This is a genomic window from Amycolatopsis oliviviridis, assembly GCF_014654365.1.
GTDB classification, from domain to species: domain Bacteria; phylum Actinomycetota; class Actinomycetes; order Mycobacteriales; family Pseudonocardiaceae; genus Amycolatopsis; species Amycolatopsis oliviviridis.
The window spans coordinates 1-46,833 of sequence record NZ_BNAY01000019.1 but is presented as its reverse complement, the minus strand read 5'-3'; the positions used below and the strand labels follow the sequence as shown (position 1 = coordinate 46,833).

Here is a 46,833-nt window from a genome sequence, read left to right as displayed (position 1 = left end):
CCACGCAAAACACTCGACTGGGACACCCCAGCCGAGCGCCTCACTACACTCCTCACCCAAACCAAGTGATCACCCGTGTTGCAACCACCCCTGGAATCCGCCCCTTGCGATAGGCGCAAGGAAGGGGGCCTTCATGTACTTCGTCGGGTGCGCCTCGGTCAGGCAAGGGCGCCGACGACTCAGCCGTGGCGGCCGGTGTGCCAGGCGTGCCACGCGTACGCCTGCGCGTCCGTGAGCGACGCCACCTGGTCGACGACCACACGCAGGCGGGCCGCGTCGTCCGGGGCGGCCTCCCACGCGGGCAGGAACAGGCCGTCCAGCGCGTCCGGCGCGCGCCGGCACAGCGCCCCGACCAGCTCCGCGAGCGTCTGACGCTGGCCGTCCTGCATCGCGAGCCGCCGTTTGTCGCTCATCACGTACCGCAGCGCGAGCGCCTTGAACAACGCGACCTCGGCCGCGACCTGCTCCGGGACGACCAGCCGCGCGCCGTAGCGGCTGAGCGGGCCCTCGCCGTACACCTCCCGTGTCGCGCCGACGACCGCCGTCGCGAACCGGCCCACCAATTCACTCGTCAGCCGCTTCAGCGCGACCTGCGCCTTGAGCGATCCGTCGAGTCCCGGTTCGGTGAGCTCCGCGACCACCGGCAGGTCGAGCAGTTCCTTCGCCGCACCCTCCAAAGTGGACTGGGATTGGTCCGAAAACCTCCGCGCCGCCTCGGCCACCGCCGCGCGCTCCTCGGCGTCGGCCAAGACCCGCAACGAGATCCGGCCCGCCAGCACCCCGTCCTCGACGTCGTGCACGGAATACGCGACGTCGTCCGACCAGTCCATGATCTGCGCTTCCAGACAGGTGCGGCGGTCCGGCGCGCCCTCGCGGACCCACGCGAAGACCTCGGCGTCGTCGGCGTAGACGCCGTACTTCGGATTGCCCTCTTCCCGCGGCCACGGGTACTTCGTCGAGGCGTCGAGGCAGGCGCGCGTGAGGTTCAGCCCGCCGACGGCCCCGCCTTCGAGCAGGACCTTGGGCTCCAGCCTGGTCAGGATCCGCAACGTCTGCGCGTTGCCCTCGAAACCGCCGCACGGCTGCGCGACCTCGTTCAGCGCGCGCTCGCCGTTGTGCCCGAACGGCGGGTGCCCGATGTCGTGCGCGAGGCCGGCGGTGTCCACCAGATCCGGGTCCGCACCCAGCTCGTCCGCGATGCCGCGGCCGATCTGCGCGACCTCCAGCGAATGCGTCAGCCGGGTGCGGGGCACGCCGCTGACCTCGGCGCCTTCACCGGGGCCGACCACCTGGGTCTTGCCCGCCAGCCGCCGCAGGGCCGCCGAGTGCAGCACCCGCGCGCGATCGCGGGCGAAGGCGCTCCGCCCGTCCTCCGCGCCCTCCAGCGCCGCGCCCTTGGGCCGCTCGGGCAGCAGGCGTGCCCTGTCGGCCTCGGTGTAGGTGTCCACGCGACCAGCTTAAACGCGATCACCGACACTTATCGGACTCAGACTTCCGCCGGGAACCTCGTGAGGCGGTAGTACAGCAGCGCGCCGGTCTCCCGGACGATGTAGCGGGCCTGCGTCTCGCGGGTCTGCACGATCGGGCCGCTGTGGGTGGGCGACGTCCAGGCCTCCAGGCCGAGGTCGTCGGCCATCACCCGCGCGCGGAACGAATGCCACGGGTCGCTGACCAGCACGGCGGTCTTCCAGCCCCGCTTCTGCACCTGCTCGGCGACCGCGCGCAGGCTGCGCAGCGTGTCGCTGCCCTCGCCGACCGGCAGCGTCGCCGACTCGGGCACGCCGCGTTTGCGCAACCACTGCGCGCCGGCCTGCCCCTCGGTGTAGTTGTCGTCGGCCCGCTTGCCGCCCGCGGTGACGATCACCTTGGCGACCCCCTGGTCGTACAGCTTCTTCGCCTTGGCCAGCCGCGACTGGAAGATCTCCGACGGCCTGCCGTTGTACTGGGCCGCGCCGAGCACCACGATCACGTCGGCACGGTCGCGCACGTCGTCCCGCGCGACCTGCCAGACGCGGAACGCCGTCCCGCCGATCACCGCGACGACGATCAGCAGGAACCCCGCCAGGGTCCGGCGCACCCAGTTCGCGCGGGTGGGCCTGGTCCGTTCGGCGGTACTCACGGGGGAGATTCTCGCAGAGCCGCGAGTCGATCTCAGAGCCAGCCGTGCTCTTCCGCGAGCCGCACCGCCTCGGCCCGCGTCCTCGCCCCGGTCTTGCCGATCGCGGCCGAAAGATGGTTGCGCACGGTGCCTTCGGAAAGGTGCAGCGCACCGGCGATGTCCGCCACCGTGCTGCCGTCCTTGGCCGCTTCGAGGACGTCGTGCTCGCGTCCGGTCAGCGGGCTCGCGCCGGTGGCGAGCGATTCGGCGGCGAGCGCGGGATCGACCACCCGGAGTCCACTGTGGACCCTCCGGACGGCGTCGACGAGCTGCTCCGGCGGGGCGTCCTTGACAACGAATCCCGCAGCGCCCGCCGCCATCGCGCGCGAGAGGTACCCCGGCCGTCCGAAGGTGGTGCAGATGATGATCCGGCACGACGGCAGCGCGCCGTGCAGTTCGGCGGCGGCTTCGAGGCCGTCCTTTCCGGGCATCTGGACGTCGAGCAACGCGACGTCCGGGACGGTTTCCTTCGCCCGTTGGAGCACTTCGTCGCCCGAACCGACCTGGGCGACCACCTCGATGTCGGTTTCGAGGCCGAGCACGGTGGCCAACGCCCCACGCACCATGGCCTGGTCGTCGGCGAGCAGGACCCGGATCACGCGCAGCCTCCAGCTGGTTCGGTGAGCGGCGCCCGCGCGCCGCCCCGCACGGCGGATTCCGGTACCTCCGCGCGGACGAGCCATCCTCCCCCAGAAGGCGCCGTGGCGGTCAAGGTTCCGCCGACCTCGTCCAGCCGTTCGGTGAGCCCGCGCAGCCCGTTCCCCGCGGCGACCTCGCCGCCGTCCCCGTCGTCCTCGATCTCCAGCCAGGTCTTGCCGAGCCGGACCTTGACCCGCTTCGCCCCGGAATGCCGGAGCACGTTGGTGACCGCCTCCCGCAGCACGTACCCGAAGGTCCGCTGCAGGGCGGGGTCGACGTTGTCCACCGCGTGCGGCAGGTCCGCGTCGATCTCGGCCGCCCGCAACGCCGCCCGCGCTCCGGCGACCTCCGCCGAGAGCGACACCTCGCGATATTCGGAGACCGTGGCGCGGATGTCCGAGAGGGCGCTGCGGGTCAGGTTCTCGACGTCGGTGATCTCCTGGAGAGCGCGGGGGTCGTCCTTGCCGCTCTCCAGGATCCGGCGGGCGAGCGCGGCCTTGACCGTGATGGTGGTGAGGCTGTGGCCGAGGATGTCGTGCAGGTCCCGCGCCAGGCGCTCGCGTTCCCCCGCCACCGCGAGCGTCGCGATCTCCCGGTTCGCCGCCTCCAGTTTCCGCACCGCGCGGACCAGGTTCGCCATGAAGAACATCGCCGCCGTGATCGAGGTGACCGCGATGAGATCCCCGAAGTCGTCCCTCCCGAGGGCCAGGTGGACGCCCAGCACCAGCAGCAGGGCGCCGCTGTCCAGGAGCAGCGCCCACGCCGGCGGCAGCGTGAAGGCGAGCACCGCCGTCGCGTAGATCAGGACGTACGGGTTGGTGTCGTGCAGGAAGACCAGGGCGAGGCCGATGAGCAGCATCAGCACCGAGGCGACGTAGGTCGTCTTCCTCCGGGAGGGCCGCAGGCTGAGCGGGAACAACACGTAACAGGAGCCGTAGACGACCAGGAGGGCGGCGATCACCAGCTCCTTGGCTGTCGCCCCGTCGGTGAACAGGTCCACCGCCGCGGGGACCATGCTGGGCAGGATGAAGGCGATGCCGAGGATGGCCCACCGTCCCGGCCGAGGTCCCCGGCCGGTCCGCGGCGGCATGTCCGACCACCAGTTCTCACGGCTGTTCAAGCCCGTCTTCACCCTGCCCGGGTAGTCGTTCACCGATTCACCTTTTTCTCAGACCCGCGCACTGTCTTTACGGTAACGCCTGATCACCAGCGCCCCGAGGACCACGGTCCACGCCGCCAGCACGCCCAGCGCGGCCGGGAGGCTCACCGTCAGATTGTCGGTGACGACCGGGCGGACCAGCTGGATCAGCCAGTACGTCGGCGTTGCCTGGGCAATGTCGGCCATCCAGGACGGCATCCCGTCGATCGGGATCCACAGGCCGCCGAGGAAGCCCATCCCCATCATGACGATCATGTTCATCGGCTGCATCGACTCCGGCGTGCCGAACTGGCCCAGCAGCAGGCCGAGCAGCACCAGCGGGATCGCGCCGAGCCAGATGCCGAACACCAGCCGCAGCCAGCCGGCCGCGTCGAGATGGACCCCCTGGACCAGGACGCCGACCAGCGGGACGACGAGCAAGGACGGAAGCGCGACGAGCATCGCCGACAGCGCCTTGCCGCCGAGGTAGCCGGTGCCGGTCAACGGGGTCAGCCGCAGCTGGCGCTGCCAGCCCGTGGACCGCTCGATGGCCAGTTTCGCGCCGCTCGTCATCGCGGCGGAGAAGGTGCCGAAGGCCATCATGTTGACCATGATCACCCCGGAGATGTCCACGTTGGCGGTACTGAAAACGTTGGCCTGCAACAGGAACATCAGCACGGGGAAGGCGACGGCGAAGAACACGAACCGCGTCGAACGGAAGGTGCGGACGATCTCGGTCTTGAGATAGGTCGGGTTCATCGGACGGCTTCCTCGGTGTCTTCGGTGCTGTCGGTGGTCAGGGAAAGGAACGCGCCTTCGAGGCCGACGGCGCTGATCTCGATGTCGTGCGCTTCGGGGACTTCGGTCATCAGCGCGCGCAGCGTGGCATCGGAATCGGAACTGGAGATCGCGACACGGCCGCCGCGGAGTTCGAACCCGGTGATCGCGGGCAGCCCCGCGATCACCGGCTCCGCCGCCGCGGGCACCGCCGCGCGGATCGTGCGCCCCCCTGCCAGCGCACGCACCTGCGCGACCGAACCGTCCGCGACGATCCGTCCCGACCGCATCAGCACGACCCGGTCGGCGAACTCTTCGGCCTCTTCGAGGTAGTGGGTCGCGAACAGGACCGTGCGACCGGAGTTCGTGTACTCGTACATGGACTTCCAGAACTCGCGGCGCGTGCCGACGTCCATCGCGGCGGTCGGCTCGTCGAGGATCAGCAGATCCGGGTCGCTCACCAGCGCGACCGCGAACCGCACGCGCTGCTTCTGCCCGCCGGAAAGCTTGGTGGAGCGCCGGTTCGCGATGTCCTCGATCCCGGCGCGGCGCAGCGCCTCGCGCACCGGCATCGGCTTGCGGTGCAACGCGGCGACCATGCCGACGGTCTCGGCGACCGTGAGATCCTCGACGAGCGCGCCGCCCTGCAGCATCGCACCGATCATCCCGTCGCCGACCGCGTCACCCGGCTCCCGCCCGAAGACGCTCACGGTGCCGCTGTCGGGCACGGAGAGGCCCAGGATCATGTCGACCGTGGTGGATTTACCCGCGCCGTTGGGGCCGAGGAGGGCGACCACCTCGCCCGGCGCGATCGTGAGGTCCACACCGTCGACGGCGTGGACGTCGCCGTAGTGCTTGCGCAGGCCGGAAAGTCGTACCGCCGCCCCCGCGGTGATGTCTTGTTCTCGCATGCCTAGAGCTTGTCGCGCTCAGGCTTTCCGGCCTTGGGCCGCGCGTCACGACCTGGGGGTGACAGTTGTCAGGGGTGGTGGTCCTTCTAACGCCTTCCCCGTGCAATGAAAGGCCCCTTCATTGCAAATTTTGCAATGAAGGGGCCTTTCATGTCATCGGCAGGGGCCTCAGGCGCCGATCAGGCGGCCCGCCAGGTACGACTCCAGCTTGTCGATCGCGACCCGCTCCTGAGCCATGGTGTCGCGCTCCCGCACGGTCACCGCGTGGTCGTTGAGCGAGTCGAAGTCGACGGTGACGCAGTACGGCGTCCCGATCTCGTCCTGGCGCCGGTAGCGGCGGCCGATCGCGCCGGCGTCGTCGAAGTCGACGTTCCAGTGCTTGCGCAGCGCGGCCGCGACGTCCCGCGCCTTCGGCGTGAGGTCGGCGTTGCGGGACAGCGGGAGAACGGCGACCTTGAACGGCGCGAGCCGGTAGTCCAGCTTGAGCACCGCGCGGGTGTCGGTGCTGCCCTTGGCGTTCGGCACCTCTTCCTCGTGGTAGGCGTCGACGAGGAACGCCATCATCGACCGGCCGACACCGGCCGCGGGCTCGATGACGAACGGGCGGAACCGCTGCTTCGTGGCCTGGTCGAAGAACGACAGGTCGACGCCCGAGTGGTTCGAGTGCGTCGTGAGGTCGAAGTCGGTGCGGTTCGCGATGCCTTCGAGCTCGCCCCACTCCTGGCCCGCGTTGAACGCGAAGCGGTACTCGATGTCGACGGTGCGCTTCGAGTAGTGGGAGAGCTTTTCCTTCGGGTGCTCGTACAGGCGGAGGTTGTCCGCCTTGATGCCGAGGTCCTTGTACCACTCGGTGCGCGCGTCGATCCAGTACTGGTGCCAGGTCTCGTCCTCGCCCGGCTCGACGAAGAACTCCATCTCCATCTGCTCGAACTCGCGCGTGCGGAAGATGAAGTTGCCCGGCGTGATCTCGTTCCGGAACGACTTGCCGATCTGGCCGATGCCGAACGGCGGCTTCTTGCGCGCCGCGGTCTGCACGTTGAGGAAGTTGATGAAGATGCCCTGCGCGGTCTCCGGGCGGAGGTAGTGCACGCCTTCCTCGGACTCGACCGGGCCGAGGTAGGTCTTCAGCATCATGTTGAAGTCACGCGGCGCGGTGTACTGCCCGCGGGTGCCGCAGTTCGGGCACGGGACCTCGGACAGGTCGTCCTCGGACACCTCCTTGCCCGAGCGGGCGGAGAAGTCCTCGGCCAGCTGGTCCGCGCGGAACCGCTTGTGGCAGGACAGACATTCGATCAGCGGATCGGTGAAGACGTCGAGGTGACCCGACGCGACCCAGACCTGGCGCGGCAGGATGACCGAGGAGTCGAGGCCGACGACGTCGTCCCGGCTCTGCACGACGGTCTTCCACCACTGGCGCTTGATGTTGTCCTTGAGTTCGACACCGAGGGGCCCGTAGTCCCACGCCGACTTGGTACCGCCGTAGATCTCTCCACACGGGAAAACGAAGCCTCGACGCTTGCACAGGCTGACGACGGTCTCAATGGTGTTGGCGGGCACTCCACGCTCCGAAGCATGCGGGGACGGGTATGGGCTAGAAGGACAAGCCTAACCGGAGGACCCCGCGCGACCTCCGGCGAGGTCGGACGGCTCAGGGGCGGCTGACCAACGAGGCGGTGACGATGCGGTTGTCCTCGTAACCGTCGGTCCCGCCGACGTACTCGCCACCGCAGGTGACCAGGACCAGCCGGTGCGGACCGTCCGGTCCGAACAGCTTTTCCGACTGCTCGGCCAGCTTCGTCTTGTGCACGGTGACGACCTCGGCGATCTTGTAGACCCACTTGCCGCCGTCGGTGTCGACGAGGTCGACCTCCTGGCCCGTCTTGAGCCGCCACAGTTCGTCGAACGGGCCCTTCTTGCCCTTCCAGTTCACATGCCCGGAAAGCAGGGAAGCGCCCTGGTCGGCACCCAATTTCGCGCCCCACCAGGTGGCTTCGTCGAGCCCCTCGGGGATGGGGAGGGTCCCGTCGGCGGTCAGTTCCTTGCGGATCAGTTTCGCCGTGCCGCCACCGGGCAGTTTGACCGTGCCCGGTGCCTGGCCCGTCTCGGCCGGGGGCTGGGCGGTCTGCGTCGCGGACGTGTTCGCCTGATCCTGCGCGGCCGCGACGACCGGCTCACTCTTTTCAGTGAACACCAGTCCGGTGAACACCAGCACCGCGACCACGGCCGCCACCACGAAGATCGCGGCGGCGGCGAGGATCACCCCCAGGTTGGAGCGCTTCTTCGGCTGCTCCTCGTTCGCGGCGCCGTCGTCGAACTGTCCCACCATCGGGTATTACTCCTTGCTCGCGTCAAGCCGCCGGAGCGGCCGGTGTCGCTAGACACGCGACGCGAGCCGAGAGGGGTTGCATCGACTTCCGCGTTTCGTCCTCTGAATGCGGTAGTTGTGCGCGCAAGGACCGCATTCAGAGGACGAAACGCGGGAATTCAGGCGGGCGGTCCGGAGACGGGAGTCGCGACGATGACGCGGTTGTCCCGGTAGCCGTCCGTCCCGCCGAGGTAGTCGCCGCCGCAGGTGACCAGCACCAGCCGATGCGGCCCGCTCTGCGCGAACAGCTTCGCCGCCTGCGCGGGCAGGTCGTTCTTGTGCACGGTGACGACCTCGCGCACGCGGTAGACCCAGATCCCGCCCGCCGCGTCGCTGACGCCCACCTCCTGGCCTTCGCTCATCCGCCACAGCTCGTCGAACGGCCCTTTGGCACCGCCCCAGTTGACGTGCCCGGAGATCAGCGCGGTCCCCGCTTCGGCGCCGAGCCGCGCGCCCCACCAGGCCGCGTCACCGAGTCCGCGCGGGATCGGGAGGACGCCGTCGGAGTTGACCTCGGAGCGGACGAGCCTCGCCGATCCGCCATCGGGAAGACGGATGGTTCCGGGTCGCTGACCACGCGTCGCGGTGTCGGCGGGCAGCACCAAGGGGGCGCCGTCCTCCCCCGGCATGACCGCGGGTTCGGCCACCGAGACCGCCTGTTCCGGCGGGATCCAGGTCAGCACGATCACGCCCGCGGAGATGGCGAGCGCGGAGACGACGGCGGAAAGTCCCGCCAGCCAGGGCCGCACGGGGCCGCTACTTCTCCCGCACCGGGACGGGCTTGCGACGGCGGAGGAGCAGCATGGTCGCGGCGCCGATCACGATGCCGCCGCCCAGCAGGCCGAGCCCGACCACGGTCCGCGTCGCGTCGCCGGCCTGCGGCGGGATACCGCCCGCGGGGACCGTTCCCGGCACCGCGGGCTGCTCGGGTGCCGCGCCCGGTCCGGTGCCACCGGCGGGCTTCGCCACGAAGTTCTTGGGGATCGCGCAGCTCACGCCGCCGAGCACGATCGTCGTACGGGCCTCGCGCAGATCCTTGCCCGCCCCGTCCCGCACGTGCGTGACGATGTCCAGTTTCCAGCCCGCCACCGCGGTCACGTCGCCGTTGCGCCAGCCGTCCTGCCGGATCAGCTGGTCGAAGGCGGTCACCCGGGACACGGTCAGATCGGACGTCGTCTTGCCCTTGTCGATGTTCTCGTTCTTGACGACCGACGGCGGTCCCAGCTTGAGCCCCTTGACGTCGACGCCGGAAGCACCGACCGGCTTCAGCGCGCCGTTCTCGTCCCGCACCCAGAGCTTCTCCACGCTCGTCGACGACGTCACCTTGCCGGGCGAATTGCAGTCGACGGAGCTCTTCGCGCCTTCGAGCACCAGCACGGTGTTGTCGGCGGGCTTCGCGCCGCCGCGTCCGTTGTCGATCAGGGCGTAGTTGCTTTCCGCGATCGCTGTCGGGACGGTGGTCTGCTGCAACGCCGCGATCACGTTGTGGTCGCGGCTGGCGATACCGGCCGGGTACGGGTTGTCCGCGCCGTAGCGGCCCAGGTTGATGTCCCATTTGTCGCCGAAGGTGCTCTGCTCACCCGGGTCACGGGGAACCTTGGTGCGATCAGGGGAGAGTTTGGACTGACCGGGCGTCAGGGGCGAACGCTGGGTCTCGGTGATCAGCGATCCCGGGTTCCCGATGCGCACCGACGCCACGTTCGCGAACGACACGGGGCCGGTCTTCTCATCGACGGCCTGCGTCGTCTGCGCCGAGGCGAGCCCCGGAACCGACGCCAGAGCGACGGCCGCCGTCGCGGCGGCCAGCTTCGTCACGAAACGAGTCATGTCTCCCCACTGCCTCTCCGGGCCCTCAGAGCGCGGTCGTCAGCGTACGAGAAGCGACGAAACGCTCCGCGACAACCTTGCACCGTTGACGACCACATGCGAAGTGGAATGGTCATTTATTCGCGAAGTCACCCGAATGGAGCAGTAACGTAGCCGCCAAGTGGTCGCCTGGTCGGCGAACAGACCACCTCGGGCGGGAACACTAAGATGGGCTGGACTGTTACTGGCAATGACTTCGGAAATCATGATGGACATGGAGGCGGCGATGGCTACGGTGACCCCGGACTCTGCCGCCCCGGGCTTCACGGAAGACCCCGGACCGCATTCGGCGGCCCGGCCCCCCGCCGAACCCGCCGCGTCGGCCTCGGCCGCCGTCCTCGCGGACGCGGGCGACCTGCTCAGGGCCCTCGCCGCGCCGGTGCGCATCGCCATCGTCCTGCAGCTGCGTAACGCGGACAGGTGCGTACACGAATTGGTGGACACACTCGATGTCGCGCAGCCGCTGATCAGCCAGCACCTGCGGGTGCTCAAGACGGCGGGTGTCGTACAGGGTGAGCGACGCGGCCGCGAGGTGGTGTACCGGCTGGTCGACGATCACCTTGCGCATATCGTGGTGGACGCCGTAGCCCACGTTCAGGAGGGGAAGTGAGCATGAGTCCGACGACGGCCAACAGTTCCGCGCCGGTGCCGGGACGCCGGTCGACGAAACAGCGGGCCGCCGTGGTCGAGCTGCTCAAGGAGATCGACGACTTCCGTTCCGCCCAGGAACTGCACGACGAGCTGCGCAAACGCGGCGACGGTATCGGGCTCACCACGGTGTACCGGACGCTGCAGTCGCTCTCTGAGGCCGGCGAGATCGACGTCCTGCGCACCGACACCGGCGAGGCGATCTACCGTCGCTGCTCGTCGCACCACCACCATCACCTGGTGTGCCGCCTCTGCGGAAGCACCGTCGAGGTGGAGGGGCCCGCCGTCGAGCGGTGGGCCGAGAAGATCGCTTCGGAGCACGGGTTCTCCGACATCAGCCACACCGTGGAGATCGTCGGGACCTGCTCGAACCACTGACACCAAGCGCTCGACCCCGTGCAATGAAGGGGCCTTTCATAGCAAATTTTGCTATGAAAGGCCCCTTCATTGCACGCCGGGAGCATCCGGTCAGTACTCGTAGGGGTCCTTAGGCGCCGGCACCTGCCGTACCGAAGTGAGCGTCAAGTCCGGCATGTAGCTGTTCTCCCGCACCGCCGTACCCGGCACGACCGTCCCGGTCACCTCCAGCCAGGTGTCGTTGCCGAAGCCCGAGACACCGTCGCCCACCATCCGCACGGTGATCGGGAAGGCGTCGGCCGCGCAGCAGCCGATGACCATCCTGGCCAGCATCGTGTTGCCCTCGTTGTGCACGACGAACCCGGACAGCCGCACCGTGCGCCCGTTCAGCGTCCCGCTCTTGTCCCAGCCCGCGCGGCTGACGAAGTCGTTGACCTCCAGCGGCACCACGTCGCCCGCCGGCAGGGGCGGGAAGGCGGCCGCGTTGCTCGCGGAAGCGCTTTGCGGCGCCCTGGCCTCGGTCCTGGTCACCGAGTCGGCGCCCAGCGCGGGCGGCGCGACCAGGAAGACGGCCAGCACCGGCACCATCAGCAGCCACGCCGAACGGGTGTTGTGCTCGTGCGCGTGGACGTCCCCGGACACGACGGCGGCGGCCCGCGCGGCCAGCAGGTCACGGACGATCGCGATCGCGCCCAGCGCGACCATGATCGCGCCGCCCGCGATGATCCACGGCTGCTGCGCGGGTTTGACGTAGCGCAGGTAGTCGCCGTTGATGGTGATCTTGAGCAGCGCCCCGCCGAGCAGGATCAGCAGGATGTTCTGGGTCTCGCGTTTCACGCGCCACCTCCCAGGATGAGCACGCCGGACACGACGGCGCAGGACAGCGCGACGACGAACGTCACCGGCGCGAACCGCAGCGCGAACGACTTGCCGAAGGTTCCGGTCTGCAGGGCGAACAGCTTCACGTCGATCGCGGGCCCGACCACCAGGAACACCAGTTTCGGCAGCAGCGGCATCGCGGTCAACGACGCGGCGACGAAGGCGTCGGCCTCGCTGCACAGGGCCAGGACGACGGCGAGCACGGCCATCACCAGCACCCCGAGCACGATCTGCTCCCCCAGCACGCCGAACCACTTGGCGGGGACCAGCACGTTCATCGCGGCCGCGATCATCGCGCCGAGCACGAGGAACCCGCCCGCCTCGACCAGGTCGGCCCGCGCGGTCTCGGCGAAGGTCTTCCAGCGCGACCCGTGCTGGACGTCCGGCATACGCCGCAACGCGCGCTCCGCGATCCAGTCGAGCTTGCCCCACTTCGCCCACAGCCAGCCCATCACCATCGCCGTGGCCAGCGAACCGGCGAAGCGGGCGAACACCATCTCCGGGTTGCCGGGGAACGCCACCGCCGTGGCGACCAGCACCACCGGGTTCACCGCGGGTGCGGCCAGCAGGAACGTCAGCGCCGCCGCGGGCGCGACCCCCTGGCCGATCAGCCGGCGCGCGACAGGCACCGAAGCGCATTCACAACCCGGCAGGGCGACCCCGGCCAGCCCCGCGACACCGACCGCCGCGCCCGCCCGGCGAGGAAGCACCTTCTCCAGCACCCGCGCGGGCACGAACGCCGCGATCGCGCCGCTGATCAGCACCCCGAGCACCAGGAATGGCAGCGCCTGGACGCAGACGGCGACGAACACCGTCGAGCCGGTCCGCAGCGCGGGCACGTCGAACACCTGCTGGAGCCAGCTCTGCCCGAGGATCGCGATCAGCAGGATCGCGCAGAGCACCTCGATCGAGGTGATCTTGAACCGCCGGGCCGGCTTCTTCTCCGGGGCGCTCTTGGAAATGGTTTCCATGCGCGAGATGATGCCAGGTGACCGTGCGTTCCGGCGCTCACTCCCCGGGAGCGGTCCCCAGCAGGTCGGAGCGCAGCTGCGAAGCGGTCGACACGACCAGCATGAGCAGCGTCCCGAGCGGCGAGGGGTCCATGCCCTCGGCCGGGAACGCGTACCTCAGCGTGATGTCGATGCCCTTCTCCGAACGCACGACACCGAGCGTCCCGAACAGGCCCTGCCCGGCGCGTTCCGCCGCCGAGGCCGCGATCGCCGGGTCGTCCGGCAGGTCCCAGGCGACGACGCAGGTCAGGCTCAGCACGGTCAGCCCCTCGGCCAGCCGGGTCGCCTGGATGACGCACGGGACGTCCGCGTGCGAGAAGGTCAGCGCGCCGTCGTCGTCGACGTGGACTTCGAGATAGCGCTCCAGGGCTTCCCGTGCCGACGTCAGCAACGCCGCCGTGTCCGCTGCTTCGGTGGTCATGCGGTCCCTTCGGAAGCCTTGTCGATGGCCCCGCCGAAGCGGCGGTCCCGTTTCGCGAACTCGAGGCAGGCCCGCCACAGGTGGGTGCGGTCGAAGTCCGGGAAGAGCGTGTCCTGGTAGACCATCTCGGCGTAGGCCGACTGCCAGAGCAGGAAGTTCGACGTCCGCTGCTCCCCCGACGGCCGCAGGAACAGGTCCACGTCCGGCATGTCGGGCTGGTACAGGTACTTCCCGATGGTCTTCTCGGTGACCTTGTCCGGGTTCAGCTTCCCGTCGGCGACGTCCTGGGCGATCCGGCGCATGGCGTCACCCAGCTCGGCACGGCCGCCGTAGTTGACGCACATGGTCATGTTCAGCGCCGTGTTGTGCTTGGTCTTCTCCTCGGCGACCTGCAGTTCCTTGATGACGCTCGCCCACAGCTTGGGACGGCGGCCCGCCCAGCGGATGCGGACGCCGATCGAGCCGAGGTAGTCGACCTGCCGTCGGATGGTGTCGCGGTTGAAGCCCATTAGGAAACGGACCTCTTCCGGGCTCCGCTTCCAGTTCTCGGTGGAGAACGCGTACACCGACAGCCATTTGACGCCGAGTTCCACGGCACCGCTGGCGACGTCGATCATCACCGCTTCGCCGCGTTTGTGCCCCTCGATCCGCGGCAGGCCGCGCTGGTTGGCCCAGCGGCCGTTGCCGTCCATCACCAGCGCCACGTGCTTCGGGAGGAGTTCCTTGGGGATCTCCGGCGGCCGGGCACCGGACGGATGCGGCTCCGGCGCGCGAAGCTCGAATTGTGACGCCTTGTTCTCGCGTCCCCTGCGCAGCACCTTCGAGCCTCCTGATCGAGTGAACCCTGTGCCTGCGACCCTACTGCGCGCCGGTGGCGCTCTCCCGCGCACGCCTCTCCACCAGCGGCAGCGAGCGCAACTGGCGCTCCAGATGCCACTGCAGATGCGCCGCGACCAGGCCGGACGCGTCCCGCCGCGGTACCGGCAGCGACGCTTCGGCCACCGGCCACTCGCCGTGCAGGAGCGCCGCGAGCAGGGTCAGGACCTCTTGGGACGGGTGGACACAGCCGGGAACCCGGCAATCCGGGCACATCGAACCACCGGCGGACACACTGAACGCCTTGTGCGGGCCGGGCAGGCCACAGCGGGCGCATTCGGTGATCGCGGGCGCCCACCCCGCGTAGGCCATGGCCCGCAGGAAGAACGCGTCGAGGACGAGGGAACTGTCCCGTTCGCCGCCCGCGAGCGCGCGAAGGGCCCCGACGACGAGCATGTAGAGCTTGAGCACCGGCTCGCCCTCTTCGGCGGACAGCCGGTCCGCCGTCTCGGCGATGGCGCTGGCGGCGGTGTAGCGCTGGTAATCGGCCACCAGCGGCAGCGCGAAGGCGTCGACCGTCTCGACCTGGGTGATCACATCGAGCGAGCGGCCGGTGTAGAACTGGACGTCGACGTGCCCGAACGGCTCCAGCCGCGCTCCGAACCGCGATGACGTCCGGCGCACACCTTTCGCGACCGCACGGACCTTGCCGTGCCGCCGCGTGAGCAGGGTGACGATCCGGTCGGCCTCACCCAGCTTGTGCGTCCGCAACACCACTCCGGTGTCGCGATAGAGGTTCACCACCCCATCCATCTTGCCACCTCACATCTCCGAAGTACTTCGGAGATGTGAGCCCCGCCGAGCCGGTGCCCGCGACCGCCGGCAGTCCCCCAGCACAGGAATGTCCAAGATGTACACCTCGACACCCGAGTACTCCTCGTGTCCGTATTGACCGAGTATCCACCCGACATTCTCGGCCGGACTTCCGACCGCGCCCCCAAGGCGACACCTGTCGACGTCGAAAACACCCCCTGCTCATTGAGCGAAAACCACAAAACAAGTCACCCATGACAACGGTTTCCCGCGTCCGGATACGGTCCGCCAGGGCGCCGACCAGCAGTGATTCGCTCGAACGGCCCAACTTGATCTACAAGCTTGACGCGTCCACGGCAAGTGGATAACGTCCGATGCAGGGGATCAAGATCACCACCTTTCCACAGCGCGACAATTCAGTCCGGGGAGGGACTACTTTGTCGATCGACCGGGGGACTAAATTCTCAGCCATACGCCTTTTTTGTCCGACCGTCGCGATTCAATGACTTTCAGCGCGGCCGGTTAGCGACAAACACTGGCGCGCGAGGGTGCTCGCGTCTGCGCAATTGATTTGAAAGCGCACTTCAAAACCGAGCCGATGCCGGCCATCCCCAACACTCGGCATCGGCGACACATCCATGCCCATTCACCGCACTTCATACCCATCGCGGGAAACACAGGCCTCCCGAAGACCCAACAAGAAAGGAGAAGTTATGGATATCGTCAGATCGTGGAAGGATGCCGACTACCGGGCTCAATTCATCGATGCGACGAGCAACCCCGCCGGCCCCAGTGACATCCGATCGCTGCAGGCGATCGAAATGTCTGGATTCAACGGCGGCAACCAGGCCGACTCGGGTGTCGGCTGTCTGACCAAGACGGCAACCTTCACTCTGCCGCCGTGGTGCATCGTTTCCCTGTCGCTCTGCTAGTTCAAACTCGATACAGCAAATACGGAGATACGTCCAATGAATCACGTCAAAGCCTGGAAAGATCCCGATTTCCGGCGCACGATCTCTGGATCGGACACCTCACTTCACGACAATCCGGCGGGCGCCGCCGAAGTGTCCTTTGCCGAACTCGGCAATGTCGCCGGGGGCACGAGCACCATCCCGTGCGTCACTCTTCCCATCACCGTTTCAGCCGCCGTGTGTGTTCCGACCAAGAACTTCGGCAGCATCGGTTGCTGCTGATTTCAACCACTGCCCGATTGCGAGGATGCGAGACCCATGGACCTTGTCCGCGCCTGGAAAGACCCTGACTACCGTAGTTTTGTCAGGGAGTTTCCAGAGAATCCAGCCGGTCAATCGGCCTTGGCGCAGATCGACATCGCCGAGGCGGGTGTGCTCGGAGCCGGTTCCGAGACCACTCTCACCGCAGGATGCTGCAATCCACTGAAGACCGTGACAACGGTCGTGTCGCCGTGGTGCTCGGTCAGCTTGGCAGTCTGCTGATCCCGACTGTCCCGTCAAACCGACACGTTTAACGAGTATGGCAGTCGTTGGCGTCGTCGATTCCGACGCCAACGACTGCCATACCACCACGAAACACAGCCGAACAGAAAAGCAAAGGATGTCGTCGTGAGCATGTCCGAACAAACCCGAGAAGAACAGCTCTCGATCTCGAACACCACGGAAAACATCGCGACGACAGCAGAGTGGACCGTGCACGACCTCGACTGGCGGAAAGCTTGCCATATCGATGAACGATCCACTGAAGGCCGATATTCGACCGAGGACTTCGAACGACGTTTTCGGTGGTGGTCGGAACAATACTCAGGAGACCAAGGCCTTCTCGACAGGACACTCGAAGCGCTGTCTATGACAAGCGAGCAACTGCGTCTACTGCTAGGTACGGAAAGTGTTCCGACGACAACCGATCCTGCCTGGTTGCACAGGCTGGCAGACATCATCTTCACCGGGCGCCAAAGTTCCGAATACGTGCCCTCCGACTCCACACTCGGGCTGCTGACACCACTCGGCGATCTCATCCGCGGTCATCAGAGGCGACTTCGCCGGCAAGTCATGGCGGTTGTGGAATCCTCAGGCAACAGCGATCAGCTTGCCTCGTTACCCGACCTTCTTTCCGGCGACTGGCCCCGGGAGCGACTTGCCGAGGCCGTGATCCGCACCCTGGTCCTCGAGCTGAATGTCGCACGCGTACAAGAGAAGCTTCGCGGAGAAACACCGGAAGAGCGTTTTCGAGACTTTGTGAATCAGCTGAGCGACAACCACGTTCAACACGCCATCTGGGACGAGTACCCGGTTCTGCTTCGCTACTGCGACGACGTTCTGAACAATTGGTTCGACTCCAGGCTGTCCTTCGCCGACCATCTAACGAAGGATATCCGATTCCTTCCCGAGTTGTCCGCAGACGGACTGCTTGCCCCGGTCAGCAAGGTGGTCTTCGGCGCGGGTGACTCACACCGAGGCGGGAAGACCGTCGCCATCGTGGAGTTCGGAAACGAAAAGGTGGTGTACAAACCGCGTAACGTCGACATGGAACAAGCATGGCAACACATCGTCGACTGGTTGGCCCGACAGCGGGTGACTCTCGACCTTGTCAGCCCCAAGGTGGTCCCCCGTGGCGACCATGGCTGGGTGGAATTCATCACCGCGGAGTCGTGTACCGACCCCTCCGAAATAAAGGACTTCTACCACCGGATCGGCGCGGTTCTCTGCCTGGTGTACGTCTTGTGCGGAAGTGACGTCCACGGAGAGAACGTCATCGCACATCGCGGATATCCCGTGATGGTGGACATGGAGGCGCTCTTCCACGGTGCCCAGCCGGAGAGCACGGATGGACACCTCGTCGATCCCGCGGCCCGGTTGGTCTCAGAAGGAGTCCTGGCCATCGGCCTTCTCCCGACCAAGCTCGTGGTGCGGCTCAACGGCGCTGCCCGGTCGTTCGAAGCCAGCGCCATCGCCAGTGCCGGCGAACAGATGTCGCTGCTCCCCGGAGCTGTTCCGGAGAACTCCGAGACCGACGAGATGCGGTTCGTCCACAAGCACGTCCCGATCACGCCGGCCACCGAGAACCAGCCGAAACTGGACGGCAGGCTCCAAGACCCGACCGGCTACGTCGACGACGTGGTGGCCGGCTTCAGCGCGACTTATCGAGCCATCCTGGCGAACAAGGACGACTGGCTGGACGCAGACGGCTTGATCAGCATGTTGGAGAGCATTCCGCAGCGTTACATCGCCAAGCCGACCTTCGTCTACGGAAAGCTTCTCTTCGACAGCCTGCACCCGGACTACTTGCGCGACTCGATCGATCGCGACCGCGTTCTGCTCATGTTGTCGACTATCGGCACCGCAGACCACACGTGGGCTCCCATACTCGCGAGCGAAATCGAAGACCTCCGGCGTGGCGATATCCCGTATTTCGAAACTCGACCCTCGAGCAAGGACCTGATCGACAGCCACGGCAGAGTGATCAAGGACTACCTTTCGCAAAGCCCGGCCGACGCCGTACGGGAGAGGTTCCGGATGTTGGGGGAAGAGGACCTCTCCGCCCAGGTCCAGCTTACGACCCGGTCCTTTGAATCGCTCCAGATCGGCTCCACCGCGACTCTGCCGGTCATGACCGACACCCTCGCCCCGACCGCCTTCGAAGATGAACCCCTTTCGCGGGCCATGAAAAAGATCGCAAGCGATCTCATCGACGAGGCACTCATGGACGAGGGCGGCATAGGCTGGATCTGCTTGAACTTCCTTGACGAATCGTTTTGGCAGGTCGGCAGCTCGGGAATCGACCTGTACAGCGGTGCTTCCGGGATAGCGCTGATGTTGGAATATGCCGCCGAACAATCGAAATCGTCCAGGCTGGCCCAAGCGGCCGAAGCTGCCCGAGCCACGATCATGCGTGAAGCAGTGAAAGTCGCGGACAATTTCGCCGACAACGCCATGATCGCGCGATCCCTGCGTAAACACGCAGATCCCGGCTTGTTCGGCGCTTCCGGAAGCCTGGTCTACTACCTGGCGCACGCAGGAGCGTTGTCGGGAGACAGGACGATTCTCGAAACAGGCTACACTGCCCTGTCCGCACTCGAGGCCAACGTCCGGCACGACGTCGTCTACGACCTCATCGGCGGCAGCGCGGGGGCGATCTTGGCGGCCCTCGCCTTGCACGAAGCAGATCCGCGTGAAGCAGCCATCGAAGTCGCCGAAGCAGCGGCGGCAAAACTCCTCAGCAGTGCCATCCCGACCGGAGACGGGTTCGCATGGCCAACCCCCTTCGGCCCGCAACCCCTCGCCGGCATGGCGCACGGAAGCAGCGGCATCGCACTCGCGCTCGCCCGCCTGCACGCGATACGCCCCCAACCCGGCTACCTCGAGCTGATCGAGGGCGCGATCAAGCATGAACGCGGACTGTTCGACGAGAAAACAAACAATTGGCCCGACCTCCGGTCGCCCGAAATGGGCGGTGGAAACGGCCCGCTCATGGCATGGTGCCACGGTGCTCCCGGAATCGGTTTGGCCCGCATCGGCCTGCTCGCCGAGCCCACCCTTTCCGAGCTGCACGCCGACCTTCAAGAGGACCTTCGAATTGCGGAGGCCACTGCCGCGGAAAGCATCTTTCACAAGGACGGTCGTCAACTGAAGCCGACCGGAAACGACACTCTCTGCCACGGCACCCTTGGCATTCTGTCGTTCCTCGCGATGGCGGCACAGCACCGGGGTGACACTGAGGAATTACACCGCACACAGCAGGCCGCACAAGCGATAGCCACCCGCGGAATGGAGCGTGACTGGCTGGCCGGGCCCGTGTCCGCACGCTCCCTGCCTGGGCTGATGTTCGGACGGGCGGGCATCGCCTGGGGCCTGCTCACCCTGCGGCGCCCTGGCCAGATCCCCTCGGTGCTCCTCGGCGAAGCACCGAAGAAGGCGCACTCCCGACAGCACGGTCGTCCGTCTCGGTGACGCCGGAATCGAGCAAGGTGGCCGGACACCGGCCCAAGGAGGGAATCTTGCCCACCGCACGAATATCGCGCGTCCGTGTACCGGTGGTACTCCAGGACAGTATCGCGGAATGCGGGGTGGCCTGCCTCGCGATGATGCTCGGGTACCATGGACAGCATGTCACGACGCAAACATTACGTGAGGAAACCGGGGTCGGCCGTGATGGCTTGACCGCACCTCAGGTCGCCGCGGCGGCCTCGCATCGCGGCTTGCAGGTTTCCGCGTTCCGAGGACAGGCAGACGCTATCTTGAATCTGCCGATGCCGCTCATGGCACACTGGCAGGACAGCCACTATGTGATCGTCGAAAAAATCGGAACTCAGACAGCCACCGTAGTCGACCCGAATCAGGGACGACATCGAATTGACCGGCGTGAATTCGACGAAAACTTCAGCGGCGTCGTTCTCACCATGAAACCAGGGCCGGATTTCTTCACACAACGCCGGCCACGGTTCAGAACATTGCGCTTCCTGGCAGGCTACATTCCGGCCGGGCCGTCCACAGCCATGCTTCTTGCGTCAGCTGCTCTGGTGGCCTTGGGACTGCTGCCGACGGTCTTCACGCAACATTTGATCGACGCAGTGATTCCCAATGGCGCCGGCTCGCTGATGTGGGCCTTCGGCGCAGCCGCACTGGCCCTGACGATCGGCACGGCCGGAATGGGCTACCTGCGTAGCTCTCTGCTCCTTCGCATCCGGACGAAGATCGATGCCACCGTGATGTCCGGCTTTCTCAAGCATATGCTGTCCCTCCCCTATCCGTACTTCCAGGTTCGGACCATCGGCGATCTCCTGACGCGAGCCAACAGCAGCCAGATGATCAGGGAATCCTTGACCACTCACACCTTGAGCCTGCTGCTCGATGGCATCTCGAGCGTCGTCTATGTGTCACTGCTGATCTTCACATTTCCGCCGGTGGGACTGCTGGTACTTTTCATCGGCGTAACCGAATTCGCGATCGCCTTCGCCTTCGCGCAACCTGTCCGACACGCGACTCGGCGCCAGATCCAGTTCATTTCGTCAGCCCAGGGAAGCCTTATCGAGTCACTCAACGGGATTGAGGAAATGAAGGCAACGGCCAGCGAGACGGCCGCGTTCGGAAAGTGGAATACGCACTACACACAACAGATGGACGCGTCGGTCGCACACGGGAGGCTGACCAACCGCATAGCTGTCGTTTTCGACACGTTCCGGGTGCTCAGCCCGCTTGCCGTTCTCTGGTGCGGAGCCTGGTGGACGATCAACGGCGACGCGACGATCGGCACACTGGTGGCAGCGAGCACTCTCGCCGGGATGACCTTGGGCCCGTTCACGAACATGACCCAGGCGTTTCAAGCGCTACAGAATCTCGGGATCCATGTCAGCCGGATCAAGGATGTTCTCGACGAGAAGCCGGAGCCGCGCGGCACGATCCCGCGCAGCTCGGTACATGGCAAAGTCGAGGTCTCCGACGTCCGGTTCAGCCACCAGCGAGGCGCGAAACCAACGGTTCGGGATGTGACGTTCTCCGCAGGTGCCGGATCAATGGTCGCCATTGTCGGAGCGACGGGTTCGGGCAAGAGCACGCTCGCCAGAGTGCTCCTCGGCCTGTACGCACCCGACAAGGGCGAGATCTCGATCGATGGCGTCGTGCTCCAGGATGAGAACCGATACGCGTTCCGAGAGCACTTCGGCGTGGTGGCGCAGGACACCGCGCTCTACACCGGGTCCATCAAGGACAATTTGACCACCTTCGCGCCGGAAGTCGGAATTGACCGAATAGTCCAAGCAGCTCGTCTGGCGTGTATCCACGATGAGATAGAAGCGCTTCCGATGGGCTACCTCACGCCGCTCGGCGAGCGTGGAACGGGCTTGTCAGGAGGACAACTGCAACGACTCGCCATAGCTCGAGCCCTGCTCAGGGAACCCAGGCTGCTCGTCTTGGACGAGGCCACGAGCCACCTGGACACGGTCACCGAGGGGCGAATCTTCGAGAACCTCGCCACGATCGGCTGCACGCGCATCGTGATATCGCATCGCCTGAAGTCCATCCGGGCGGCAGAGCGAATCCTGGTCATGCATGAAGGCGCCTTGGTCGAAAGCGGGTCGCACGAAGCCTTGGTTCGCTCAGGAGGTCGCTACAGCGAGATGGTGGGCGCGGCGGACAGGAGCGCCGAGCAGGTACCGCTCACCCTCCACTGAACAAGAAGGTTTGGAAACACGAAGCGGGGGCGCCGACGACACCCCCGCTACGTGTCTTCCACATGCCGCTTGTCAGCAGTACCCGCTGTAGCAGCTCACCGTCGAAGCCGCGACGATCGATACGATGACCATGATGATCGCGAACACACAGCCGACGCCTCCCAAAATGGAGGACACCAGGCAGAGCGTCTTCGTGGTTCGCGAGGCCGCCTCCGCCATCGCGTAGTTGCCCTGCATCTTGTAGGTGCTGACCTCGTTGGACTTCATGATCGCGAAGATGCCGAGGATGACGCCGCCGAGGAACAGCGACGCGATGGCCCAACCCTTGTAGTCCTTGATGGCGTTCATGTCGCCGCCCGGCATGCCTCCGGGACCGTAGCCCGGCTGGCCGTACGGGGCAGGCTGGCCGTACGGCGCGGGCTGACCGTACGGGGCCGGCATGCCACCGGACGGGGGCCCGTAGCCCGGCGGCTGCTGTCCGTAGGGCTGTTGCTGGCCGTATGGGTTGGTCATGTGTTCCTCTTGGATTTAGAGCTTGACTCGAGTTCTCAGAACGAAGCTGCGGCGATGATGATGTACAGCAGACCGAACAGGCAGCCGACGCCTGCCAGGATGTTGCCGACCATGCACAGGGTCCTGGTCGTCCGCGACGCCTGCTCGGCCATCGCGTAGTTGCCCTGCGCCTTGTAGGTGCCGACCTCGTTGGACTTCATGATCGCGAAGATGCCGAGGATGCCGCCGAAGAAGATGCTGACGATCGCCCAGGTCTTGTAGTCCGGGATCGAGTTGATGTCGCCACCACCGGGCATGCCGCCCGGAGCGCCATACGGCGCGGGCTGGCCATACGGCGCGGGCTGACCGTACGGGGACGGCTGGCCGTACGGCGCCGGCTGCCCGTACGGCATCGGGGTCGCGCCCGAAGGCTGACCGTACGGTGCGGGCGTGGCACCGGACGGGGGTCCGTAGCCGGGCTGAGGCTGCTGGCCATAGGGCTGCTGCTGGCCGTAGCCGGGCTGCTGTCCGTACGGGTTCGTCATCGGGTTCCCCACTGTTGTCGCGCTTCCCGGCGGGGGGATCCCGCCGGTCGTTCCTTACTGCTGCGGTGTTCCGGGCCCGTTCGGCCCATCCTCCGCCCCGGGCAGCTGCTGCCTCAGCTGCTCCGGCGTTATCTTCTGCGTCGGCTCGGCTTCGTCGAACCCGGACGGCGCCTGCTGAGGCTGCTGACCCGGGCGGAGCACCTGGGTCGGCTCGGGCTCTCCGAAGCCCGCTCCGGCCTGGGACTCCGGGGAAGGCGCCGCGGTTCCCTGCGGCTGCTGACCGAACGGCTGCGACGGCGGCTGTTGCGGCTGTTGCCCGAACGGCTGCGGCTGGGGCTGCTGCGGCTGCTGCGGCTGCGGCTGCTGACCGAACTGGCCCGGCTGCTGCTGCGCGCCGAACGGCTGCTGCGGCTGCTGGCCGAAGGGCTGGGACGGCGCGGGCTGCGCGGGGAACGACGGCGAAGGCGGCGCGGGGAAGCCCGGCGACTGGCCGAACGGCGCCGACGCGGGCGCGGCGTCGGCCTCGCCGGGGACGACGACGGTGTTGAGGATCTTGTCGGCGAACGTCTGCTTCTTCTCGTCCCACAGGGGCCAGAGGTAACCGAGGCCGCAGACCCAGCCGTCCAGGTTGTGGCACAGATCCCGGACGAAGGCCATCAGCGGGCCGATCGGCTGCCCGTCGGCCTCGCGGACGAGCTTGATCTTCACGATCTTCTTGCCGAGCGACTGGCCGGTGGTGCCCATCTTGAACCAACGGTTGTAGACGGTCCAGACGAGCCCCGCGAGGTAGCCGACACCGGCGATGATGCCGCCGATGACCGAGCTCACGTTCGTGGCGATGATGGCGCCGATGATCGGGAGCACGGCGATCGGCGCGAAGTCGATCAAGGTCCCGGCCGCGCGCAGGCCCCAGTGGGCGTAGTCGGTCCGCGGGCCGAACTGGGTGGCGGTCTGGCCGAAGGGGGACTGCTGGCCCGGCTGCCCGAACGGCGAAGGCTGACCCTGCGGCTGGCCGAACGGCGAAGCCTGCTGGGGTTGCTGCCCGAACGGCGACTGCTGCGGCTGCGCGCCGAACGGCTGCTGCGGTTGCTGGGGCTGCTGACCGAACGGGGACTGCTGCTGCGGCTGCTGGCCGAACGGCGACGGCTGGTCCCCCTGGGGCTGCGCGGGCTGCTGCCCGAACGGCGATGACGGCTGCTCACCGGCGGGCTGCTGCCCGAACGGCGAAGACTGGTCACCCTGCGGAGGCTGCTGACCGAACGGCGAGGGCTGCTCTCCCGATGGCTGCTGTCCGAACGGCTGCTGCGGCTGCGGTGACTGCTGCTGCCCGTCCCCCGGCGGGGGCCCGGATCCGGGCGGCGGCTCCTGTCCCGGCGGCTGCTGGCCGTAGGGAGTGGTCATCGAAATCCCCTCGCTGGTTCCTCGCCCCTGGCGCACGGGGCCTCGTGCGGCGACCCGGGCTGAATGTACGGCATGGATACACCGAGCAGACCGGTGCGCGGGAGCGTACTCGGTGCCACCGACGATCCGGGCCTCGGCCCGGCGCTCAGACGTAGAGCGAGGTGAACGGGGCGAAGGGCAGGTTACGGATGACGAACCAGACGACGAACACGACGCCGAACGCGAGCGGCGTCCAGCGCCAGTGCAGCCAGCTGTCGACCGACCGGCCGCGGAGCCTGCCGACCGCCCAGGCGACGGTGCTCCAGACGAGCAGCAGAAGGATCACAAAGGACACCGCGTTGTAGTGCAGCGCGGCGGGGATGTCCCCGTGCAGCGCGCTGTAGACCATGCGCATGCCGCCGCAACCGGGGCAGGCGATGCCGAGCAGTGCTTTGGTGGGACAGACCGGAAGCGGTCCGCCCGGGGTGGTGGGATCGCCCAGCCAGAGGACGACGCATCCCGCGGCGGCGCCGGCGGCGATGGCGAGGGGTGGTCCCAACGCGCGGGTCCGTGCTTTGAACCCGCGCGCCGGGAACCCCGTGTAGACGGACGACGTCACGGCGTGAAACTTCCCGCCGACGCGCCGATGATGATCATCACCACGATGAAGATGATGTACAGCAGGAAAAGACCGCCGGTGGCGATCGCTCCCCACATGGACCACTTCTTCGCGTCGTCGGCGGCTTTCTGGGCTTCGGCGTGGAAGCCCTGCGACCACAACGTCTGCACCTGGCTCGACTTCACGATCGCCACGATACCCAGCGGCAAGCAGCACAACACCGTGCAGAGAATGGCCCACACCAGGTTGTTGTCCGGCGGCGGACCGTAGTTCGGCATGCCACCGTAATACGGCTGCTGCGGCGGTGGCCCGCCCGGAGGCGGGTAGTTCGGGTACTGGTCGGTCATGAGGCCTCCCCCTCGATCACAAGGATCAGCGGTAGTTGTTCACGTCCACCGAAGCCGCGAAGACGCCGAGGAAGACGACCAGGACAACGTACAGAACGATGAGCACGCCACCGACGATCGCCGCGATGATCGACCACTTCTTGGCGGCGTCGGCCGCTTCCTGCGCGGCGGCGGGCTGGCCCTGCGCCCAGAGGGTGTTCACCTGGTTCGCCTTGACGATCGCGACGATGCCGAAGGGCAGGCAGCACAGGATCGTGGTGAGGATCGCCCACACCAGGTTGTTGTTGGGCGGCGGGCCGGGGTTGTTAAAGCCGCCACCGCCCTGAGGGTCGCCGGAGTAGTTGGGCAGGCCCTGGTTGTCGGTCATTTACCGCTTTCCCTTCACGAATGAGATGTGGAAATCGCTCCGCGCGCCGCCGCCCGATCAGCGATCACCGGAGTCGAGGAGTGAGACTCTAAGGTCACCCGTCCGGTTCCACATCATCAACCGGTCTCCGCGACCGAATCGAGACATTCCGTTCAGTCAGAAGCCCAGCCGTCGCAACTGACGGGGGTCGCGCTGCCACTCTTTGGCGACCTTGATGTGAAGGTCGAGGTACACCTTCGAGCCGAGAAGGCCTTCGATCTGCTGCCGGGCGCGGGCGCCGACGTCTTTCAGGCGCTCACCCTTGTGCCCGAGGATGATGCCCTTCTGGCTCGGCCGTTCCACATAGAGGAACGCGTGCACGTCGATCATGTCGTCCCGGCCTTCGTGTGGCAGCATCTCCTCGACGGTGACGGCGATCGAATGCGGGAGTTCGTCCCGGACACCTTCCAGCGCGGCCTCGCGGATCAGCTCGGCGACCAGGGTCTGCTCGGGCTCGTCGGTGAGTTCGCCGCCCGGATACAGCTGCGGACCTTCGGGAAGGTGACGCACCAGGAGGTCCGAGAGCGCGCCGACCTGGAAACCGTCCACAGCGGACACCGGGATGAGTTCGGCGAACTCCATGACCTCCTGCAGCGCGAGCAACTGCTCGGCGACCTGCTCGGGTTTCACGAGATCGGTCTTGGTGACGACGCCGATCACCGGGGTCCGCTTGGCGATCTTCTTGAGTTCGGCGGCGATGAACCGGTCGCCGGGGCCGACTTTTTCGTTGGCGGGCACGCAAAGCCCGACAACGTCCACTTCAGACCATGTCGAGTGGACGATGTCGTTGAGCCGCTCGCCGAGCAGTGTCCTCGGCCGGTGCAGGCCCGGCGTGTCGATGAGCACGAGCTGGGCGTCGTCGCGGTGGACGATGCCGCGGATGGCGTGCCGGGTGGTCTGCGGTTTGCTGGAGGTGATCGCCACCTTGCTGCCGACGAGCGCGTTGGTCAGCGTCGATTTGCCCGCGTTGGGCCGCCCGACGAAACAGGCGAAACCGGAACGATGCGGCTCGGCCATCAGTTCAGCACCTTGCCACTGGGGTCGGCGAGATAGATGGGGGCCTCCGCGGCGATGTCGCGCACCGCGTGCACGGACGCCTCCTTGAGCAGGCCCACGCCGGTGACCACGACGGCGGCTTCGATTCCTTCGGCTCCGCTCGAAACGGCTGCGGCGACGGCGGCCTGCAGCGCGGTGAGCTTGAACGACGGCTGGTCGACCGTGCTCGCCGCGTAGGTGCGGCCGTCGGTGTCGCGGAGCGCCGCGCCTTCCTCGGCCTGGGTGCGGGCTCGCGCGGACCTGGCCAGGGTCACCAGCTTCTGGTCCTCGGCGTCCAGCTCAGGCATGTTCGACACTCCTGTCACTTTCATCGGGCTGCGGGACCCGGGTGCGGCGCCTGCCCTGGGCTGCGTCGGTCACCGCGTCCGCGTCGGCGGGGTGGACGACCACCGTGGTGATCCGCATCCGCCCTCGCCGGTCCTTACCGCCTTCGGCGAACAGCCGAAGTCCGGCGACCTCGGCTTCGGCCCCCGGCAGCGGGACCCTACCCAGTCGCTCCGCGAGCAGCCCGCCCACGGTCTCCACGTCGTGGTCTTCGAGGTCGATCCCGAACAGTTCGCCCAGGTCGTCGATCGAGAGCCGGGACGAGACCCGGACCGCGCCGCTTTCGAGTTCTTCGACCTCGGGGCGTTCGTCGGTGTCGGATTCGTCGGTGATCTCGCCGACGATCTCTTCGAGGATGTCCTCGATGGTGAGCAGGCCCGCGGTGCCGCCGTACTCGTCGACGGCGATCGCCATGTGGTTGTGCGAGACCTGCATCTCCTTGAGCAGGTCGTCGAGCCGCTTCGAGTCCGGTACGAAGCTCGCCGGGTTCATCAGCTCCTCGACCAGGCGCTGCGACCCGCCCTCGGCCATGTACGCGGGCATGAGGTCCTTGATGTTGACCACGCCCACGACGTCGTCGACGGAGTCGCCGATCACCGGCAGCCGGGTGAACCCGGTGCGCAGGGCCAGCGCGAGCGCCTGGCGGACGGTCTTGTCGTGCTCGATCCAGACGATCTCGGTCCGCGGCACCATGACCTCGCGCGCGACGGTGTCGCCGAGTTCGAACACCGAGTGGATCATCTCGCGTTCGGATTCCTCGACGACGCCGCGTTCCTGGGCGAGGTCGACCAGTTCGCGCAGCTCGACTTCGGAGGTGAACGGGCCTTCGCGGAAACCCCGGCCGGGGGTGATGGCGTTACCGAGGACGATCAGCAGCCTGCTGAGCGGGCCGAGGATGGATCCGAGGACGCGGACGGGGCCCGCGACGACGAGACCGATCCGGTACGGGTGCTGGCGGCCGAGGGTGCGCGGGCCGACCCCGATGATCACGTAACTCACCACGACCATCACGCCCGCGGCGACGACGATGGCGAGCCACAACGGCCGGATCCAGCCGAGGATGTCGACGGTGACCAGCACGGTGGCGGTCAGCTCGCAGGTCATCCGCAGCAGCAGGATCAGGTTGATGTGGCGGCGGCGTTCGGCGATGACGAGGGACAGCTGACGCGCGCCGGGCCTGCCGAGCCGGACGAGACCGTCGGCGCGGGCCTTGGAGACCGTGCTGACCGCCGCGTCGGCGGCCGCGAACACCCCGGCGAGCAGGATCAGCGCGATGGCGATGACCAGCAGGGCCGTGGGACTACCCATGTCCGCGGGCCTAGGCGGGAGGTTCTTCGGCGGGCACGGCGTCGAGGCCGGCGGTGCCGAGGAGCCTGTCGTCCGCGGAACGCTGCGCGTCGCGCTTGTTGTGCGCGGCGACGGCCGCCTGGAACTCGCCGAGGATCCGCTTCTGCAGGCCGAACATCTCGCGTTCCTCGGCGGGTTCGGCGTGGTCGTAGCCGAGCAGGTGCAGCACGCCGTGGGTGGTGAGCAGGTGCAGCTCGTCCATCAGGGCGTGGCCTGCCGTCTTGGCCTGGTCCTTCGCGAACGCCGGGCACAGCACGATGTCGCCGAGCAGCGCGGGTGAGGCGTCGGGCGCGTCGGGGCGGCGGGACGAGTCGAGCTCGTCCATCGGGAAGGCCATCACGTCGGTGGGACCGGGCAGGTCCATCCACCGTTCGTGCAGGTCCTCCATCACCTCGAGGGTGACGAGCAGGATGGACAGCTCGGCGAGCGGGCTGACCTCCATCTTGTCGAGCGCGAACCGCGCGGCCGACACGATCGAGGTCTCGTCGACGTTCACGCCCGATTCATTGGCGATCTCGATGCTCATGAACGGCGCTGCCCTTTCCACCCGCTGCTTTGGCCACGACCGCCCTGGTCCTGGCTGTCCTGCAGCGCCTGCCACTTCTCGTACGCGTCGACGATGTCGCCGACGAGCTTGTGCCGCACGACGTCCTGGCTGGTGAGCTGGGCGAAGTGCAGGTCCTCGACGCCTTCGAGGATGTCCCGGACCACCCGCAGGCCGCTCTTCTGGCCGTTGGGGAGGTCGACCTGGGTGACGTCGCCGGTGACGACGATCTTGGCGCCGAACCCGAGCCGGGTGAGGAACATCTTCATCTGTTCCGGCGTGGTGTTCTGCGCCTCGTCGAGGATGATGAAGGCGTCGTTGAGGGTGCGGCCGCGCATGTACGCGAGCGGCGCGATCTCGATGGTGCCCGCCTGCATCAGCCGCGGGATCGACTCGGGCTCGACCATGTCGTGCAGCGCGTCGTAGAGCGGGCGCAGGTACGGGTCGATCTTCTCGTTGAGCGTGCCCGGCAGGTAGCCGAGGCGCTCGCCCGCTTCGACGGCGGGGCGGGTCAGCACGATGCGGGTGACCTGCTTGGCCTGCAGCGCCTGGACGGCCTTGGCCATGGCGAGGTACGTCTTGCCGGTACCGGCGGGGCCGATGCCGAAGACGATGGTGTGCTTGTCGATGGCGTCGACGTAGCGCTTCTGGTTGAGCGTCTTGGGCCGGATCGTCTTGCCGCGCCGGGAGATGATGTTCATGCTCAGCACTTCGGCCGGTGACTCGTGGTCACCGGTGGAGAGCATGCCGACGGTGCGGCGGACGGTGGCCGGGTCGACCTGCTGGCCGCGGCCGGCGAGCGTCACGAGTTCGGCGAAGACGCGTTCGGCGAAGGCGACGTCGGCGGGGGCGCCGGTCAAGGTGACCTCGTTGCCCCGGACGTGGACGTCGGCGGCGAGGAGTTCCTCGGCGACTCGGAGGTTTTCGTCCCTCGAGCCGAGCAGGCTGAGCGCGGCGGCGTCGGGGATGGGGAATCGGGACTGGGCCGCTTCGGTGACGGCGGCCTCGCCGTCCTTCGTCGGGGTGACGTCCGCGGGAACGTCGGGTCGGGCGGCTTCACCCGGTACGGTTCCGGCCACGTGGCCTCGGGCCTACTTCCTGCGCTTACGCTGCGATTTCAACAACTCTGACAAGGTCGATGTTACTGGTTGCGGGTGTCGGCACGCAGTCCGGTTTCTCCCGGTGGCGCGTTTCAGCGGCCGAAATGCCCCAGCTGCTCGCCGCCGAGCACGTGCGCGTGCACGTGGAAGACGGTCTGCCCGGCGTCACCGTCGGTGTTGAACACGACCCGGTAACCCGACTCCGCGATGCCCTCGATCTCCGCCACCTTGCGCGCCGCGAGCGCGACGTCCGCCAGCAACTGCGGGTCCGCCGCCGCCAGCTCGCCCACGTTCCGGTACCGCTTCTTCGGCACCACGAGCACATGCACCCGCGCCTGCGGCGCTATGTCCCGAAACGCATACGTCGTCGCGTCCTCGTACACCTTGTCGGACGGGATCTCGCCCGCGATGATCCGCTCGAACAACGTCTCCGCGTCACTCATCCCCCCACCCTATCCCCCACCCAGCCTAGCCCCGCCACGCCGCACTCGCGTGCTCAAACCCGGATCTCACGTGCTTGGAGCCGGATCTCACGTGATCGGCATCCAGTCACGCGAGTCACGCCTTCGAGCACGCGAGTCGCGCTTTCCCCTCACCAGGCGAGGGCCGCCAGGCCCTACGCCGAACGCAAGCTCCACGCACTCCGCGCTTCCCACTCACCAGGCGAGGGCCGCCAGGCCCTACGCCGATACCGAAGACCAACCGCCGCGTGAGGCACCGTGGGGGGTCCGGGGGGCTCGGCCCCCCGGGTAATACGCGGAACCGCGCCGCGGCGGTCGAATTTCGGGGCGGAGCCCCAGAAATGAAGACGCCGCGGCGCGGTGGAGCCTGGGGGTCGCTCCACCGCCGCCGCGGCTCCGCCGGACCGAGGGGGGAGGTGCCCGGCGGGGATTCATGCGCGCGACTGGGCTTCATCCCCAGTGGCGCGCCGAAACCGTGTGTTGCGCGTCAGTTAACGAGAGTAACGGCTGTTTGCGTGATCGCGCCATAACCGGCCGCAAATTAGTGGGGTGTTTTTTCACTTCCAGCGTTCGGTGAGAACTCCGAGTGCGCCCAGCGCGACGGCGGCGGCGGTGGAGGTGCGCAAAACGGTGGGGCCCAACCGGATGGCGGTCGCGCCGGCGTCGGTGAGGGTGGTGAGTTCTTCGTCGGTGATGCCGCCTTCGGGGCCGACGACGAGGAGGATGTCGCCTTGTGCCGGGAGTTGGATCTCGGTGAGGCGGGTGGCGATGCCGGATTCGAGGACGAGGGCGCGGGAAACGGTCTGGGCGAGTTCGGCGAGTTCGCGGGTGGTGACGGGCTCGGCGACTTCGGGGATGTGGGCGCGGCGGGCTTGTTTGGCGGCGGCGCGGGCGGTGCCGCGCCAGCGGTTGAGGGCTTTGTCGCCGCGGGTTCCTTCTTCCCAGCGGGCGACGCTGCGGGCGGCGCGCCAGGGGACGATGGCGTCGGCGCCGGCTTCGGTGGCGAGTTCGACGGCGAGTTCGCCGCGGTCGCCTTTGGCGAGTGCCTGGGCGACGATGACGCGCTGGGCGGGGGGTTCCTCGGTCCAGTGTTCTTCGATGGCGAGGGTGAGTGCCGCGTCGCGGCCTGTCTGGACGGCTTCGACGACGCAGCGCGCCATGCCGCCTTCGCCGTCGGAAAGCACGAGACGTTCGCCGGCGCGGAGCCGCCGGACGGTGGCGGCGTGCCGGGCTTCCTCGCCGTCGAGTGTGATGCGCCCGGAGCCGGGCAGGGTGTCGGTGAGGAAGACCGGCAGTGTCGTCTCGGGCACGGGTTACCGGTGGTTCTTGGTGCGCAGCTTGGAGAACAGCCCGCCGGGCTTCGAGCCGTTCGAGGACAGCGAAGGCACGTCTTCGCCGCGCTGCTGGGCCAGTTCGACGAGGAGGTCGCGCTGGGCGTCGTCGAGTTTGGTCGGGACGACGACGTCGATGTGGACGTGCAGGTCGCCGCGGCCGTCGACGCGGCCGGAGGACCGCAGTCGCGGCATGCCCTTGGCGGTGAGGACGAGTTCGGTGGCGGGCTGGGTGCCCGGTTCGATGTCGAGTTCGTAGTCGCCGTCGATGAGGGTCTCGATGGGCACCGTGGCGCCGAGGGCGGCGGTGGTCATCGGGATGCGGAAGTTGCAGTGCAGGTCGTTGCCCTGCCGGACGAACACCTCGTGCGGTGCCTCGTCGATCTCGACGTACAGGTCGCCTGCCGGGCCGCCGCCGGGGCCGACCTCGCCCTGGCCGGAGAGCCGGATGCGCATGCCGTCGCCGACGCCCGGCGGGATCTTGGCGGTGACGTTGCGGCGGGCGCGGACGCGGCCGTCGCCGCCGCACTGGCGGCAGGGGTCGGGGATGACCTCGCCGAAGCCGCGGCAGACCGGGCAGGGGCGGGCGGTGACGACCTGGCCGAGGAAGGATCGCTGCACGGACTGGACCTCGCCGGCGCCGCCGCAGGTGTCGCAGGTCTTGGTGCCGGTGCCTTCGGCCGCGCCGGCGCCGCGGCACAGGTCGCAGACGATGGCGGTGTCGACGGTGATCTCGCGGTCGACGCCGGTGGCGCAGTCCTCCAGGGTCAGGCCGAGGCGGATGAGCGCGTCGGAGCCGGGCTGCACGCGGCTGCGGGGGCCACGGCCGCGGCCGCCGCCACCACCTCCGGCGGCGCCGAAGAAGGCGTCCATGATGTCGCCGAGGCCGCCGAAGCCCGCGAACGGGTCTCCGCCTCCGCCGCGCGCGCCGCCGTCCATCGGGTCGCCGCCGAGGTCGACGACCTTGCGCTTCTGCGGATCTGACAGCACCTCGTACGCGGTGGTCACCTCGCCGAAGCGGTGCTGGGCGTCCTCCGACGGGTTGACGTCGGGGTGCAGTTCACGGGCCAGCTTGCGGTACGCGCGCTTGATCTCCTGATCCGTCGCGTTCTTCGCAACCCCGAGAATGCCGTAATAGTCCCTCGCCACCGTCTCCGCCTTCTCCTTCTGCTTCGGACCTCAACGCCGCGCTCAGCGGCCGGAGAGGATCTGCCCCACGTAGTTCGCCACCGCACGCACCGCGGCGATGGTGTTCGGGTAGTCCATCCTGGTGGGCCCGACGACGCCCATCCCGCCCAGCAGCAGGTCGTCCATGCCGTAGCCGATGGACACCACCGAGGTGCTGCGCATCTGCTCGTCCTCATTTTCCTCACCGATGCGCACCGTGATCGCACCGGGGTTGCGGGCGGCCGCGAGAAGCTTGAGCACGATGACCTGCTCCTCGAGCGCCTCCAGCACCTGCCGCAGCGATCCGGGGAAGTCCGAGACGTTGCGGGTGAGGTTCGCCGTGCCGCCGAGCACGAGCCGCTCCTCGGGGTGCTCGACCAGCGATTCCACCAGCACGGTGCAAACGCGGGTGAGGTTGTCGCGCAGCTCGCCCGGCGACTTTTCGGGCAGTTCGGCGACCGCCGCCGCGGCCTCGGAGAGCCGCCGTCCGGCCAGGGCCCCGTTGAGCACCGTGCGCAGCCTGCCGACGTTCTCCTCGGTGATGACGTCCCCGAGGTCGACGGTGCGCTGGTCGACGCGGCCGGAGTCGGTGATCAGCACCAGCATCAGCCGGGCTGGGGTGAGCGGCACCACTTCCAGGTGCCGGACGGCGGAGTTGGTCATCATCGGGTACTGGATGACCGCGACCTGCCTGGTCAGCTGGGCGAGCAGCCGGACGGACCGGCGCAGGACGTCGTCGACGTCGGTCCCGCTGTCGAGGAAGGCCGTGATGGCCCGGCGTTCGGCCGAGCTGAGGGGTTTGACCTCGGCGATCCGGTCGACGAACAGCCGGTATCCCTTGTCGGTGGGGATGCGGCCCGCGCTGGTGTGGGGCTGTGTGATGTAGCCCTCTTCTTCCAGCGCCGCCATGTCGTTGCGCACGGTGGCGCTGGACACACCGAGGTTGTGCCGGTCGACGATCGCCTTGGACCCGACCGGCTCCTGGTTCGACACGTAGTCGGCGACGATCGCACGCAGCACTTCGAAGCGGCGCTCTTCCGCGTTGGCCACCTGCACCTCCTCCGGCTCGTCCTCACAACGAGTTTACGGAAGGCATAGTGCCCGGGGAGCCGAAGGACGTCTTTGGGCCTCGTGAGTGGCTAGGACGCGGTACCGGCGCTTACCCGTCTGCTGTACATGAAGGCCCCCTTCCTTGCGCCTATCGCAAGGAAGGGGGCCTTCATGTACTCGGCAAGGTGTGAAGGCCGAGTTTCCTCGGCTCAGCCGAGGGAAGGGGGCCTTCACGCGCGGCCGCTGTGACTGCTGTGGCTGCTGTGGCTGCTGGTGCATATGGGGCGAAAGTGGCGATCGCCGAGTCCGTCAGAACCAGCCTTACCACTCACGACACCCGACGGCTCAGCTGTTGCGCGGGAAACCGAGGTTCACCCCGCCCTGCGAGGGGTCCGGCCACCGCGACGTGACGACCTTCGTCCGCGTGAAGAAGTGGAAGCCCTCCGGCCCGTAGGCGTGGCTGTCCCCGAACAGCGAGTCCTTCCACCCGCCGAACGAGTAGTAGCCGACCGGCACCGGGATCGGCACGTTCACGCCGACCATCCCGACCTCGACCTCGTTCTGGAACCGCCGCGCGGCCCGCCCGTCGTTGGTGAAGATCGCGGTGCCGTTGCCGTAGGCGTTGGCGTTGATCAGCTCCAGTGCCGCGTCGTAGCCGTCGGCCCGCGCGACCGCCAGCACCGGGCCGAAGATCTCGTCGGTGTAGACCGACATCCCCGGCGTGACGTGGTCGAACAGCGTCGGGCCGAGCCAGAATCCGCCGTCCTCGCCGTCGACCTCGATGCCGCGGCCGTCGACGACGAGCCGGGCGCCTGCTTCGACGCCCGCTTCCACATAGGACTCGACGCGTTCGTGGTGGGCGGCGGTGACCAGCGGCCCCATCTCCGAGGTGGGCCGCCTGCCGTCGCCGACGCGCAGCCGCGTGATCCGCTCGGCGATCTTCGCGACCAGTTCGTCGCCGACCGGGTCGACCGCGACGACGACCGACACCGCCATGCACCGCTCTCCCGCCGAGCCGAAGCCCGCGGAGACGGCCGCGTCGGCGGCGAGGTCGAGGTCGGCGTCCGGCAGGACGACCATGTGGTTCTTCGCGCCGCCGAGCGCCTGCACGCGTTTCCCGTGACTGGTCCCGGTTTCGTAGACGTATTTCGCGATCGGCGTCGAGCCGACGAACGAGATCGCCTTGACGTCGCGGTGTTCCAGCAGCCCGTCGACGGCGACCTTGTCCCCGTGCAGGACGTTGAGCACGCCGTCGGGCAGGCCCGCTTCGGCGAACAGTTCCGCGATGAACACGGCCGCGGACGGGTCCTTCTCGCTCGGTTTGAGCACGACGGTGTTGCCGCAGGCGAGCGCGTTCGGCACGAACCACAGCGGGACCATCGCCGGGAAGTTGAACGGCGAGATCACGCCGACGACGCCCAGCGGCTGCGAAATCGAGTAGACGTCGACGCCGGTCGAGGCGTTCTCGCTGAACCCGCCCTTGAGCAGCTGCGCCGCACCGCAGGCGTACTCGACGTTTTCGATGGCGCGCGCGATCTCGCCCGCCGCGTCGGATTCGACCTTGCCGTGTTCGCCGGTGACGATCTTCGCCAGCTCGTGACGCCGTGCCGAAAGCAGCTCGCGGAAGGCGAACAGCACCCGTGTCCGCCCGGCCAGCGACGTCCCGCGCCAGCCCGGGAGCGCCCGGGACGCGGCCGCGACGGCGGTGTCGACGTCGTCCTGCGCCGCGAAGGCGACCTTCGCCCGCACCTGCCCGGTGGCCGGGTCGAACACGTCACCGGATCGTTCGCTCACGCCTTCGCACGGTTTGCCGTCTATCCAGTGGTTGATCCGGTCGGTCACGAGGTCCGCCTTCCTGGTCCGGGTGCCTGCTCCCGGTCGAGTCTGGGTGCGCGCGCCACACCGACGCCATCGGCAACGTGTACGGACTCCCGGTCCCGGCCGTACAGTCTGTCTCTCTGCGTTCCGACCAGGTGGGAGGCCGATGTACCCGACCGTCGCCGAGGTGCTCGCGCTGCCGGTGCTGCGCCAGGGCAGGCCGCATGTGGTGGCGGGGGCGGCGGGGCTGGACGCGCCGGTCCGCTGGGCGCACGTCGCCGAGGTCGCGGACATCGCCCCGCTGCTGCGCGGCGGGGAACTCGTGCTCACCACCGGGGTCGCGCTGCCCGACGACGGTCCCGCGCTCGCCCGGTACGTCGCCGACCTGGCGGGCGTCGGGGTGGCCGGGGTGGTCGTCGAGCTGGTCCGTCATTGGAGTGACAAGCTGCCGCCCGCGCTGGTCGAGGCTGCGGACCGGCACGGCGTCCCGCTGATCACCCTTTCGCGGGAAACGCGCTTCGTGTCGGTCACCGAGGCGGTGAACGGGCTGATCGTCGACGCCCAGGTCGCCGAACTCCGCGCGGCGGAACGGGTCCACGAGACCTTCACCGCGCTGACGATCGCCGGCGCCGAACCGGGCGACATCCTGCGCGAGGTCGCGAGGCTCACCGAACATCCCGTCGTGCTGGAGACTCTCTCGCACGAGGTCCTCGCCTACGACACGGCCGGGACCGATCCCGGCGAACTGCTGCCCGGCTGGCCGTCGCGGTCGCGGCCGGTGCAGGTCGGCGAGCGGACCGGCTTCCACGCGGGCGCGGGCTGGCTGATCACCGTGGTCGGCGCGCGCGGGCACGACTGGGGACGGCTGGTCGTCGTCTGCGGTGATCCGCCGCCGCACCGGCACGTCGTGGTCGCCGAACGCGCCGCGTCCGCGCTCGCGGTGCACCGGCTGGTCGCCAAGGACACCGACAGCCTCGAACGCCAGGCGCACCGCGCGATCCTGACCGAACTGCTGGCGAACCCGGTGCCGCCCGGCGAACTGACCGCGCGGGCGTCCGCGCTGGGGGTCCCGCTGACGGGACGGCTGCTGGTCGGGGTCGCCGTGCGGCCCCGGATCACCGCGACCACCAGGACCGCGCAGTCGACCCCGGTCCTGCTGAGGGAACTCGCCGAGGCGACCGCGCTCGCCGCCCGGCGCGCCAAGGTGTCCGCGCTCGTGGCCACCGACGACACGCAGGTGCGCGCGCTGATCGCGCTCTCGCCGGAGGCAGGGGTCGACGCGGTCCTGCGCCGCCTGGCCACCGACGTCCACGAGGCCCGCTCCGGCGCGCCCGCCGTGGTCGCGGTCGGGACGACGGGCAGCGGGCCCGCCGAGGCGCGCCGGACGCTCGTCGAAGCCGCCCAGGTCGCCGCCGCGGCGCTCGCCGAGCACGCCGGGAACACCGAGCGGGTGGTCCACCGGCTCGACGACGTCCGGTTGCGCGGGCTGCTGCATCTGCTGGCGGGCGACGAGCGGATCACCGCGTTCGCCGCGCGGGAGCTCGGCCCCTTGCTGAGCAGGGACGCCGCGCAGGGCAGCAGACTCGTTCAGGCGTTGAGGCATTACTGCGAGCACGGGGGCAACAAGTCGGCGGCCGCGGCGGCCGCGCACACCTCCCGCACCGCCTACTACCAGCAGCTGGCCCGGATCGAGCAGGTCCTGGGGGTGCGGCTGGAAGATCCGGAGTCGATGCTCTCCCTTTATGTCGCCTTGCTCGCGCACGACATCCGAGATGCGGACGACCACACGACCGGGTGAGTAAATCTCACCCGAGCGTGGAACACAGTGATCGGGTCACGTCAGCCGATAGGGTTGATATGGCTTTCTTCGAACCGATCGGCGCCTGTGTGCTCGCGCTGGCCTGTATGGCCCCGGCACAACCCGCCGAATCCACGTTCCAGCTGACCAGCCACGACGCACGGGGCCGGGTCGGTACCGTCTCTCTCACCTGCGAGCCCACCGGCGGATCCCACCCGGGACGCGGTGGCGCCTGCGCCAAACTGTCCGAAGTGGACGGAAAGTTCGACAGGCTGCGCGCCGAACCGCGGTCCTGCACCCTGGAGTACAACCCGGTGGACGTCTCCGCGGTCGGCAAGTGGCGCGGCGAACCGGTCACCTACCGCACCTCGTACGCCAACCGCTGCGTCGCCGACACCGAGTCGGCCGGCGTCTTCACCTTCTGACCCGCCCGGAAAGCGTTGCCACCACAGGCTTCTTCCGCCGAGGAAGCCGGTCGCGGCAGCACCGCCGGGCCTCCCCCTCGGTGGCCCGGCGGCCGCCGTACACCGCCGCCTTGATCGCCCTCACCCCCAAGAGGGCGATCAAGGCCGTGGTGTCACGGCTCAAGGACGGGCCAGGTACCGGCACCCGATCCCGTCTCTCGCGGCAACGGGGGTCTGACGCGCGAGGGACCGGCTCAGGTTCCATCCGCGCCAATCATCTTCCGAGACTCCGGTCACGACCGGCCTGAGCACACAGGACCGCAGCGGTTCCGGGAGCCGGTCCGCCGACGGCACGATGTCGGCGGAAAACCCTGACAGGTAATCGGTGTCGAGGGTCTTGCCGTGCGCGAGCCGGTCGATGTTGCGGTCGGCGATGAACCGTTCCGGGTCGAGGACGGCCAGCCCCAGCAGCGCCACGACGGCGGCGCCGATGGCCGCGCGCGGCAGCCAGGACGACCGCAGCGGGATCAGGGATACCAGCACCAGCAAGAAGATCAGGCCGATCCACAGTTCGCACACCTCCACCAGCAGCCGCAGCACGGTGAACCCGTACGCCTGCTGGTATGTCCACATGCGACTCAACGCCGACGCGACCAGCACCAGGCTGAGCACGCTCAGCGCCCCGAGCAGCCCGCGCTGCCAGGCACGATCGGCCGCCGAGGACTTCGGCGCCCACCGCAGCGCGGCGGCGACCAGCAGCAGGGTCAGCACGGTGATGGCGGACAGCTGCCAGAACCCGCTCCTGGCGTACTCGGCCGCCGTCAGGCCGCTCGTGACCAGGACGTATTCGCTGCCGCCGAACAACACGACGAGCCGGACCACGACGAAACTCGTGAACAGCAGCACCAGCACGCCGAGCGGCAAGGCCCATTCGAGGCGATGCGCCAGCCGCTTGCGCGGCGCGTCGTCGTCGGCGGGCAGCGGTGGCGCGGCCAGCAGGTAGCAGGCCCCGGTGACGGCGAACGCGGCCACCACGAAGAGGAAACCCCAGCGCACGAAGATGTCCGGGCTCAACTCGGGGATCACCGCGTCGACGACGCTCGCGAACGCGGCGTCCGCGCCCCGCAGCAGCGGGACGAACACGAGCAGCAGCAAGGCGCTCACCAGGACCGGCACGAGGAACTTCGGCCTGCCACGGCTTTCCGTCTTCTTGCCGAGCTTCGCCAGCCCGCGCCCGATCCACGGGACCGAGAGCAGCGCTTCGATCGGGACCGCGAAGACGTCGTAGACGATCGTGTTGACGGTGCGTTTCCCGACCACCGCGAGCGACCCGGCGACGCAGGCGGTCAGCACGCACAACACGTTGAGCCACACGGACGCCCGGAACATGCCGACCGCGAGCAGCCCGAGCGCGGCCACCGCCCACAACGCGTTGACCAGGCCGAAATGCGGTTCGGCGTCGGTGCGCGCCCGTTTGTCGGCGAAGTAGACGGCCACCGCGAAGGCGAGCCCGGCCACGAACCAGCCGACTCCGGGATCGTCCGGCATGACCACGGCGGCGATCAGCCCGGCCGCGACCGCCGCGGACAGCACCGAGCCGGGCAACGGCACGATCGCCGACTTCGGCGGCACCCGGGGCCTCATCAAGATCGGGACCTGCGGCGCGGGCGGCAACGTGGTGGCCGTCGCGGACGGCGGCGACGCGTGCGCCTGTTTCTCCTCTTGAGCTTCGCTCATCGAATCCTCCAGTTGCGAAAGCACATTTCATGGGATGTGAGCGGCCGACGAAGGAAACGCGGCCGGGGCTAAGGAACGGGGATGACGACGCGGATGACGCAGCCCGTCCGGTGTTCGGGAGTGACCACGGCGATGCTGCCGTCGTGGAGGTCGACCACCCACCGGGCGATCGCGAGGCCGAGACCGGTGCCTCCACCGCCCGCCCGCTCGCCGCGGGTGAACCGTTCGAACACGCTGTCCCGCTCCCCCGGCGGAATCCCGGGACCTTCGTCTTCGACCTCGATGACGACGTTGGGCCCGCGGGCCTCGGCCCGCACGCGGACCTCTCCCCCGGCGGGCCCGTGCCGGACGGCGTTGTCGAGCAGGTTGACCACGACCTGGTAGAGCCTGCCGCGGTCGGCGACGGCGGTCGCGCCGGGCGGCTGGACGTCGACGGCGAACCGCACGCCACGGCCGGTCGCGGCGGCGGTCACCCCCGCTTCGGCGGCGACCTCCTCCAGCAGCAGTTCGAGGTCGAACTCCTCCAGCTGCAACGGGAACGCGCCGGCGTCGATCCGCGAGAGATCGAGCAGTTCCGAGACCAGCCTGCCGAGCCGTTCGGTCTGCTGCAGCGCGGTCTTCAGCGTCGCCGGATCGGGCTCGGCGACCCCGTCGACGAGGTTCTCCAGCACCCCGTTCAGCGCGGTGATCGGGGTGCGGAGTTCGTGGGACACGTTCGCGATCAGCTCGCGGCGGCGCTGATCCGAGGCGTCGAGGTCGGCGGCCATCTGGTTGAACGCGTGCGCCAGCTCCCCGACCTCGTCGCGGGCGGTCGCCCGGACCCGCCGCGTGTAGTCGCCCTTGGCCATCGCGCGGGCGGCGGCGGTCATCTCGCGCAGCGGCCGGGTCATCCCGTGCGCCAGGATCTGCGAGGTGACCACGGCCAGCACCATGGCCGCGATCGTGGTCCGCGGCGGCAGCCAGCCGATCTGCCAGTTGAAGAAGGCGAACGCGATACCGCCCGAGGACACCAGCAGGATCGCGAGCTTGAGCTTGATGGAACGGACCGGGTCGAGCGGCCTCGGAAGCGCGTCGACGATCCGGCCGAACAGCGGGCGAAGCTTCACGATCCCACCTCCAGGGCATAGCCGACGCCGTGCACGGTGCGGATGAGGTCCGCGCCCAGTTTGCGGCGCAGCGCCTTGATGTGACTGTCGACCGCGCGGGTGCCCGAACCGGTGCCCGCTACGTCCCAGTCCCAGACCTCGCTGAGCAGGCGTTCCCTCGGCTGGACCGCCCTCGGGCGCTTCGCGAAGTGGACGAGGAGGTCGAACTCGATCGGCGTCAGCTGGGCCGGGGTGCCCGCCCGGGTGACCCGCCGCTGGTCGACGTCGATTTCGAGGTCGCCGAGCACGATCTTCGTACCCGCTTCGCTCACGTCGGTGCGGGCCGACCGTTCGACGCGGCGCAGCAGCGCGTGCACCCTGGCCGAGAGGACCCGCATGGAGAACGGTTTGGTGAGGTAGTCGTCCGCGCCGACGCCGAGGCCGATCAGCATGTCCGTCTCGTCGGAACGGGCGGTCAGCATCAGCACCGGGACGGGGCGGCGGGCCTGGATCCGGCGGCAGACCTCAAGTCCGTCGAACCCCGGGAGCATCACGTCGAGCACCACCAGGTCCGGGTCCCGCTCGGCGTCCGTCTCGACACCGGACGGGCCGTCGTGCGCCAGGTCCACCGAGAATCCCTCGGCCCGCAACCGCGCGGCGATGCTTTCGGCGATGGTCACGTCGTCCTCGACGACCAGCACCCGGCGTCCTCCCAGTTCCATGGGGATGACTGTAAGCACCGGCCGTGGAGACCATCCGGGTGAGCTGTGGAGATCCTGTGGAGATGTTTCAGCCGGTTTGCCGGATTACTACGTCCGCGTGTGTGACGCAGGTCATGCACCGCGATCCTTCGAAAGCAATCGACAGTCTGCGCTCCGACGCCATCAACAGTGAACAGTCTGCCAGTCCCACCCGCGCGGGGCGGGCGAGCACGATTCCGCAATGGAGCCGACGGCACGCGGTACGCAGCACGTGCATCCTGATGGCCGGGTAGAACTCGGCGAGGTCGAGTCCTTGAAGGACAGCCGCTTCTACAACGAAGAACTCGCCCCGGTTCCGGTCGAAAAGCGGACCTGGACCACCTACACCTACTTCGCGCTGTGGATGGGCATGGCGCACAACATCCCGTCGTACGCGCTGGCGGCGTCGCTGATCGCGCTCGGGATGAACTGGGTCCAGGCACTGATCACGATCACCATCGGCAACCTGATCGTGCTGATCCCGATGCTGCTCAACAGCCACGCCGGGACGAAGTACGGCATCCCGTTCCCGGTGTTCGCCCGCGCGTTCTTCGGTATGCGCGGCGCGAACCTGGCGGCGTTGCTGCGGGCGTTCATCGCGTGCGGCTGGTTCGGCATCCAGACCTGGGTCGGCGGTGAGGCGATCTACATCATCGTCGGACGGCTGGCGGGCTCCGGCTGGAAGGACTCCGCGGTCGTCCTCGGCCAGCACTGGACGCTCTGGCTGTCCTTCGGGCTGTTCTGGCTGCTCCAGATGCTCATCATCTGGCGCGGTATGGAGGCGGTCCGCCGGTTCGAGAACTGGACGGCGCCGCTGGTGTCGGTCGGCTTCCTGATCCTGCTGGGCTATGTGCTGGTCAAGGCGGGCGGGCTCGGCCCGATCCTGTCCGAACCCGGGAAACTCGGCTGGGGACCGGACTTCTGGAAGGTGTTCGCGCCGTCGCTGATGGCGATGATCGCGTTCTGGTCGACGCTTTCGCTCAACATGCCGGACTTCACCCGCTTCGGCGGCAGCCAGGGCAAACAGGTCCGCGGCCAGATTCTCGGCCTGCCGACCACGATGACGTTCATCGCGATCGTGGCCATCCTGACCACCTCGGGCGGCAGCGTCCTCTACGGCGAGCAGATCTGGGACCCGGCGAAACTGGCCGACCGGTTCGACTCCCCGGTCGTGGTGGTGGTCGCGCTGATCGCGCTGGTGCTGGCGACCGTGTCGGCGAACCTCGCGGCCAACGTGGTCAGCCCGTCCTACGACTTCTCCAACGCGTTCCCGAAGAAGATCACCTTCGCCGTCGGCGGGCTGATCACCGGGATCATCGGCATCCTCATCCAGCCGTGGCGGCTCTACTCCGACCCGAACATCTACATCTTCGCGTGGCTCGGTTTCTACGGCGGCCTGCTCGGCGCCGTCGCCGGGGTGCTCGTGGCCGGCTACTGGGTGATCAACCGCACCAAGCTGCGGCTGCGGGATCTGTACACCGAACGCGGTGTCTATTGGTTCAACGGCGGATGGAACTGGCGGGCGCTGGTCGCGACACTGGTCGGCGCCGTACTGGCGGTCGGCGGCGCGTACGGCGGGCCGTTCCCCGCCGACGGGCTGATCCCGGTCCTGAAACCGCTCTACGACTACAACTGGGTCGTCGGCCTGGCGGGCGCCTTCGTCGTCTTCCTGCTGCTGTCCCTGCCCGAACGCAACCGCACTACCGATATCGAGGAGGACACAAGTGAGCGACCTGGTCCGAGCCGGATTGATCCAGCAGCGGTGGACAGGTGACAAGGAGTCGATGATCGCGAACGCGGTCGAAGCCATCGGCAAGGCCGCGTCGCAGGGGGCTCAAGTCATCTGCCTGCAGGAGTTGTTCTACGGCCCCTATTTCTGCCAGGTGCAGGACACCGACTACTACTCCTACACCGAAGGCATCCCCGACGGGCCGACGACGAAGCTCATGCAGGAGGTCGCCGAACGCCACGGCGTGGTGCTGGTCGTGCCGATGTACGAGGTGGAGCAGCCCGGCGTGTACTACAACACCGCCGCGGTGATCGACGCCGACGGCACCTACCTCGGCAAGCACCGCAAGAACCACATCCCGCAGGTGAAGGGCTTCTGGGAGAAGTTCTACTTCCGGCCCGGGAACATGGGGTACCCGGTGTTCGACACCGCCGTCGGCCGCATCGGCGTCTACATCTGTTACGAGCGGCACTTCCCGGAGGGCTGGCGCGCGCTGGGCCTGGCGGGCGCCAAGATCGTGTTCAACCCGTCGGCGACCAGCCGGGGCCTTTCGGAGTACCTGTGGCGGCTGGAGCAGCCCGCGGCCGCAGTCGCGAACGAGTACTACGTCGGCACGATCAACCGCGTCGGCGTGGAACCCTTGGGCGACAACGACTTCTACGGCCAGTCGTATTTCGCGGATCCACGCGGCCAGCTCGTCGGCGAAGCCGCGTCCGACACCGAGGAGGAGATCGTCGTCCGCGACCTCGACATGGCGAAACTCGCCGAGGTACGGGATCTGTGGGCCTTCTACCGAGACCGTCGTCCCGACAGCTACGGACCCCTCGCGGAGGCGTGATGACCACCCTCATCAGCGGCGGGCAGGTGCTGTCCACAGCGGGCGCCTCGGCGGCGGACGTTCTCGTCGACGGCGAGATCATCGTGGCCGTCGGCGCCCCGGGCACGCTCGGACCTGCCGACGAGACCATCGACGCCACCGGGAAGTACGTGCTGCCCGGCGGGATCGACGCGCACACCCATATGGAGATGCCGTTCGGCGGGACGCATTCCGTCGACACCTTCGGCACCGGGACGACGGCGGCGGCGTGGGGCGGGACGACCACGATCATCGACTTCGCCGTCCAGGCCAAGGGCACTTCCTTGCTGTCCACCATGGACAAATGGCACGAGAAGGCCGACGGCAACTGCGCCATCGACTACGGCTTCCACATGATCGTCTCCGACGTCAACGATTCGTCGTTGAAGGAGATGCAGGCCTGCGTCGACGGCGGCGTCGGCAGCTTCAAGATGTTCATGGCGTATCCGGGGGTCTTCTACTCCACGGACGGCGAGATCCTGCTGGCCATGCAGAAGGCGCGCGAGATCGGCGCGACGATCATGATGCACGCGGAGAACGGCATCGCGATCGACCAGCTGGCCGCGCAGGCGTTCGCCGCCGGGAAGATCGACCCGGTACAGCACGGGCTCACCCGGCCGCCGGAGCTGGAGGGCGAGGCGACCTCGCGCGCGATCCAGCTGGCGAAGGTGACCGGGGCGCCGCTGTACATCGTGCATCTCTCGGCGTCGCAGGCACTGGCGGCGGTCGCGGAGGCGCGCAACGACGGGCAGAACGTCTTCGCGGAGACGTGTCCTCAGTATCTCTATCTGTCCATCGAGGACTTGGCGAAGCCGGATTTCGAGGGTTCCAAGTACGTCGCCTCTCCCCCGCTGCGCGAGAAGTCGCATCAAGCGGATCTGTGGCGAGGGCTGCGCACCAACGACCTCTCGGTGGTGTCGACGGATCACTGCCCGTTCTGTTTCAAGGACCAGAAGGAACTCGGCCGCGGCGACTTCCGCGCGATCCCCAACGGGATCCCCGGCGTCGAGCACCGGATGGATCTGCTGCACCAGGGTGTCGTGGCGGGCGAGCTCACCCTCGGCCGCTGGGTCGAGACCTGCTCGACCACCCCGGCGCGGATGTTCGGGCTGTACCCGCGCAAGGGTGTCATCGCCGCGGGTTCGGACGCGGACGTCGTCATCTACGACCCGGCGGCGAAGCAGACCTTGTCGGTCGAGACGCACCACATGAACGTGGACTACTCGGCCTACGAAGGGCTGGAGATCACCGGCAAGGTCGAGACGGTGCTGTCGCGCGGCCGCGTGGTGGTGTCACCGTCCGGCTTCTCGGGCAGTACGACGCACGGGAAATTCCTCTCGCGCGACCTGAACCAGTACCTGAACTGAGGCGGTGGCCGTGGATTTCGGGATTGTTCTGCAGACCGACCCGCCCGCGCGCGACCTCGTGCGGCTGATGAAGGCCGCCGAGGACGAGGGTTTCCGCTACGGCTGGACGTTCGACTCGTGCGTGCTGTGGCAGGAACCGTTCGTCATCTACTCGCAGATCCTCGCGGCGACGTCGTCGATGATCGTGGGCCCGATGGTGACCAGCCCGGCGACGCGGGACTGGTCGGTGATGGCGTCGACCTTCGCCACGCTCAACGACATGTACGGCAACCGGACGGTGTGCGGGATCGGCCGCGGCGACTCGGCGCACCGAGTGGTCGGCATGGCACCGTCCACTTTGGCCACTGTGCGCGACTGCATGCACGTGGTCAAGGAACTCGCGGAAGGACGCGAGGTCCTGTTGCGGGACAAGCCCGTGCAGATCCCGTGGATCCGCAACGGCAGGCTCGAAATGTGGATGGCGGGCTACGGGCCGAAGGCGCTGAAGACGGTCGGCGAACACGCGGACGGCTTCATCCTCCAGTGCGCGGATCCCGCGATCGCCCGGTGGACCATCGGTTCGGTCCGCGAGGCGGCCCGGGCGGCGGGGCGGGATCCGGGCGGGATCACGATCTGCCTCGCGGCGCCGGCGTACGTCGGGGACGATCTGGCGCATCAGCGGGAACAGTTGCGCTGGTTCGGCGGGATGGTCGGCAACCATGTCGCAGATCTCGTGGCGCGGTACGGTGATTCGGGGCCGGTGCCGCACGAGCTGACCGACTACATCCGTGAACGGCAAGGCTACGACTACTCGCACCACGGGCGGGCGGGGAATCCCTCGACCGACTTCGTACCGGACGAGATCGTCGACCGGTTCTGCCTGGTGGGCCCGTCTTCGGCGCATGTGGAACGGCTGGAGGAGCTGGCTTCGCTGGGTGTGGACCAGTTCTCGCTGTACCTCATGCACGATCAGCGGGAAGAGACGCTGAAGCGGTACGGGGCGGACGTCATCGGCCGCTGACTCCTCCCGCGTTTCGTCCTCTGGATGCTGCCTCCCACAAGCATGCACCGCATCCAGAGGACGAAACGCATAGAGCGTCGGGTGTTCGCGCGTGAAGGCCCCCTTCCCCTTGGGTTCTAGCGGTGGTTGCAACACCTGAGTTGTTCAGGGGTTGTGTGTTGTTCGAGATCCGCAGGGACAGGTCGCCTCAG

General features: G+C 68.0%; 47 protein-coding genes. 13 read left to right on the top strand and 34 right to left on the bottom strand.

Translation table 11 applies throughout. From position 1 onward, the window contains the following. Nucleotides 1–179: 179 nt before the first annotated feature. The 10 genes from IE302_RS42135 to IE302_RS42090 form a co-directional block, all read right to left on the bottom strand. Nucleotides 180–1,448 (bottom strand): deoxyguanosinetriphosphate triphosphohydrolase, encoded by a 1,269-nt coding sequence (locus IE302_RS42135; protein WP_191260073.1) that lies wholly within the window; start codon nucleotides 1,446–1,448, stop codon nucleotides 180–182. 38 nt (nucleotides 1,449–1,486) lie between these two features. After that, complete coding sequence (locus tag IE302_RS42130) at nucleotides 1,487–2,119, bottom strand: YdcF family protein (protein WP_191260072.1); 633 nt, start codon at nucleotides 2,117–2,119, stop codon at nucleotides 1,487–1,489. A 32-nt stretch (nucleotides 2,120–2,151) separates the two neighbouring features. After that, nucleotides 2,152–2,757, bottom strand: a complete 606-nt coding sequence (locus IE302_RS42125; RefSeq protein ID WP_191260071.1) for a response regulator transcription factor — start codon at nucleotides 2,755–2,757, stop codon at nucleotides 2,152–2,154. After that, complete coding sequence (locus tag IE302_RS42120; protein WP_191260070.1) at nucleotides 2,754–3,950, bottom strand: sensor histidine kinase; 1,197 nt, start codon at nucleotides 3,948–3,950, stop codon at nucleotides 2,754–2,756. Before IE302_RS42120 ends, IE302_RS42125 begins: the two co-directional genes overlap by 4 nt. 15 nt (nucleotides 3,951–3,965) lie before the next feature. Then, a complete protein-coding gene (locus IE302_RS42115; protein WP_191260069.1) occupies nucleotides 3,966–4,694 on the bottom strand; it encodes an ABC transporter permease in 729 nt (242 codons plus the stop codon). After that, on the bottom strand, nucleotides 4,691–5,623 hold the full coding sequence (locus tag IE302_RS42110) for an ABC transporter ATP-binding protein (protein WP_191260068.1): 933 nt from the start codon (nucleotides 5,621–5,623) through the stop codon (nucleotides 4,691–4,693). The genes IE302_RS42115 and IE302_RS42110 overlap by 4 nt, the downstream gene beginning before the upstream one ends. A gap of 168 nt (nucleotides 5,624–5,791) precedes the next feature. After that, a complete protein-coding gene (locus IE302_RS42105) occupies nucleotides 5,792–7,180 on the bottom strand; it encodes a glycine--tRNA ligase (protein ID WP_034316415.1) in 1,389 nt (462 codons plus the stop codon). Nucleotides 7,181–7,271: 91 nt separating this feature from the next. Next, nucleotides 7,272–7,949, bottom strand: coding sequence for a class F sortase (locus tag IE302_RS42100; protein ID WP_191260067.1), 678 nt, complete (start codon nucleotides 7,947–7,949; stop codon nucleotides 7,272–7,274). A 158-nt stretch (nucleotides 7,950–8,107) separates the two neighbouring features. After that, nucleotides 8,108–8,737 carry a class F sortase gene (locus tag IE302_RS42095; protein ID WP_191260066.1) on the bottom strand — a complete coding sequence of 210 codons (630 nt, stop codon included), beginning with the start codon at nucleotides 8,735–8,737 and terminating at the stop codon, nucleotides 8,108–8,110. Nucleotides 8,738–8,744: 7 nt separating this feature from the next. After that, nucleotides 8,745–9,815, bottom strand: coding sequence for a hypothetical protein (locus tag IE302_RS42090; RefSeq protein WP_191260065.1), 1,071 nt, complete (start codon nucleotides 9,813–9,815; stop codon nucleotides 8,745–8,747). A 265-nt stretch (nucleotides 9,816–10,080) separates the two neighbouring features. Between IE302_RS42090 and IE302_RS42085 the strand changes: the two genes are divergently transcribed. Next, complete coding sequence (locus tag IE302_RS42085) at nucleotides 10,081–10,464, top strand: ArsR/SmtB family transcription factor (protein ID WP_373308097.1); 384 nt, start codon at nucleotides 10,081–10,083, stop codon at nucleotides 10,462–10,464. Between the two features lie 2 nt (nucleotides 10,465–10,466). Then, entirely contained in the window at nucleotides 10,467–10,880 is a 414-nt protein-coding gene (locus IE302_RS42080) for a Fur family transcriptional regulator (protein ID WP_020629376.1), read from the top strand. A 90-nt stretch (nucleotides 10,881–10,970) separates the two neighbouring features. Here IE302_RS42080 and IE302_RS42075 read toward each other — a convergent pair whose 3' ends face one another. The 5 genes from IE302_RS42075 to recO are packed head-to-tail and all read right to left on the bottom strand — an operon-like array spanning nucleotide 10,971 to nucleotide 14,789. After that, nucleotides 10,971–11,696, bottom strand: coding sequence for a TIGR03943 family putative permease subunit (locus IE302_RS42075; RefSeq protein ID WP_191260063.1), 726 nt, complete (start codon nucleotides 11,694–11,696; stop codon nucleotides 10,971–10,973). Beyond that, on the bottom strand, nucleotides 11,693–12,709 hold the full coding sequence (locus tag IE302_RS42070) for a permease (RefSeq protein ID WP_191260062.1): 1,017 nt from the start codon (nucleotides 12,707–12,709) through the stop codon (nucleotides 11,693–11,695). Before IE302_RS42070 ends, IE302_RS42075 begins: the two co-directional genes overlap by 4 nt. 37 nt (nucleotides 12,710–12,746) lie before the next feature. Further along, nucleotides 12,747–13,169: a hypothetical protein gene (locus tag IE302_RS42065; RefSeq protein ID WP_005158775.1), complete on the bottom strand. Its 423-nt coding sequence runs from the start codon at nucleotides 13,167–13,169 to the stop codon at nucleotides 12,747–12,749. After that, nucleotides 13,166–13,987 (bottom strand): isoprenyl transferase, encoded by an 822-nt coding sequence (locus IE302_RS42060; RefSeq protein WP_191260061.1) that lies wholly within the window; start codon nucleotides 13,985–13,987, stop codon nucleotides 13,166–13,168. Before IE302_RS42060 ends, IE302_RS42065 begins: the two co-directional genes overlap by 4 nt. Nucleotides 13,988–14,027: 40 nt before the next feature. Beyond that, nucleotides 14,028–14,789, bottom strand: coding sequence for a DNA repair protein RecO (gene recO, locus IE302_RS42055; RefSeq protein WP_191260075.1), 762 nt, complete (start codon nucleotides 14,787–14,789; stop codon nucleotides 14,028–14,030). A gap of 722 nt (nucleotides 14,790–15,511) precedes the next feature. Between recO and IE302_RS42050 the strand changes: the two genes are divergently transcribed. The 5 genes from IE302_RS42050 (at nucleotide 15,512) to IE302_RS42030 (ending at nucleotide 21,939) form a co-directional block, all read left to right on the top strand. Continuing rightward, on the top strand, nucleotides 15,512–15,730 hold the full coding sequence (locus tag IE302_RS42050; RefSeq protein WP_191260060.1) for a mersacidin/lichenicidin family type 2 lantibiotic: 219 nt from the start codon (nucleotides 15,512–15,514) through the stop codon (nucleotides 15,728–15,730). A gap of 36 nt (nucleotides 15,731–15,766) precedes the next feature. After that, a complete protein-coding gene (locus tag IE302_RS42045) occupies nucleotides 15,767–15,991 on the top strand; it encodes a mersacidin/lichenicidin family type 2 lantibiotic (protein WP_191260059.1) in 225 nt (74 codons plus the stop codon). 36 nt (nucleotides 15,992–16,027) lie between these two features. Beyond that, nucleotides 16,028–16,252, top strand: coding sequence for a mersacidin/lichenicidin family type 2 lantibiotic (locus IE302_RS42040; RefSeq protein ID WP_191260058.1), 225 nt, complete (start codon nucleotides 16,028–16,030; stop codon nucleotides 16,250–16,252). A 132-nt stretch (nucleotides 16,253–16,384) separates the two neighbouring features. Further along, nucleotides 16,385–19,720, top strand: a complete 3,336-nt coding sequence (locus tag IE302_RS42035) for a type 2 lanthipeptide synthetase LanM family protein (RefSeq protein ID WP_229908352.1) — start codon at nucleotides 16,385–16,387, stop codon at nucleotides 19,718–19,720. 47 nt (nucleotides 19,721–19,767) lie between these two features. Beyond that, on the top strand, nucleotides 19,768–21,939 hold the full coding sequence (locus tag IE302_RS42030; protein WP_191260056.1) for a peptidase domain-containing ABC transporter: 2,172 nt from the start codon (nucleotides 19,768–19,770) through the stop codon (nucleotides 21,937–21,939). Nucleotides 21,940–22,011: 72 nt separating this feature from the next. On the opposite strand, the gene IE302_RS42025 is transcribed toward IE302_RS42030, so the two are convergent. From IE302_RS42025 to IE302_RS41950, 16 genes are all read right to left on the bottom strand, one after another. After that, entirely contained in the window at nucleotides 22,012–22,452 is a 441-nt protein-coding gene (locus IE302_RS42025; protein ID WP_191260055.1) for a CD225/dispanin family protein, read from the bottom strand. A 35-nt stretch (nucleotides 22,453–22,487) separates the two neighbouring features. Beyond that, nucleotides 22,488–22,976, bottom strand: coding sequence for a CD225/dispanin family protein (locus IE302_RS42020; RefSeq protein WP_191260054.1), 489 nt, complete (start codon nucleotides 22,974–22,976; stop codon nucleotides 22,488–22,490). A gap of 54 nt (nucleotides 22,977–23,030) precedes the next feature. Further along, nucleotides 23,031–24,377, bottom strand: a complete 1,347-nt coding sequence (locus IE302_RS43145; protein WP_191260053.1) for an RDD family protein — start codon at nucleotides 24,375–24,377, stop codon at nucleotides 23,031–23,033. Nucleotides 24,378–24,522: 145 nt separating this feature from the next. Then, nucleotides 24,523–24,975 (bottom strand): DUF2752 domain-containing protein, encoded by a 453-nt coding sequence (locus IE302_RS42010; RefSeq protein ID WP_191260052.1) that lies wholly within the window; start codon nucleotides 24,973–24,975, stop codon nucleotides 24,523–24,525. Then, a complete protein-coding gene (locus IE302_RS42005; protein ID WP_016332466.1) occupies nucleotides 24,972–25,322 on the bottom strand; it encodes a CD225/dispanin family protein in 351 nt (116 codons plus the stop codon). The genes IE302_RS42010 and IE302_RS42005 overlap by 4 nt, the downstream gene beginning before the upstream one ends. Before the next feature lie 25 nt (nucleotides 25,323–25,347). Next, entirely contained in the window at nucleotides 25,348–25,689 is a 342-nt protein-coding gene (locus tag IE302_RS42000; protein ID WP_016332465.1) for a CD225/dispanin family protein, read from the bottom strand. Between the two features lie 156 nt (nucleotides 25,690–25,845). Continuing rightward, nucleotides 25,846–26,745 carry a GTPase Era gene (gene era, locus IE302_RS41995; RefSeq protein ID WP_191260051.1) on the bottom strand — a complete coding sequence of 300 codons (900 nt, stop codon included), beginning with the start codon at nucleotides 26,743–26,745 and terminating at the stop codon, nucleotides 25,846–25,848. Further along, on the bottom strand, nucleotides 26,745–27,071 hold the full coding sequence (locus IE302_RS41990) for a cytidine deaminase-like protein (protein WP_191260050.1): 327 nt from the start codon (nucleotides 27,069–27,071) through the stop codon (nucleotides 26,745–26,747). Before IE302_RS41990 ends, era begins: the two co-directional genes overlap by 1 nt. Next, on the bottom strand, nucleotides 27,064–28,416 hold the full coding sequence (locus tag IE302_RS41985; protein ID WP_191260049.1) for a hemolysin family protein: 1,353 nt from the start codon (nucleotides 28,414–28,416) through the stop codon (nucleotides 27,064–27,066). Before IE302_RS41985 ends, IE302_RS41990 begins: the two co-directional genes overlap by 8 nt. Before the next feature lie 10 nt (nucleotides 28,417–28,426). Continuing rightward, nucleotides 28,427–28,981, bottom strand: a complete 555-nt coding sequence (gene ybeY / locus IE302_RS41980; RefSeq protein ID WP_191260048.1) for an rRNA maturation RNase YbeY — start codon at nucleotides 28,979–28,981, stop codon at nucleotides 28,427–28,429. After that, entirely contained in the window at nucleotides 28,978–30,078 is a 1,101-nt protein-coding gene (locus tag IE302_RS41975; protein WP_191260047.1) for a PhoH family protein, read from the bottom strand. Before IE302_RS41975 ends, ybeY begins: the two co-directional genes overlap by 4 nt. Nucleotides 30,079–30,191: 113 nt before the next feature. After that, the gene (locus IE302_RS41970) at nucleotides 30,192–30,542 is read right to left on the bottom strand and encodes a histidine triad nucleotide-binding protein (protein ID WP_191260046.1); all 351 of its coding nucleotides are present in this window, start codon (nucleotides 30,540–30,542) and stop codon (nucleotides 30,192–30,194) included. Between the two features lie 575 nt (nucleotides 30,543–31,117). Then, nucleotides 31,118–31,870 carry a 16S rRNA (uracil(1498)-N(3))-methyltransferase gene (locus tag IE302_RS41965; protein WP_191260045.1) on the bottom strand — a complete coding sequence of 251 codons (753 nt, stop codon included), beginning with the start codon at nucleotides 31,868–31,870 and terminating at the stop codon, nucleotides 31,118–31,120. Nucleotides 31,871–31,873: 3 nt separating this feature from the next. Beyond that, a complete protein-coding gene (dnaJ, locus tag IE302_RS41960) occupies nucleotides 31,874–33,040 on the bottom strand; it encodes a molecular chaperone DnaJ (RefSeq protein WP_191260044.1) in 1,167 nt (388 codons plus the stop codon). Between the two features lie 42 nt (nucleotides 33,041–33,082). Beyond that, on the bottom strand, nucleotides 33,083–34,108 hold the full coding sequence (gene hrcA, locus IE302_RS41955) for a heat-inducible transcriptional repressor HrcA (RefSeq protein WP_026466623.1): 1,026 nt from the start codon (nucleotides 34,106–34,108) through the stop codon (nucleotides 33,083–33,085). A gap of 345 nt (nucleotides 34,109–34,453) precedes the next feature. After that, on the bottom strand, nucleotides 34,454–35,950 hold the full coding sequence (locus IE302_RS41950) for a CoA-acylating methylmalonate-semialdehyde dehydrogenase (RefSeq protein WP_191260043.1): 1,497 nt from the start codon (nucleotides 35,948–35,950) through the stop codon (nucleotides 34,454–34,456). Nucleotides 35,951–36,092: 142 nt separating this feature from the next. Between IE302_RS41950 and IE302_RS41945 the strand changes: the two genes are divergently transcribed. Next, nucleotides 36,093–37,724 (top strand): PucR family transcriptional regulator, encoded by a 1,632-nt coding sequence (locus IE302_RS41945; RefSeq protein ID WP_191260042.1) that lies wholly within the window; start codon nucleotides 36,093–36,095, stop codon nucleotides 37,722–37,724. Nucleotides 37,725–37,783: 59 nt separating this feature from the next. Continuing rightward, nucleotides 37,784–38,149, top strand: a complete 366-nt coding sequence (locus tag IE302_RS41940; protein WP_093935367.1) for an SSI family serine proteinase inhibitor — start codon at nucleotides 37,784–37,786, stop codon at nucleotides 38,147–38,149. 159 nt (nucleotides 38,150–38,308) lie between these two features. Here IE302_RS41940 and IE302_RS41935 read toward each other — a convergent pair whose 3' ends face one another. The 3 genes from IE302_RS41935 to IE302_RS41925 all read right to left on the bottom strand — a co-directional run bounded on the left by IE302_RS41935 (nucleotide 38,309) and on the right by IE302_RS41925 (nucleotide 41,651). Further along, the gene (locus IE302_RS41935; RefSeq protein WP_191260041.1) at nucleotides 38,309–39,865 is read right to left on the bottom strand and encodes a DUF4153 domain-containing protein; all 1,557 of its coding nucleotides are present in this window, start codon (nucleotides 39,863–39,865) and stop codon (nucleotides 38,309–38,311) included. Nucleotides 39,866–39,933: 68 nt separating this feature from the next. Next, entirely contained in the window at nucleotides 39,934–40,971 is a 1,038-nt protein-coding gene (locus IE302_RS41930; RefSeq protein WP_191260040.1) for a HAMP domain-containing sensor histidine kinase, read from the bottom strand. Continuing rightward, nucleotides 40,968–41,651: a response regulator transcription factor gene (locus IE302_RS41925; RefSeq protein ID WP_191260074.1), complete on the bottom strand. Its 684-nt coding sequence runs from the start codon at nucleotides 41,649–41,651 to the stop codon at nucleotides 40,968–40,970. Before IE302_RS41925 ends, IE302_RS41930 begins: the two co-directional genes overlap by 4 nt. Nucleotides 41,652–41,892: 241 nt before the next feature. On the opposite strand from IE302_RS41925, the gene IE302_RS41920 reads away from it, so the two are divergent. Genes IE302_RS41920 through IE302_RS41905 form a run of 4 tightly spaced genes read left to right on the top strand, consistent with a single transcriptional unit; the run spans nucleotide 41,893 to nucleotide 46,642 of the window. Next, a complete protein-coding gene (locus IE302_RS41920; protein WP_191260039.1) occupies nucleotides 41,893–43,464 on the top strand; it encodes an NCS1 family nucleobase:cation symporter-1 in 1,572 nt (523 codons plus the stop codon). Further along, on the top strand, nucleotides 43,415–44,257 hold the full coding sequence (locus IE302_RS41915; protein WP_191260038.1) for a nitrilase-related carbon-nitrogen hydrolase: 843 nt from the start codon (nucleotides 43,415–43,417) through the stop codon (nucleotides 44,255–44,257). The genes IE302_RS41920 and IE302_RS41915 overlap by 50 nt, the downstream gene beginning before the upstream one ends. After that, a complete protein-coding gene (gene hydA, locus IE302_RS41910) occupies nucleotides 44,257–45,642 on the top strand; it encodes a dihydropyrimidinase (RefSeq protein WP_191260037.1) in 1,386 nt (461 codons plus the stop codon). The genes IE302_RS41915 and hydA overlap by 1 nt, the downstream gene beginning before the upstream one ends. A gap of 10 nt (nucleotides 45,643–45,652) precedes the next feature. Next, complete coding sequence (locus tag IE302_RS41905; RefSeq protein WP_191260036.1) at nucleotides 45,653–46,642, top strand: TIGR03842 family LLM class F420-dependent oxidoreductase; 990 nt, start codon at nucleotides 45,653–45,655, stop codon at nucleotides 46,640–46,642. Nucleotides 46,643–46,833: the final 191 nt, after the last annotated feature.

What these genes read in the sequence shown, in the direction of transcription:
- IE302_RS42115 (WP_191260069.1), bottom strand. Translation starts at nt 4,694, where the DNA reads ATGAACCCGACCTATCTCAAGACCGAGATCGTCCGCACCTTCCGTTCG.
- IE302_RS41985 (WP_191260049.1), bottom strand. Translation starts at nt 28,416, where the DNA reads ATGGGTAGTCCCACGGCCCTGCTGGTCATCGCCATCGCGCTGATCCTG.
- IE302_RS41940 (WP_093935367.1), top strand. Translation starts at nt 37,784, where the DNA reads ATGGCTTTCTTCGAACCGATCGGCGCCTGTGTGCTCGCGCTGGCCTGT.
- IE302_RS41990 (WP_191260050.1), bottom strand. Translation starts at nt 27,071, where the DNA reads ATGCCTGAGCTGGACGCCGAGGACCAGAAGCTGGTGACCCTGGCCAGG.
- IE302_RS42040 (WP_191260058.1), top strand. Translation starts at nt 16,028, where the DNA reads ATGGACCTTGTCCGCGCCTGGAAAGACCCTGACTACCGTAGTTTTGTC.
- IE302_RS41970 (WP_191260046.1), bottom strand. Translation starts at nt 30,542, where the DNA reads ATGAGTGACGCGGAGACGTTGTTCGAGCGGATCATCGCGGGCGAGATC.
- ybeY (WP_191260048.1), bottom strand. Translation starts at nt 28,981, where the DNA reads ATGAGCATCGAGATCGCCAATGAATCGGGCGTGAACGTCGACGAGACC.
- IE302_RS43145 (WP_191260053.1), bottom strand. Translation starts at nt 24,377, where the DNA reads ATGACCACTCCCTACGGCCAGCAGCCGCCGGGACAGGAGCCGCCGCCC.
- IE302_RS42000 (WP_016332465.1), bottom strand. Translation starts at nt 25,689, where the DNA reads ATGACCGACAACCAGGGCCTGCCCAACTACTCCGGCGACCCTCAGGGC.
- IE302_RS41935 (WP_191260041.1), bottom strand. Translation starts at nt 39,865, where the DNA reads ATGAGCGAAGCTCAAGAGGAGAAACAGGCGCACGCGTCGCCGCCGTCC.
- IE302_RS42090 (WP_191260065.1), bottom strand. Translation starts at nt 9,815, where the DNA reads ATGACTCGTTTCGTGACGAAGCTGGCCGCCGCGACGGCGGCCGTCGCT.
- IE302_RS42070 (WP_191260062.1), bottom strand. Translation starts at nt 12,709, where the DNA reads ATGGAAACCATTTCCAAGAGCGCCCCGGAGAAGAAGCCGGCCCGGCGG.
- era (WP_191260051.1), bottom strand. Translation starts at nt 26,745, where the DNA reads ATGGCCGAGCCGCATCGTTCCGGTTTCGCCTGTTTCGTCGGGCGGCCC.
- IE302_RS42080 (WP_020629376.1), top strand. Translation starts at nt 10,467, where the DNA reads ATGAGTCCGACGACGGCCAACAGTTCCGCGCCGGTGCCGGGACGCCGG.
- IE302_RS42050 (WP_191260060.1), top strand. Translation starts at nt 15,512, where the DNA reads ATGGATATCGTCAGATCGTGGAAGGATGCCGACTACCGGGCTCAATTC.
- IE302_RS42085 (WP_373308097.1), top strand. Translation starts at nt 10,081, where the DNA reads ATGGCTACGGTGACCCCGGACTCTGCCGCCCCGGGCTTCACGGAAGAC.
- IE302_RS41920 (WP_191260039.1), top strand. Translation starts at nt 41,893, where the DNA reads ATGGAGCCGACGGCACGCGGTACGCAGCACGTGCATCCTGATGGCCGG.
- IE302_RS42110 (WP_191260068.1), bottom strand. Translation starts at nt 5,623, where the DNA reads ATGCGAGAACAAGACATCACCGCGGGGGCGGCGGTACGACTTTCCGGC.
- IE302_RS42100 (WP_191260067.1), bottom strand. Translation starts at nt 7,949, where the DNA reads ATGGTGGGACAGTTCGACGACGGCGCCGCGAACGAGGAGCAGCCGAAG.
- IE302_RS42035 (WP_229908352.1), top strand. Translation starts at nt 16,385, where the DNA reads ATGTCCGAACAAACCCGAGAAGAACAGCTCTCGATCTCGAACACCACG.
- IE302_RS42045 (WP_191260059.1), top strand. Translation starts at nt 15,767, where the DNA reads ATGAATCACGTCAAAGCCTGGAAAGATCCCGATTTCCGGCGCACGATC.
- IE302_RS42005 (WP_016332466.1), bottom strand. Translation starts at nt 25,322, where the DNA reads ATGACCGACCAGTACCCGAACTACCCGCCTCCGGGCGGGCCACCGCCG.
- IE302_RS41945 (WP_191260042.1), top strand. Translation starts at nt 36,093, where the DNA reads ATGTACCCGACCGTCGCCGAGGTGCTCGCGCTGCCGGTGCTGCGCCAG.
- IE302_RS42020 (WP_191260054.1), bottom strand. Translation starts at nt 22,976, where the DNA reads ATGACGAACCCGTACGGACAGCAGCCCGGCTACGGCCAGCAGCAGCCC.
- hydA (WP_191260037.1), top strand. Translation starts at nt 44,257, where the DNA reads ATGACCACCCTCATCAGCGGCGGGCAGGTGCTGTCCACAGCGGGCGCC.
- IE302_RS42025 (WP_191260055.1), bottom strand. Translation starts at nt 22,452, where the DNA reads ATGACCAACCCATACGGCCAGCAACAGCCCTACGGACAGCAGCCGCCG.
- IE302_RS42065 (WP_005158775.1), bottom strand. Translation starts at nt 13,169, where the DNA reads ATGACCACCGAAGCAGCGGACACGGCGGCGTTGCTGACGTCGGCACGG.